The 57671-nt window shown below is 63.2% G+C and carries 45 protein-coding genes and 2 pseudogenes; 28 read left to right on the top strand and 19 right to left on the bottom strand.

Annotated features, from left to right (window positions below; all coding sequences use genetic code 11):
- The first annotated feature begins 64 nt into the window (after nt 1-64).
- From nrdR to HMPREF9153_RS09325, 8 genes are all read left to right on the top strand, one after another.
- Nucleotides 65-571, top strand: coding sequence for a transcriptional regulator NrdR (gene nrdR, locus HMPREF9153_RS09360; protein ID WP_015582816.1), 507 nt, complete (start codon nt 65-67; stop codon nt 569-571).
- Nucleotides 572-652: 81 nt separating this feature from the next.
- Nucleotides 653-3502 (top strand): vitamin B12-dependent ribonucleotide reductase, encoded by a 2850-nt coding sequence (locus HMPREF9153_RS09355; protein ID WP_015582815.1) that lies wholly within the window; start codon nt 653-655, stop codon nt 3500-3502.
- 195 nt (nt 3503-3697) lie between these two features.
- Complete coding sequence (locus HMPREF9153_RS09350; RefSeq protein ID WP_004811552.1) at nt 3698-4624, top strand: T3SS (YopN, CesT) and YbjN peptide-binding chaperone 1; 927 nt, start codon at nt 3698-3700, stop codon at nt 4622-4624.
- Nucleotides 4625-4713: 89 nt separating this feature from the next.
- Nucleotides 4714-5568 (top strand): universal stress protein, encoded by an 855-nt coding sequence (locus HMPREF9153_RS09345; protein WP_004811549.1) that lies wholly within the window; start codon nt 4714-4716, stop codon nt 5566-5568.
- A gap of 37 nt (nt 5569-5605) precedes the next feature.
- The gene (locus HMPREF9153_RS09340) at nt 5606-5830 is read left to right on the top strand and encodes a hypothetical protein (protein ID WP_004811547.1); all 225 of its coding nucleotides are present in this window, start codon (nt 5606-5608) and stop codon (nt 5828-5830) included.
- 68 nt (nt 5831-5898) lie between these two features.
- Nucleotides 5899-9981: an ATP-dependent RNA helicase HrpA gene (hrpA, locus tag HMPREF9153_RS09335; RefSeq protein WP_004811545.1), complete on the top strand. Its 4083-nt coding sequence runs from the start codon at nt 5899-5901 to the stop codon at nt 9979-9981.
- A gap of 102 nt (nt 9982-10083) precedes the next feature.
- Nucleotides 10084-12258, top strand: a complete 2175-nt coding sequence (gnpA, locus tag HMPREF9153_RS09330; protein ID WP_004811543.1) for a 1,3-beta-galactosyl-N-acetylhexosamine phosphorylase — start codon at nt 10084-10086, stop codon at nt 12256-12258.
- A 54-nt stretch (nt 12259-12312) separates the two neighbouring features.
- Entirely contained in the window at nt 12313-13221 is a 909-nt protein-coding gene (locus HMPREF9153_RS09325; protein ID WP_036980148.1) for an acyl-CoA thioesterase, read from the top strand.
- A 365-nt stretch (nt 13222-13586) separates the two neighbouring features.
- Here the strand turns inward: HMPREF9153_RS09325 and HMPREF9153_RS12255 are convergent, their stop codons facing one another.
- The 4 genes and pseudogenes from HMPREF9153_RS12255 to HMPREF9153_RS09315 all read right to left on the bottom strand — a co-directional run bounded on the left by HMPREF9153_RS12255 (nt 13587) and on the right by HMPREF9153_RS09315 (nt 17060).
- Nucleotides 13587-13871 (bottom strand): hypothetical protein, encoded by a 285-nt coding sequence (locus tag HMPREF9153_RS12255; RefSeq protein WP_024049600.1) that lies wholly within the window; start codon nt 13869-13871, stop codon nt 13587-13589.
- Nucleotides 13872-13879: 8 nt separating this feature from the next.
- Nucleotides 13880-14470, bottom strand: a complete 591-nt coding sequence (locus HMPREF9153_RS12250; RefSeq protein ID WP_138237506.1) for a hypothetical protein — start codon at nt 14468-14470, stop codon at nt 13880-13882.
- Nucleotides 14471-14676: 206 nt separating this feature from the next.
- Nucleotides 14677-15613 (bottom strand): annotated as a pseudogene (locus tag HMPREF9153_RS11615) (transposase).
- Nucleotides 15614-16121: 508 nt separating this feature from the next.
- The gene (locus HMPREF9153_RS09315; protein WP_004811533.1) at nt 16122-17060 is read right to left on the bottom strand and encodes a sigma-70 family RNA polymerase sigma factor; all 939 of its coding nucleotides are present in this window, start codon (nt 17058-17060) and stop codon (nt 16122-16124) included.
- A gap of 329 nt (nt 17061-17389) precedes the next feature.
- On the opposite strand from HMPREF9153_RS09315, the gene HMPREF9153_RS09310 reads away from it, so the two are divergent.
- On the top strand, nt 17390-18943 hold the full coding sequence (locus HMPREF9153_RS09310; protein WP_036979777.1) for an RNA polymerase sigma factor: 1554 nt from the start codon (nt 17390-17392) through the stop codon (nt 18941-18943).
- 69 nt (nt 18944-19012) lie between these two features.
- On the opposite strand, the gene HMPREF9153_RS09305 is transcribed toward HMPREF9153_RS09310, so the two are convergent.
- Entirely contained in the window at nt 19013-21583 is a 2571-nt protein-coding gene (locus HMPREF9153_RS09305) for a glycoside hydrolase family 2 protein (RefSeq protein ID WP_004811527.1), read from the bottom strand.
- A 106-nt stretch (nt 21584-21689) separates the two neighbouring features.
- On the opposite strand from HMPREF9153_RS09305, the gene HMPREF9153_RS09300 reads away from it, so the two are divergent.
- On the top strand, nt 21690-22301 hold the full coding sequence (locus HMPREF9153_RS09300; protein WP_004811526.1) for a TetR/AcrR family transcriptional regulator: 612 nt from the start codon (nt 21690-21692) through the stop codon (nt 22299-22301).
- On the opposite strand, the gene HMPREF9153_RS09295 is transcribed toward HMPREF9153_RS09300, so the two are convergent.
- On the bottom strand, nt 22242-23423 hold the full coding sequence (locus HMPREF9153_RS09295) for an alpha/beta hydrolase (RefSeq protein WP_036980146.1): 1182 nt from the start codon (nt 23421-23423) through the stop codon (nt 22242-22244). The two genes, HMPREF9153_RS09300 and HMPREF9153_RS09295, sit on opposite strands and share 60 nt — an antisense overlap.
- A 192-nt stretch (nt 23424-23615) precedes the next feature.
- On the opposite strand from HMPREF9153_RS09295, the gene HMPREF9153_RS09290 reads away from it, so the two are divergent.
- On the top strand, nt 23616-24197 hold the full coding sequence (locus HMPREF9153_RS09290; protein ID WP_004811524.1) for a GNAT family N-acetyltransferase: 582 nt from the start codon (nt 23616-23618) through the stop codon (nt 24195-24197).
- Between the two features lie 3 nt (nt 24198-24200).
- Here the strand turns inward: HMPREF9153_RS09290 and dcuC are convergent, their stop codons facing one another.
- The 3 genes from dcuC to HMPREF9153_RS09275 form a co-directional block, all read right to left on the bottom strand.
- Nucleotides 24201-25616: a C4-dicarboxylate transporter DcuC gene (gene dcuC, locus HMPREF9153_RS09285; protein WP_004811521.1), complete on the bottom strand. Its 1416-nt coding sequence runs from the start codon at nt 25614-25616 to the stop codon at nt 24201-24203.
- 84 nt (nt 25617-25700) lie between these two features.
- On the bottom strand, nt 25701-26441 hold the full coding sequence (locus tag HMPREF9153_RS09280; RefSeq protein WP_004811516.1) for a Type 1 glutamine amidotransferase-like domain-containing protein: 741 nt from the start codon (nt 26439-26441) through the stop codon (nt 25701-25703).
- Nucleotides 26434-26640: a DUF7455 domain-containing protein gene (locus tag HMPREF9153_RS09275; RefSeq protein WP_004811514.1), complete on the bottom strand. Its 207-nt coding sequence runs from the start codon at nt 26638-26640 to the stop codon at nt 26434-26436. Before HMPREF9153_RS09275 ends, HMPREF9153_RS09280 begins: the two co-directional genes overlap by 8 nt.
- A gap of 154 nt (nt 26641-26794) precedes the next feature.
- Between HMPREF9153_RS09275 and HMPREF9153_RS09270 the strand changes: the two genes are divergently transcribed.
- From HMPREF9153_RS09270 to HMPREF9153_RS09260, 3 genes are all read left to right on the top strand, one after another.
- Entirely contained in the window at nt 26795-28954 is a 2160-nt protein-coding gene (locus HMPREF9153_RS09270; RefSeq protein ID WP_023032648.1) for a DNA gyrase/topoisomerase IV subunit B, read from the top strand.
- Nucleotides 28955-29265: 311 nt separating this feature from the next.
- The gene (locus HMPREF9153_RS09265; protein ID WP_004811510.1) at nt 29266-30585 is read left to right on the top strand and encodes an anaerobic C4-dicarboxylate transporter family protein; all 1320 of its coding nucleotides are present in this window, start codon (nt 29266-29268) and stop codon (nt 30583-30585) included.
- Nucleotides 30586-30638: 53 nt separating this feature from the next.
- A complete protein-coding gene (locus HMPREF9153_RS09260) occupies nt 30639-31970 on the top strand; it encodes an MFS transporter (RefSeq protein WP_004811509.1) in 1332 nt (443 codons plus the stop codon).
- A gap of 69 nt (nt 31971-32039) precedes the next feature.
- On the opposite strand, the gene HMPREF9153_RS09255 is transcribed toward HMPREF9153_RS09260, so the two are convergent.
- The 3 genes from HMPREF9153_RS09255 to HMPREF9153_RS09245 form a co-directional block, all read right to left on the bottom strand.
- Complete coding sequence (locus HMPREF9153_RS09255) at nt 32040-32522, bottom strand: carbonic anhydrase (RefSeq protein ID WP_004811507.1); 483 nt, start codon at nt 32520-32522, stop codon at nt 32040-32042.
- A 16-nt stretch (nt 32523-32538) separates the two neighbouring features.
- Nucleotides 32539-35190 (bottom strand): DNA gyrase/topoisomerase IV subunit A, encoded by a 2652-nt coding sequence (locus HMPREF9153_RS09250; RefSeq protein ID WP_004811505.1) that lies wholly within the window; start codon nt 35188-35190, stop codon nt 32539-32541.
- 65 nt (nt 35191-35255) lie between these two features.
- Entirely contained in the window at nt 35256-36353 is a 1098-nt protein-coding gene (locus tag HMPREF9153_RS09245) for an App1 family protein phosphatidate phosphatase (RefSeq protein ID WP_004811502.1), read from the bottom strand.
- Here HMPREF9153_RS09245 and HMPREF9153_RS09240 point away from each other — a divergent pair.
- Genes HMPREF9153_RS09240 through HMPREF9153_RS09230 form a run of 3 tightly spaced genes read left to right on the top strand, consistent with a single transcriptional unit; the run spans nt 36334 to nt 38764 of the window.
- Nucleotides 36334-36996, top strand: a complete 663-nt coding sequence (locus HMPREF9153_RS09240) for a DUF5998 family protein (protein WP_004811500.1) — start codon at nt 36334-36336, stop codon at nt 36994-36996. The genes HMPREF9153_RS09245 and HMPREF9153_RS09240 overlap by 20 nt on opposite strands.
- Nucleotides 36993-38120 carry an alkaline phosphatase family protein gene (locus HMPREF9153_RS09235; protein WP_004811498.1) on the top strand — a complete coding sequence of 376 codons (1128 nt, stop codon included), beginning with the start codon at nt 36993-36995 and terminating at the stop codon, nt 38118-38120. The genes HMPREF9153_RS09240 and HMPREF9153_RS09235 overlap by 4 nt, the downstream gene beginning before the upstream one ends.
- Nucleotides 38117-38764 (top strand): thymidine kinase, encoded by a 648-nt coding sequence (locus HMPREF9153_RS09230; protein ID WP_036901796.1) that lies wholly within the window; start codon nt 38117-38119, stop codon nt 38762-38764. The genes HMPREF9153_RS09235 and HMPREF9153_RS09230 overlap by 4 nt, the downstream gene beginning before the upstream one ends.
- A 75-nt stretch (nt 38765-38839) precedes the next feature.
- On the opposite strand, the gene sepH is transcribed toward HMPREF9153_RS09230, so the two are convergent.
- The gene (gene sepH / locus HMPREF9153_RS09225) at nt 38840-39910 is read right to left on the bottom strand and encodes a septation protein SepH (protein WP_004811494.1); all 1071 of its coding nucleotides are present in this window, start codon (nt 39908-39910) and stop codon (nt 38840-38842) included.
- 209 nt (nt 39911-40119) lie between these two features.
- Between sepH and HMPREF9153_RS09220 the strand changes: the two genes are divergently transcribed.
- The gene (locus tag HMPREF9153_RS09220; protein WP_002513666.1) at nt 40120-40416 is read left to right on the top strand and encodes a DUF4193 domain-containing protein; all 297 of its coding nucleotides are present in this window, start codon (nt 40120-40122) and stop codon (nt 40414-40416) included.
- Nucleotides 40417-40484: 68 nt separating this feature from the next.
- Here HMPREF9153_RS09220 and HMPREF9153_RS09215 read toward each other — a convergent pair whose 3' ends face one another.
- Nucleotides 40485-40784, bottom strand: coding sequence for a DUF4235 domain-containing protein (locus tag HMPREF9153_RS09215; protein WP_015582794.1), 300 nt, complete (start codon nt 40782-40784; stop codon nt 40485-40487).
- Between the two features lie 38 nt (nt 40785-40822).
- Between HMPREF9153_RS09215 and HMPREF9153_RS09210 the strand changes: the two genes are divergently transcribed.
- Genes HMPREF9153_RS09210 through HMPREF9153_RS09195 form a run of 4 tightly spaced genes read left to right on the top strand, consistent with a single transcriptional unit; the run spans nt 40823 to nt 43007 of the window.
- Nucleotides 40823-41383 carry a DUF3093 domain-containing protein gene (locus HMPREF9153_RS09210; RefSeq protein ID WP_004811489.1) on the top strand — a complete coding sequence of 187 codons (561 nt, stop codon included), beginning with the start codon at nt 40823-40825 and terminating at the stop codon, nt 41381-41383.
- Nucleotides 41376-41834 carry a dUTP diphosphatase gene (gene dut, locus HMPREF9153_RS09205; RefSeq protein WP_023032655.1) on the top strand — a complete coding sequence of 153 codons (459 nt, stop codon included), beginning with the start codon at nt 41376-41378 and terminating at the stop codon, nt 41832-41834. Before HMPREF9153_RS09210 ends, dut begins: the two co-directional genes overlap by 8 nt.
- 43 nt (nt 41835-41877) lie before the next feature.
- Complete coding sequence (locus HMPREF9153_RS09200; RefSeq protein ID WP_004811487.1) at nt 41878-42612, top strand: DUF3710 domain-containing protein; 735 nt, start codon at nt 41878-41880, stop codon at nt 42610-42612.
- 2 nt (nt 42613-42614) lie between these two features.
- Nucleotides 42615-43007: an OB-fold nucleic acid binding domain-containing protein gene (locus tag HMPREF9153_RS09195; protein ID WP_004811485.1), complete on the top strand. Its 393-nt coding sequence runs from the start codon at nt 42615-42617 to the stop codon at nt 43005-43007.
- A gap of 610 nt (nt 43008-43617) precedes the next feature.
- On the opposite strand, the gene HMPREF9153_RS09190 is transcribed toward HMPREF9153_RS09195, so the two are convergent.
- Together HMPREF9153_RS09190 and HMPREF9153_RS09185 are read right to left on the bottom strand one after the other, a co-directional pair.
- Complete coding sequence (locus tag HMPREF9153_RS09190; protein WP_004811483.1) at nt 43618-44277, bottom strand: potassium channel family protein; 660 nt, start codon at nt 44275-44277, stop codon at nt 43618-43620.
- 42 nt (nt 44278-44319) lie between these two features.
- Nucleotides 44320-45015, bottom strand: coding sequence for a potassium channel family protein (locus tag HMPREF9153_RS09185; RefSeq protein WP_004811481.1), 696 nt, complete (start codon nt 45013-45015; stop codon nt 44320-44322).
- Nucleotides 45016-45149: 134 nt separating this feature from the next.
- Between HMPREF9153_RS09185 and HMPREF9153_RS09180 the strand changes: the two genes are divergently transcribed.
- The 6 genes and pseudogenes from HMPREF9153_RS09180 (at nt 45150) to dxs (ending at nt 55241) form a co-directional block, all read left to right on the top strand.
- The gene (locus HMPREF9153_RS09180; protein WP_004811479.1) at nt 45150-47174 is read left to right on the top strand and encodes an APC family permease; all 2025 of its coding nucleotides are present in this window, start codon (nt 45150-45152) and stop codon (nt 47172-47174) included.
- A gap of 183 nt (nt 47175-47357) precedes the next feature.
- Nucleotides 47358-48539 (top strand): class I SAM-dependent RNA methyltransferase, encoded by a 1182-nt coding sequence (locus tag HMPREF9153_RS09175; RefSeq protein ID WP_004811477.1) that lies wholly within the window; start codon nt 47358-47360, stop codon nt 48537-48539.
- Nucleotides 48502-48792 carry a DUF6767 domain-containing protein gene (locus tag HMPREF9153_RS09170; protein ID WP_306425491.1) on the top strand — a complete coding sequence of 97 codons (291 nt, stop codon included), beginning with the start codon at nt 48502-48504 and terminating at the stop codon, nt 48790-48792. The genes HMPREF9153_RS09175 and HMPREF9153_RS09170 overlap by 38 nt, the downstream gene beginning before the upstream one ends.
- Before the next feature lie 372 nt (nt 48793-49164).
- The gene (gene acnA, locus HMPREF9153_RS09165) at nt 49165-51834 is read left to right on the top strand and encodes an aconitate hydratase AcnA (RefSeq protein ID WP_004811474.1); all 2670 of its coding nucleotides are present in this window, start codon (nt 49165-49167) and stop codon (nt 51832-51834) included.
- A gap of 3 nt (nt 51835-51837) precedes the next feature.
- A pseudogene (locus HMPREF9153_RS12960) lies at nt 51838-53167 on the top strand (alpha/beta hydrolase).
- 205 nt (nt 53168-53372) lie between these two features.
- Nucleotides 53373-55241 carry a 1-deoxy-D-xylulose-5-phosphate synthase gene (dxs, locus tag HMPREF9153_RS09155; RefSeq protein WP_080564898.1) on the top strand — a complete coding sequence of 623 codons (1869 nt, stop codon included), beginning with the start codon at nt 53373-53375 and terminating at the stop codon, nt 55239-55241.
- 36 nt (nt 55242-55277) lie between these two features.
- Here the strand turns inward: dxs and HMPREF9153_RS09150 are convergent, their stop codons facing one another.
- From HMPREF9153_RS09150 to msrB, 3 genes are all read right to left on the bottom strand, one after another.
- Nucleotides 55278-56516 (bottom strand): ribonuclease D, encoded by a 1239-nt coding sequence (locus HMPREF9153_RS09150; protein ID WP_004811467.1) that lies wholly within the window; start codon nt 56514-56516, stop codon nt 55278-55280.
- On the bottom strand, nt 56513-57082 hold the full coding sequence (locus HMPREF9153_RS09145) for a DUF3000 domain-containing protein (RefSeq protein ID WP_004811465.1): 570 nt from the start codon (nt 57080-57082) through the stop codon (nt 56513-56515). The genes HMPREF9153_RS09150 and HMPREF9153_RS09145 overlap by 4 nt, the downstream gene beginning before the upstream one ends.
- Nucleotides 57083-57204: 122 nt before the next feature.
- Nucleotides 57205-57651, bottom strand: coding sequence for a peptide-methionine (R)-S-oxide reductase MsrB (msrB, locus tag HMPREF9153_RS09140; protein WP_004811463.1), 447 nt, complete (start codon nt 57649-57651; stop codon nt 57205-57207).
- Between the last annotated feature and the right edge of the window lie 20 nt (nt 57652-57671).

The raw sequence follows: 57671 nt of genomic DNA, 5'->3' as shown, positions 1-57671 counted from the left end.
AGTCTTCTGGATCGACGGCGTATCTGCCGTTCGGAACCCAGCAAGGTCGGGGAAGGAGGCGACGATGCGCTGTCCGTTCTGTCAGCATGACGACTCACGAGTCCTGGACTCCCGAGTCTGCGAGGACGGCACTGCGATCCGTCGGAGACGGCAGTGTCCCGTGTGTGAACGACGGTTCACCACCATCGAGCGCATGCAGATGACGGTTCACAAACGCAACGGCATCGAAGAACCCTTCTCCCGAGACAAGGTGATCCGTGGTGTGCGCAATGCATGCAAAGGACGCCCGGTCACGGATGCCGACCTGGCCTTGTTGGGTCAACGCGTCGAGGACGGCCTTCGAGCCCGAGGAGTCGCGGAGATTCCGAGCGACGAGATTGGGTTGGCAATCCTGGGCCCACTTCGTGAGCTGGATCCCATCGCCTATCTGCGGTTCGCAAGTGTGTATCTCAATTACGACACCATCGAGGACTTCGCCACCGAGATCGATCGGTTGCGCGATGAGTCTCCCGAGAAAGTGCGGTCCCCGGGCCGCAAGCGGCCTTCGAAGCAGGACGAGCCGCTGTTCTGACGAGCCGTGGCCAAGTGCGCCTCAGCTCACGACAAGTACCGACACCAAACCACCCGTATCACCGAATATCTAGAGGGAGCCATGACCGAGACCAAGTCCGCACCACGCAGGACGAGCCGCTCCAAGGGGCTGCACGTCGAGCGCACCTTCAGCACCGAGGGTATCCATCCCTACGACGAGGTGACGTGGGAGCGTCGCGACGTCGTGCAGACGAACTGGCGCACCGGTGACGTGGTCTTCGAACAGCGCGGAGTCGAGTTCCCCGACTTCTGGAGCGTCAACGCCTCGACGATCGTCACGAACAAGTACTTCCGTGGCGCCCTGGGCACTCCTGCCCGTGAGGACAGTCTCAAGACTCTCATCGACCGTGTCGTCAAGACCTACGTGACGTCCGGACGTGAAAACGGCTACTTCGCCTCTGAGGAGGACGCCAAGGTCTTCGGTGAGGAGCTGACCTGGCTGCTGGTCCATCAGTACTTCAGCTTCAACTCCCCGGTGTGGTTCAACGTCGGTACGACGAGCCCTCAGCAGGTCAGTGCCTGCTTCATCCTCTCGGTGGACGACTCCATGGAGTCGATCCTCAACTGGTACCGGGAAGAGGGATTCATCTTCAAGGGTGGCTCTGGTGCCGGTCTCAACATTTCCCGTATCCGTTCTTCCAAGGAGCTGCTGAGCTCCGGCGGTACTGCTTCCGGCCCGGTGTCCTTCATGCGCGGCGCCGACGCGTCTGCCGGAACCATCAAGTCCGGTGGCGCCACCCGTCGCGCTGCCAAGATGGTCGTCCTTGACATCGATCACCCGGACGTCGAGGAATTCATCGAGACCAAGGCTCGCGAGGAGGACAAGATCCGCGCCCTGCGCGATGCCGGCTTCGACATGGACCTGGGTGGCCGCGACATCACCAGTGTCCAATACCAGAACGCCAACAACTCGGTGCGCGTCTCGGATGCCTTCATGACGGCGGTCGAGCAGGGCAAGTCCTTCGGGCTGACTTCCCGCACCGAGCCGGGCAAGGTGCTCGACACCGTCGATGCCAAGGAGCTCTTCGGCAAGATCGCCCAGGCTGCCTGGGAGTGCGCTGACCCCGGTCTGCAGTACGACGACACCATCAATGCTTGGCACACCAACCCGAACACCGGTCGGATCAATGCCTCCAACCCGTGCTCGGAATACATGAGCCTGGACAACTCCTCGTGCAACCTGGCCAGCCTCAACCTGCTGAAGTTCCTCGACGAGAATGATCACTTCGACGTCGAGAAGTTCACCAAGGCCGTCGAGCTGGTCATCACCGCGATGGACATCTCCATCTGCTTCGCCGACTTCCCGACCGAGGCCATCGGGGAGACCACCCGCAACTTCCGTCAGCTCGGAATTGGGTACGCCAACCTGGGTGCCCTTCTCATGGCCCTGGGCCTGGGATATGACTCTGATGGTGGACGTGCTCTGGCTGCTGCCATCACCTCCGTCATGACCGGTGTCTCCTACCGACGCTCCGCCGAGTTGGCGGCCATCGTCGGTCCTTATGCTGGCTACGCCGAGAATGCCGAGCCGCACCAGGCCGTCATGGCCAAGCATCGCGACGCCAACCGCCAGGTTCATCCGCTGCACGACAATGACACCACCGTCCTCGCTGCTGCCAAGGCCGAGTGGGACAAGGTCGTCAAGCTGGGCCGTACCAATGGCTTCCGCAACGCCCAGGCCTCGGTGCTGGCCCCGACCGGCACCATCGGCTTCATGATGGACTGCGACACCACGGGCATCGAGCCGGACTTCTCGCTGGTGAAGTTCAAGAAGATGGTCGGTGGTGGCTCGATGCAGATCGTCAACCAGACGGTGCCGCGTGCCCTCAAGAACCTCGGCTACACCCCTGAGCAGTCCGAGAAGATCGTGGCCTACATCGCCGACAACGGTTCGGTCGTCGGAGCTCCCGGCCTGGACGAGGCCCACTACGAGGTCTTCGACTGCGCCATGGGCACCCGCTTCATCGCGCCGATGGGCCACGTGCGGATGATGGCTGCCGTCCAACCCTTCCTGTCTGGTGCCATCTCCAAGACCGTCAACCTGCCGGAGTCCTCCACCGTCGAGGACATCGCCAACGTCTACATGGAGGGCTGGAAGCTCGGCCTCAAGGCCCTGGCCGTCTACCGCGACAACTGCAAGGTTGGCCAGCCTCTTTCCGAGGTCAAGAAGGAGGAGGAGAAGGCCGAGCCGGAGGTTCGCATCGAGTACCGGCCGCGTCGTCAGCGTCTGCCGAAGTCGCGCATGGGCCGCACGACGAGCTTCCAGGTCGCTGGAGCTGGCGGTTACCTCACGACTGGTGCCTACGATTCCGGCCGCTTGGGCGAGATCTTTCTCAAGCTCGGCAAGCAGGGTTCGACCTTGGCCGGCGTCATGGACGCCTTCTCCATCGCGGTGTCCATCGGTCTGCAGTACGGCGTGCCGTTGGAGTCCTTCGTCCAGAAGTTCTCCAACCTCAAGTTCGAGCCTGCTGGTATGACTGACGACCCGGACATCCGGATCGCCTCGTCGATCATCGACTACGTGTTCCGTCGTCTGGCCTTGGACTACCTGGACTTCGACGAGCGCGCCGAGCTGGGTATCTACACCGCCGCTGAGCGTGCCCGATACGTCGAAACCGGCTCCTACGCGTCAGACGAGGAGGAGGGCGGGCTCATCGACTCCGAGACCCTCAAGGACACCCCGGCCGACCGCGTCCGGGTGCACGAGGACGGTGCCAACCAGCCCGGGCTCTTCGCTGCTCAGGAGGCTGTTGAGCGAGTCGCTGGTGCCCACACCAGTGCCGAGCTGCTCGAGGAGCAGATGGGCCGTGAGGTCGATGCCCCGCTGTGCATGACCTGCGGAACGAAGATGCGTCCGTCAGGATCCTGCTATGTCTGCGAAGGCTGTGGATCCACCAGCGGTTGCAGCTGATGACGTCATGATCTGATCAGGTGGCCGGGGTACAGCAGAGGTTGTGCCCCGGCCCTTGGCGTGTGCGCGTCATCGCACCCGTCGGCTTCCGGATGCCGAGGCCCATGCGTGTGTCCAACCATGCACGTTCACCAGATGGCACCGGAAGACGAGCACAGGCTGCACATCTGCCTCCGGACCTACTAGGTTGGAGGCATGGACGAGCCACCAGACTTCGCGTTCGACCTGGATCGCAGTACGGCACAGGCCTGGGACCAGTTCACCGAGCGTCTGGCCGAGGTCGTCTCCGTCATTGACGACGATGGTGAGTTGACGATCTCGACCATGTCAGCGCGCAATGACCCCACGCCCTTCATCCGGTTCGTGCAGGATGACCCCGATCACAGTAATGACACCGCGATGATTCTGGCCGAGGCGTCGAGCAACAGCTGTCTACCGGACAGCTCTCAGCTCACCCCCGGCCAGCTCGACGGACTGAGCTCCCTGGGATGGCAGAACCCCGGAACCTGCACCTCTCACAAGACTGACAACTACTGGGTCTACCGAAGCCAGGATGACAGTGAACAGCTTGCTGAGCTGGCGGTGACGACCCTGCGCGACATCTTCGGTGTCCCCCACCCGGTCTTCCTGGCCCCCGACCAGCTCGCGGAGATTCTGCAGCCCGAACCTCCGCTGTCTCCCACCGAGGCGGCCAGCGTCCCCGCCATCATGCCGGTCGACAAGGATCACCTCGACCGCCTCGTGGCCGACGAGCTGTCCCAGATCTTCGGACACCCCGCCATTCGCGACAGCGAGGGAGATTTCGCCATCCGGGTGGGCACCTGCATGGTGTTCGTGCGAACCACTCCTGACGCCTCTGAACTACTGCTCTTCGCAGCTCTCGTCCATAACATTGAGGGACGGTCTCGAGCCGTCGAGGTGCTCAACGACCTCAACGTCCAGTCCCGCTACGGACGCTTCGCCCTGCATCAGGACCGGGTCTTCGTCACGATGTCAGTGATGGCTCGTCCGTTCGTTGCGGCGCACTTGCACCAGGCAGTCTCCATCATGTCCAGGCTAGCTGACGGGTTGGACAACGAACTGGCTCGCAAGCTGCACGGCAGAACCACTTTTGAAGAATGATCCGGACCCGATCCCTTTGTCACAAGGCAAGTGGTGGGACAATGTGACAAGGGGTTGACGCCCCTGACGTCTCACTGAGGAGGACCACCATGACCGACGATCGAACCTCGTCAAGGACTCGCCGTACCACCGTCATCGTTGGAGTCGACGGCTCGGAGGACGGCCTGCGCGCCGCCCGGTACGCCGCAGGATCCGCGATCAGGAGAGACGCCGATCTCATCGTCCTTCACGCTGTTGACGATGCTGCTGTCGCCGGTGCCTGGGGTGTTGTCTATGACCCGACCGCTCTGCAGGACGCCGGCCAGGTCGTCGTCGATGACGCCATCAACGTCGCCAAGGGGCGCGGCATGGATCCCGATCGCATCTCGGGTGAGGTGGTTCTGGGTAACCCAGCGGCCATCCTTGCCGACCGCAGCGCAGACGCCCAGCTCGTCGTTGTCGGTCGTCGCGCCAGCTCCGGACTGGAGCGGATGTTCGTCGGATCGACCTCTGTGGCGGTGGCTGGCATGTCCGCCGCACCTGTTGTCGTCATCTCCCGTGCGTCGAACCCGGACCCGACCGGTGGCAAGAAGTGTGTGGCCGTCGCCGTCGGCCCCCAGAGCGCAGGAACTGCCGCCCTCGGATTCGGATTCGCCGAGGCGGACCACCGTGGCTGCAAGCTACTGGCCGTGACCGTTCCCGGGCAGGATTCCCAGAAGGTCCACGCCGAAGCACTCAAGCGACTCAACGAGGTCGTCAAGCCCGTCGCCGACGAGCATCCCGACGTCGAGGTTGAGACTCGAGTGCTCTCCGGTGAGCCAGTGGACGCCCTGGTCGACTTGTCCGGCGATATCGACCTCCTCGTCATCGGCATGAAGAAGCACCCGATCCTGGGATGGACCGCTGGCGGAGTCAGCCGTGGCATCATGGCCCACGCCCAGTCTCCGTTGGCCATTTGCCACTGACCTGTCGGCTCGAAGGACTACCAGTGGTTGTCCCGCCGTGTGGTTGGTCCTCGAGGCAGTCTTGGACGAGGACGACTGGTCGATCTCCCAGCGCGCAGCCTTTCACGCTCTGCGGCTTCGCAAGGAGGCGCAGTCTCCACTGGTTGCCGGCACTGTCTTCGGGCCCCATTGTGGCATTATTTGCGGCTGGCTATGCGTGGGGATCGACCAGATCACCGAGGCACTCGACCGGATCCAGCGGATGGAGATCTTCACGGCTTGACCGACGAGACGGTGGTTAGCACGAGCCCGTCGCTGAGTGTCAGACCTCTCACATAAACTAAATTGGCCATGCCTGATTCACGACTGGAAGGTGAGCTGCCCGGTGGGGGAGTCGTCGCCTTCGACACCGAGCTTCCCATCGCGGCGCATGCCGACGAGATCGCAGACCTCATCCAGGACCATCAAGTCGTGGTGGTCGCTGGTGAGACAGGTTCGGGAAAGACCACCCAGCTTCCCAAGATCTGCCTGGCACTGGGGCGTCGACGCATCGCTCACACCCAGCCTCGCCGGATTGCCGCGCGCAGCGTCGCCGAACGCGTCGCGGAGGAGATGGGGGTCGATCTGGGGGAACAGGTTGGCTATCAGGTGCGATTCACTCGTCGCGCCACCTCTGACACTGCGCTGACGGTCATGACCGACGGTGTGCTGCTGGCCGAGATCTCCCATGATCGTGACCTGCGCGCTCACGACACCATCATCATCGACGAGGCTCACGAGCGTAGCCTCAATATCGACTTCCTGCTGGGCTACCTCAAGCAGCTACTGCCACGGCGTCGCGACCTCAAGGTCATCATCACCTCGGCCACCATCGACACCGCGAGGTTCGCGGCCCACTTCGACGACGCTCCCGTCATCGAGGTCTCCGGACGGACCTATCCCGTCGAGGTGCGGTACCGGCCCCTGGACCCCTCGGAACAGGTCCGCGCCGATGACGAGGATGAGGACGAGGAGCTCTCGGAGCGCCCCCCGACTCCTGCCCCGGTCGATACGAAGGACGAGGTCATCGACCAGGTCACCGGTATCTGCAAAGCTGTCGAGGAACTCACCCGGGAAGGAGAGGGCGACATCCTCGTCTTCCTGGCGGGCGAGCAGGAGATCCGGGAGACCACCGAAGCCCTCGCCGACCTCAGACTGGTCAACACCGAGATTCTGCCGCTGTTCGCTCGGCTGTCGGCCGCCGAACAGCATCGGGTCTTCACCCCGCACAGCGGCCGGCGCATCGTGCTGGCCACAAACGTCGCCGAGACCTCCCTGACGGTGCCGGGCATCCGTTACGTCATCGATCCTGGAACCGCTCGTATCTCGCGGTACTCGGTGCGTACCAAGGTGCAACGTCTTCCCATCGAGCCGGTCTCCCAGGCCAGCGCGAATCAGCGGGCCGGACGATGCGGTCGCGTCGCTCCCGGTATCTGCATCCGTCTCTACTCAGAGGCCGACTTCGCGTCACGTCCCGAGTTCACCGAGCCCGAGATCCTGCGCACCAACCTGGCCGCCGTCATCCTCCAGATGGCCCAGGCTCGACTCGGTGCCATCACTGACTTCCCCTTCGTCGAGCCGCCCGATCGCTCCCGGATCAATGACGGAATCCGCCTGCTCGACGAGCTGGGAGCCCTTAAACCTGGCCACCGGGACGCTCCCAGACTGACCAAGATTGGCCATCAGCTTGCCCGCGTCCCGCTGGATCCGCGTCTGGGGCGCATGCTGCTTGAGGGGTCGAAACAGGGCAGTCTCGCTGAGGTCCTCGTCATCGTCGCGGCACTGTCCATCCGCGATGTCAGGGAGCGCCCTGCCGAGAAGCGGGAGGAGGCCGACAGCTTCCACCGACGCTTCGCCACCGAGGCGAACCTGCTGCAGACCCTCCGGGCCGTCGACGACGCCGACAACAACCGGGTGGGGGACTGGTCCCAGGTTCGTCAGCAGGTACACCGGCAGCCCGCCAACGCCCCGACACCGGGGACACCGGCCCGTCACACCCCTCACACCAATTCCCGTCCGGGCAAGCCTGCCTCTCAGCCCCAGCCTGGTGGGATCGACGAGGGCGGGGACATCATGGCCATCCACCGACTGTGGCGCTACCTGAGTCATCAGCGTCGGCAGATGGGATCCTCGGCGTTCCGTCGTATGTGCCGGGCTGAGTACATCAATTACCTGCGCGTGCGCGAATGGGGCGACCTGCACGGCCAACTGCGCCAGATCGCCAAGGAGCTGCACCTGGAGGTCAACCGCACGTCGGCTCCCACTGACCGTGTTCTCGTCGCATTGTTGTCCGGCCTGCTCTCCCACATCGGTCTGGCCCAGGTTCGGGAGTCCTCGAAGCGTCGCGGCCAACGTCCTGGACCCCAGGAGTACATCGGTGCTCGCGGCACCAAGTTCGCCATCAATCCCGGATCCCTGCTGGCGCGCAAGTCCCCGGAACTCGTTGTCGCCGTCGAACTGGTGGAGACCTCCCGGCTGTGGGCCCGGACGGTGGCCGCCGTCCAGCCGGAGTGGGTGGAGGAGGTCGCCGGACCGCTCATCAAGCGTTCCTGGGCCGCTCCGCACTGGGCAGCCTCGACGGCCTCCGTGGTCGCCACCGAGCGGGCGGTCCTCTTCGGGGTACCGCTGTGGGCAGATCATCGCGTCAACTACGGGCGCGTAGACCCGGTCGTCTCCCGACAGATCTTCATCCGTTCCGCCCTGGTGGAGCGGGACTGGCGATCCAATCACGGTTTCCTCAAACACAATGACCGGGTTCGGGACGAGGCAGTCGACCTCGAGGAACGTAGCCGTCAGCGCGGATTGGTCGCCGACGACGACGTCATCTTCGCCTTCTACGACCGTCGTGTTCCGGAAGGCGTCGTCTCGGGATCCCATTTCGACGCCTGGTGGAGACGAGTCCAGGATCGTCACCAACTCGACCTGTCCCTTGATGACCTCGTCGACTCCGACTCGGTCGACGCCGACGCCTTCCCCGACCATTGGAAGGTTGGCAATCTCGATCTTCCGGTGCGTTACGTCTTCGAACCTGGATCCGGCCATGACGGTGTCACCGTCACCATTCCGCTGGCCCTGCTCAATCAGGTTCCGACCGCTCCTTTCAGCTGGCAGGTTCCGGGTCTGCGCACCGAGTTGGCCACCGAGCTCATCCGGGCCCTCCCCAAACGGATCCGGACCCAACTCGTCCCCGCTCCCGACCGTGCCCGAGCTGCGCTGACCTGGCTCGAGGACAACGACGCTGACCGTCAAGCCCCTTTCACCGAAGAACTCGGGCGAGCATTGCGGGCTCTCACCGGGGTCATCGTGGAAGCCGATGGCTGGAACACCGCAGCCATCCCAGCGCACCTGCGGGTCGGGTTCGACATCGTTGACGCCGAGGGGCGCACCGTCGGCAAGGAGCCCGGGAAGAAGGGCAGGAACAAGCCGACCTTCTCCCAGCCCAAGCACGTCGCCAGGTCCGAGGACCTGGAATCCCTTCAGACCGATCTGGCCACCAAGGTCTCGCAATCCTTGACCAAGGCCGCCGGACGACCCCAGATCCATGGGGCGACGCAGTGGACCTTCGATCCGATCCCGGAACGGGTTGACCTGTCGCGCAAGGGGGCTGACGCCGTCGGCTACCCCTGTCTGGTTGATGAGGGAACTGCAGTCGGTAGCACCGTTCTCGACACTCCGCAGGCTCAACGCGCCAGCCACGCCGCAGGAGTCGTCAGGCTGCTCGTCCTCACCCTGCCCGATCCGACGAAGTGGGTCGTCTCGCACATGGACAATGGCACGAAGTTGGCGTTGGCGACCTCGCCATATCCCACCGTGCCGGCATTGTTAGCAGATGCGCGTCACAAGGCGGTTGCCTCGGTTGCTCATGAGAAGGCGGGGGATCTGTCGGGGATTCGGGCGAAGGAGGCCTTCGACGACCTTTCCCTGGCTGTCCGTCAGGACCAGGCCGATCGGATGGCCCGAGTGGTGCGCACCGCCGGGCGGATCCTCACCCGACTCGTCGACGCCCGTCAGGCCCTGGCAATGGTTTCGGATCCGGCAATTCGCGCCGACATCACCACTCAGATTGATGACCTCGTCTTCGAGAACTTCATCTCGGCCACCCCGGATCCCTGGTACGACGACATGCCGCGCTGGATCCAGGGGGTGAGCGTGCGCATCGAGTCCCTCATGACGAATCCGACGCGCGATCCCCGCCAGATGGCTGAGTTGGAGCCGCTTCTGGTCGAGTACGACGCCCTGTGCGAGGAACAGCCGGCTGGCAAGCTTCCCGCCGAGATCGAGGAGATCGGGTTCATGTTGGAGGAGCTTCGCGTCCAGTACTTTGCCCAGCGCCTCGGGACCAGGGTCACCGTCTCCCCGAAACGGATTCGCTCCGCCATGAACAAGGTGTCCTGAACACAGCCATGAACACGTTCACATGGAGTGAGCGAGAGGCCGGATCCATCGCCTCGCCGCCGGTAGGATCGTGGCCCGGCCGCACTCAAGGAGGAATGCCCCATGACCTCGTCTGATCCCCGCTTCTCGGGTCGAGTCACCCTGCCAGTTGAGGAGGGGATGGACGACGAGTTGGCTGCGATCATCGATCGTCTCGGTGCCGACGCGGTGCGTAACAGCGACGGCACCTGGTTGCCGAAGATTGTCTCCAACCTGGGGACGAAGGTCTACTCAACCCGTTTTTGTGCCCGTGGGGACGAAGCCTGGGCCCTGGACCATCTCGACGAGCACGTCAGCCTGTACCTGTGTTCCGACCGAGTCCCGGCCCTGGAGGACGGTCCACTGGAGATCCACATCATGCGTGGCTTCTTCGCCGAGCAGGTTCGCCCCGACACAGATGTCGACGTCAAGCGATGGTGGCAGGTACGGGACCGCACCACCGACGAGGTCATCGACGACTGGACTGTGAGTGGCGAGGGTGCTGACTGCGTCGTGGCGGTGCCCGCGACGGCCGGACACGTCTACACCGTCGCATTCCTGGCAGCCCAGCTGTGGGACACCACCCAGATGTACAACTACACGACGAATCACTGGGAGAACGATCCCACTCGCAGCAAGGAGCATCCCTTCGACGTCGTGCACCCTGCCACCTGGAATCACGTCCAGGAGTCCTTGTCCGAGTGGCTCGACGCCCACCCAGAGGTCGACGTTGTCCGTTTCACGACCTTCTTCTACCACTTCACCCTCTACTTCAATGAGCAGGCCAAGGAGAAGTTCGTCGACTGGTTCGGCTACTCCGCGAGCGTTTCGGTGCCTCTCATGGAAGCCTTCGAGGCCGAGACCGGCTGGCAGATCAACCCGGAGGACTTCATCGACGCCGGCTATCACAACTCCTCCTTCCGCCCGCCCTCTCAGTTCTTCCTGGCGTGGATCGACTTCGTCAACCGCTTCGTCACGGACCGGGTGCGACGACTTGTCGAGATCTGCCATGACAAGGGCCGCGAGGCGATGATGTTCCTCGGGGACAACTGGATTGGCACCGAGCCCTATGGTGAGCTCTTCGCCACCACCGGTCTGGACGCCGTGGTCGGCTCGGTGGGATCGTCCGCCACCTGCCGGATGATCTCCGACATTCCTGGTGTCCACTACACCGAGGGACGATTCCTGCCCTACTTCTTCCCCGACGTCTTCAATGACGAGGGGGATCCGGTGGGGGAGGCGAACACCTCCTGGGTGCAGGCCCGTCGCGCCATCGTCCGCAAGCCCCTGGACCGTATTGGCTACGGCGGATACCTCTCCCTGGCCAATCAGTACCCGGAGTTCATGGAACGGATCGAGCAGATTTGCCAGGAATTCCGTGACATCTGGGAGCGTAGCGGGGGGAAGACCGCGCGTACCGCGCCGTTCCGGATCGGCATCCTTAACTGTTGGGGAGCCCGTCGTACCTGGATGTCCCACATGGTCGCCCATGCCCTGTACTACAAGCAGGCGGCACCGTACCTGGGCGTCGTGGAAGCGCTGGCGGGCCTGCCCTTCGACATCGACTGGCTCGATTTCGACGACATTCGTGACGGCGTTCCCGAGGGAATCGGGGTACTCATCAACACCGGTTCTGCCGGGACAGCCTTCTCGGGGGCCCAGGAGTGGACCGACGTCACGGTGCAGGCAGCAGTGCGCACCTTCGTGGCTCGTGGTGGCGGGTTCATCGGGGTGGGCGATCCCACCTACTGGCCTGGCGACGGAGCGTGTTTTCGGCTTTCTGACGTCCTCGGCGTCGATCGTGAGATTGGCTGGAGCCTGTCGACCGATCGCTACCCGAATGTCGTCGACTCTCATTTCATCACTGACGGTCTGGCCCTGGAGGTCGGACCAGTCGCTCCCGAGATCGTCCCGGTCTGTGACGACACCGAGGTGCTGGAGCTCGATGACGGCTCGATACATGCTGCCGTCCACACCCTCGGCAAGGGGCGGGCGGTCTATCTCGCCGGTCTGCCGTACACCGTGGACAACTCGCGACTACTACACCGGGCGATCTGGTGGGCCGCTGGTCGCGACGACGAGTTCGCAGACCAGTTCATCGCGGATGATCCTCGCGTCGAGACGGCCTGCTACGACGAGGCTGGCCTGCTGCTGGTGACCAACCTCAGTTTCGACGAGGTGACGACGACCATCAGTGGTCTGGACGACGAGGTGACTCTTGCCCCGGCCGGGTCTGCCTGGATCAACATCTCCGCTTGACGACGAGAACCCGAATTCGCTGTGCCGGACCAGTCGATCTGGCACAGTGGTTGGGTGCCATCGACGACTGCTGAACTGCTTGACCTGCTCGATCTCGAGGACTTGGACCTCGACCTGTTTCGAGGCAAACAACCTCGTACGACCTGGCAGCGAACATTTGGTGGTCAGGTGCTCGCCCAGGCTCTGGTGGCCGGTGCTCGCACGGTCCCCGAGCGTACTGCCCACTCCATGCATGCCCTCTTCCTCCATGCCGGTCGCACTGACCTACCGATGATTTTCGACGTCGAGCGGATTCGTGACGGACGGACATTCAGTACTCGTCGGGTCAATGCTCGTCAGCACGGCCGGACGATCTTCACCGCGGAGCTGTCTTTCAAGAACCGTGAGAACGGGCCGGAGCACTCCGATCCGATGCCGGACTACCTGCCTGGTCCGGAGAAGTGTCCGACCTTGGCCCAGGCTTTGGAGCAGATGTTCGGACGGTCGATGCCGACCGTCAAGGAATGGGACGCCCTCGACGTCCGGTTAGCCGGCGACGGGTCCAATCTCGTCGACCCCAATCACGTCACTCATCTGAGCTTGTGGGTTCGCACCACGGCGAGCCTTCCTGACGACCGGGTGGTGCAGCGAGCCATCCTCGCCTACATCTCCGACATCAGCTTGATGGCCGGTGCCGTCATGCCACATCTGGGGTCGATCCCACCGGGCATGATCGTCAATCCGGCCTCCTTGGACCACGCGATGTGGTTCCACCGGACTGCCAGGGCAGACGAGTGGATGCTCTACGACCAGGTTTCCCCAAGCGCCTCGGGTCTACTCGGATTCTCCATGGGCCGGTTGATGCAGGACGGACAGCTCATCGCGTCGTGTTGCCAGGAGGGAGTCATGAAGCTGGTGGACGTCAACGACGTGGATGCCTCGGTGACCTTCCCCGTTGGGCCCCGACCAACGGCCACGTCATGACGACAACGATGGCCCCGGATTTCTCCGAGGCCATCGTCGTCGTTGGTGATGTCGTTGTAGGGACCAGGCAGCCATGGTGGCCAGGTTGCGCTGACGCATGGTGGCCAGGGCGGCACTGTTCGCTATCGACATTGATGAGCAGTCATGACATGAGTACGTACGGTGAGCAGAGGAAGGCGTGGGCCCGGGAATGGGCTCGCTTGCGTCGCGAGTACCTTGACGGCGAGGCCCCGGCCCGCCAGAACTCTCACCCCCGACCCGGGGTCACCTATACCGTCCAACACGAAACTCGCCACGATAGCCGGACGAAATCACATGCGGACCCACATCAGTGACGACGAGCGTGCCGCCTTGGTTCGAACTGACTAAGAATCTTTGTCTTTCCACTTATCTTGCTTTTTCTTGGCTACAATGATAAGAATCGCCATAATGGCGGTGAATACCAAAAATTGAGGAGCCCAATTGAAGCCAACCTTAGTCATTCCTTCAGTGAGTCGCCGAGAAAATCCCCCGGATGCTGAACTAAATCCGGATACGAAAACCCCAGCTACTGTTGCCAACCCATAGAGAATCCACCATGTATAAAGCCAGTCAGGATCGACTATCTTCTCTAATGGCTTCCGCTTGTCTTTAAATATATTGTACGACATGCCCCCCCTTAGCACGCATTATTAAACGGGATATGATCCTCTCCGCCACTGGCGGCCAACCCGCAGGCCATGCCGGCGACAGGGTTCATACCGCCAACACCTCCGCATAAAAGGCCGGCGCCAACGCGGTAGCTCCACTTTGCCACCTCGCTTGAGGCGCAGCGCTGGCTAATGGCGGAAGCTGTGGTCTGTGGATCATATACCGTCGCGATGCCTGTATCGCTTGAATACTTGAAAGCACCCGATCTGCTGCCATCTTCTCCTTGGATCAGAGGAGATGTCATTGAGAAAAGAAAAGCTCCATTTTTGCTATAAATAGAAAGAGTTCTCCCGTTGTCAAGAAGTTTTACAGTGTCGCCTTTCTGGAGGCTTAATTTAAGTTGAGCAACACCGATATGGGAAGAGTCCATGAATGTTACAACTCTCTTGAAGCCGTCTTGGCCTAGAAAAACTCGAGACTTCTGAGGGGTTTCAGATTGGCTTATGTGCGAATTAACTGATTGCTTAATTGGATTGGGGGAAGCAGATGCGTAGACAGAAGATGAAAACGTTAAAGTAACGGACGCAAGGGCTATGGTTGCAGAAATCGCGCGCTTCATGGGTAATAACATCTCCAATGCATTTCGATTGAATGTGGCTCCAAGGTACGCCCCAGGAGGGTCACCTCGGTGTCCATGCTGGGGCCGGAGCTGCCGGGAATGGCAACTTGCTCGGTTCAAAGAGCCCATCTGGAGGTTGTCCCGTCTCGGACGTATCTGACTTGTCCTGCCTGGCCAGTCCCAAGCCCAGCGAGTTTAAGGGCTCTTCACAATCGAGGGTGTAGCTGGGGTCTGATGCCTCCGGCTTCCAGGAGGGATCGGGTGGTGTAGTGGGTCAGGTTGCGGAACCCGAGGGCGGTGCCTCCCAGGTGTTCGAGGCGGCCGTTGATGGCTTCGGTGGGGCCGTTGCTGGTGGCGGGCCGGTCGAAGAACGCGAGGATGTCGTCGCGGCGTGTGGTCAGGGTCTGGCCGAGTCGTACGACCTCGACCAGGCTGGCGGGAACGCTCGATCCGATCGACGCGATCAGCCGGGTCATGATCTTTGTGCCTTCGGTTCGACTGCTGGCGCGGTAGGCGGTGATCATGGGCTGGTAGACGTCCCAGGTGGCCTCGACCTCGACATGCCGATCATCACTGAACAGTTCATCCAAGCGGCGTTGTTGTCTATCGGTCAGCAGATCAGCGCTGGTGTGCAGGATTCGTCGGTTCTGGTAGAGCCGATGATGTTTACGCCCGCAGGTGCCGTGCAGCCAGCCAGGTTGTAAACGTGTGTTTCGAGCGTCCTTCGACCATCGCCGGTAACCGACTCGCACCGGTGCCGGTACTGACTGGAGTCAGGTCGATGACCACCAGTGCTTCCAACGCCCACCGCAACGCCCCTCGTGACAAGCAGGAGTGCGGCGAAGCGGCGCGGGTGAGGTCGTGGCTCCACACATGACCACAACCGGTGCACTGGTAGCGGGGAAGCCGGACTGTCAGGGTGGTGGTACGCCAGCAGAACGGCACATGCGCCAGTTCCCGAGTGATGGTGTCGCGCACCCGGCCGTGGCCGCTGCAGCGATGGCACCACTCATCCGGTGCCGTCGGGCAACACAACAAGACGGCCCGCTCAGGGGTGAGGTGCTGGCCTGTCAGGACCAGTCCGAGGTCGTCCAAGCAGCAGAACGTGGCCAGACCAGAGGTGGTGACGGTAGCGTTGTTCATGTCGAGGCCTTGGGCGATGGCTGTGTGCGAACTTCCATCATTCCAAGGACCTCGACCCGCATCAGGACCCAGGGGTCAGCTACCGATCCACACCCCCTCATCCGCATCTGTGAAGAGCCAGTTTGAGCAGCAAGGTGGACGTCGAGAGCGTCGCATCGTCACACCACGCAGCGTGACGCTCAGACAGCCAAAACAACCGTCGTGACATGAGCAGACGACAGTTACGCCAGGCTGCGATAAACAATCATCCAAAAAGACATCAAGAATGGTGACACTGGATCGCGTGAGAAGGTCGATCATATCGAATTCGATTTGCGATCAGTCTCATAACAAGTGGGCTTGCCCATGGAATGCTTGGTTTGCATCGGCCTTCCGAAGGCCCTCAGCCAGATCCTTTGAGTCTTGCTATTTCTTTCTGGAGTCTTCGCGTTTTCATCTTAGACGAGCCGACCGACGGCCCCCTGCGTATGGGGGGCCGTCGTCTATGTGATCGTGGTGTCGCTCGGGATCAAGCAGCCATGGTGGCCAGGTTGCGCTGACGCATGGTGGCCAGGGCGGCACGCTCGATCTGACGGACGCGCTCAGCGGTGATTCCCCACACCTTGCCGATGTCAGCGAGCTTGGCCTGGCGGCCGTCAACAAGTCCGTAGCGACGACGGACGACGTCGGCGGAACGCTCGTCAAGATCGTCGAGCAGACCCTCGAGACGACCGCGGTCCTCGGCGTCCAGGACGATGTCGTCGGGGCCGGGGGAGGTCTCACGGGCAATGAGGTCACCCAGGCTGGTGTCTCCGTCGTCCTCGACCGGGGCGTCGAGGGAGACGTGGTCGCGTCCGAAGCGGATGAGCTCGATGACGCGCTCCTCGGTGATCTCCAGCTCATCAGCGATCTCAGCGGTCTCGGGCTCGCGGCCCAGCTGGCGCTCGAGGTTGCGGCGAGCGGCTGAGACTTGGTTTACCTGTTCGGCGACGTGCACCGGGAGGCGGACGATGCGGCCCTGTTGAGCAATGCCACGGCTGATGGCCTGACGAACCCACCAGGTGGCGTAGGTCGAGAACTTGAAGCCCTTGGCGTAGTCGAACTTCTCGACGGCGCGAATGAGGCCGGTATTGCCTTCCTGCACGAGGTCAAGAAGCGGCATCTGGGAGCGGCCGTACTTTCGGGCCACCGACACGACCAGGCGCAGGTTGGCGCGCACGAAGTGGGCCATTGCCTCGTCACCGTCAGCCGCGATGAGATGGAGCTCCTCTTTAGTGGCATCCGACTTGGTCTCGGCCTGACCCTCGAGAACGGCGCGTGCAAACACACCCGCTTCGATCCGGCGGGCCAACGCAACCTCCTCTGCGGCATTGAGCAGTGGGGTGCGGGCGATTCCGTCCAGGTAGAGGCCGACCGCGTCCTTTCCATCAATGCCATCGGTGGTACGAACCCGGGACTTGGTGTCCATGTGCTTCGCCTTTCTCCGTCTGACTGGCTGACACCTATATCAACGCCCGAAGGGATCGAATGTCATCCCTCATCAGCGGAAGAGTGCCTGCAGTCGTGGGCGAAGGCGGAGGATCAGACTGTGGTCTTACACAGTTGCGCAGTGCAGCCATTCCATGGCAGGAGGGTGAGAGGGGGACCCAGTTTGTGTCATCGGTCACGGGGTGCCACAATTGGCACAAGGTCTTGACGCCTGCCGGGCGTCGTATGCCCTTGGGTCCGTAAGGCGTGTGTTCGCCGGTTCTCCCGGACCCATTTTGAAGGGGACAGCACTGAAGGACTGGTCAGTCCTTGGAGAGGATACCCGTGTCGACCACCACGTCCAGCACTGCAAACACCGCTGCAGACGAGGAGGCGAAGACAGCCACCGCGAGGAAGAGCACACGTTCCACCTCTGCCAAGACCGGTACTACCGGCCGAGCCAAGAAGACCACGACGAAGACGAGCTCTTCGTCGACCACGAAGTCGTCGGCCAGGAAGTCTGCCGACGAGGCCAAGGCTCCCGCAGTCAAGAAGGCTGCTGGTGTCAAGACTGGTGCGAAGTCCACCAAGACGACCGCAGGGGGGACGACGAAGACCTCCGGTTCGAAGACTTCCAGAACCAAGTCGACGACGAAGCCGTCCGGAACCAAGTCCACTGGTACTAGGAAGTCCACGGCCAAGAAGTCGACCACCAGGGCGAAGGCCAAGAAGGAAACCACCATCGCCGAGGCTGCTTCCGGAGCGGTTGACGTGACGGTGGAGCGCGACGGCGACGACGTCGTGCTGATCGTTGGCGGCAAGAAGCGTTCCCTCGACGACGTCGACGACCGGGACTACAACCCGGACGAGGCCGCCAAGGACGAGCAGCAGATCAACAAGGAGACCGAGGGGTTCTCCCTGTCCGACAATGATGACGCCGACGAACCCGAGCAGACCGTCATGGTCGCGGGTGCCACCGCCGACCCCGTCAAGGATTACCTCAAGCAGATCGGCAAAGTGGCCCTGCTGAATGCTGTCGAGGAGGTTGACCTCGCCAAGCGCATCGAGGCTGGCCTGTTCGCCGGTGAGCAGCTGGCCGCCCCGGACGCCAAGATCCCAGAGAAGGATCGCGAGGACTACGAGTGGATCGCCGAGGACGGCAAGGCCGCCAAGAACCACCTGCTGGAGGCCAACCTCCGTCTGGTGGTGTCCCTGGCCAAGCGCTACACCGGCCGCGGCATGCTCTTCCTCGACCTCATCCAGGAAGGGAACCTCGGCCTCATCCGTGCCGTCGAGAAGTTCGATTACACCAAGGGTTACAAGTTCTCGACCTACGCGACGTGGTGGATCAAGCAGGCCATCACCCGAGCCATGGCTGACCAGGCCCGCACCATCCGTATTCCGGTGCACATGGTCGAGGTCATCAACAAGCTGGCCCGAGTGCAGCGTCAGATGCTCCAGGACTTGGGACGCGAACCCACCCCGGAGGAGCTGGCCAAGGAACTTGACATGACCGCTGAGAAGGTCGTCGAGGTGCAGAAGTACGGCCGTGAGCCGATTTCCCTGCACACCCCACTGGGCGAGGACGGCGACTCTGAGTTCGGCGATCTCATCGAGGATTCCGAGGCCATCGTGCCGGCCGACGCCGTCAACTTCACCCTCCTGCAGGAGCAGCTCCACGACGTCCTCGACACCCTGTCCGAGCGCGAGGCCGGCGTCGTCTCGATGCGATTCGGCCTGACCGACGGCCAGCCGAAGACCCTCGACGAGATCGGCAAGGTGTACGGCGTCACCCGTGAGCGCATTCGCCAGATCGAGTCCAAGACGATGTCGAAACTGCGCCACCCGAGCCGCTCCCAGGTGCTGCGCGATTACCTCGACTGAGGAATCATCACGACGCATGAAGGGGCGCCCGATCGGGCGCCCCTTCATCATGTCTGAGTGATCAAGACATCACCGTTTGACATCGTCAAGGAAGTGGCGGACGGTGATCTCGTCAGGATTGAACCCGCCGGGTAGCCCTTCGAGGTTCATGACAACAGTCTTCCCCGGTCGCACGTCGAGGGCCGAGACGTCAGCTCTGACGCCGGGCCACGGCGTCAGAACGCGGACGAAATAGGCGAACTTCGAGGCCCTCACCCGGACCTTTGCCGTCGTGGTTCCCGTCGGCGTCACCTCGACATCGAGTTCGGGGTCGGGCAGGACGAGGTCGGCTATGTGTGTCAGGAAGAGCCGGTTGCTCGGCAGCATTGCCCCTTCAACCCACACGTAATGGCCGCCGTTTACCGGCACCTGGGCACGCGGTACCGACCACACCTTCTCTGACGTGGATGCCGGCACGGAGACCTTGACCTCGTGCGTCTGCTCAACAGTGCCGTTAAATCCCTCGATGCTGACGGTCACCGTGTCGGTGACGCGAGTTGGCTGGACGTTGCTGACCCACAATTCCAGGGCTTCGTCAGTCAGTCGCAGGATGGGTAGGGCCGGAGCGAAGGCTCGAGCCGCGGCGTAATAGCCCGGTTTGGCCCCGAGATCATGATCGAGAAGAGACCACGTCATCCCTGGCCAGGGTTCATTGAGCTGCCAGACCAAGGTGCCGGCGCAGTGCGGCCAACGACGTCGATAGTGCTCGATGCCGTACTTGAGCCCTTCAGCCTGTACCACCTGGGTGGAGGTGACGTAGGACTGGAGCGAGGTGGGTCTCCCGACCTCGTACTCGAGGAGGGCCATCCCCTTGGCCTTCGGAGTGTCCTTGTTGCGCGCGATGAGCACCGGATCGTCGAGCTTCAGATGGTCCCTGCCGAGCCACCTCGCGAGGGTGGGCAGATCGGCGCTGGCGTGGATGCCGAACTCGCTGATGAAACGCCCAGTGTCATGGCGATAGCGGTGGAAGTGCATGGCCTCGGCCGGGCTGGCATAGTCCTCGTGGGTTCCGGCTCCGACGTCGGCTCCGTGCCAGACCTCCCAGGCATGACGATCGCCGACACCGGTGCCATTGACACGCGGGTCTGTGTCGGCGTCGGTGGCAGGGCTGTTGGCCCAGTAATCCACGGTGGGACAGTTGCGACGAACGGCCGCGGGCAAGATCTCGTCAAAGATTTCCGATCCCCACTGGCCAGGGTTCAGGTTGTTCCAGACAGCCTGGTGCATGGCCTGCACCTCGTTGCCGCCGGCCCACAGCGCAAGGCTCGGGTGACTGGCCAGACGACGGGTCTGGTAATCGGCCTCGGTACGCACCTCAGACATGAATTCCTGGTCGTCACCGGGGTAGTCGATGCAGGCGAACATGAAGTCGTGCCAGACGAGGATGCCGTTCTCGTCGCAGGCGTCCATGAAGGTATCGGAGGCGTAGATCCCGCCACCCCAGACGCGCACCATCGTCATTCCGCCGTTGCGGCAGGCGCGTACGAGATCGCGATCCTGTTCCGGGGTCACCGAGCCCACCAACATCGACTGCGGAACGAGGTTGGCGCCCCGGGCGAAGACCGGCACGCCGTTGAGGATGAAGCGGAAGTGACGAGCGGGCCCGTCGTACTCGGGATCCTCGGGATCGGGGGAATGGTCGACCTCGATCGTCCGGATGCCGGCCGTCCCGGACTCCGTGGCGATGGTGTTGGCGTCCTTGTCATGGGCGTTGACCTCGAGACGATACAACGACGGCTCGCCGAGATCGTGGGTCCACCACAGCTGCGGATGCTCGATGTGCAGCTCGACCGTGGCCACCCCGTCGCGGATGCGGGCATGGCCACCGGTGTGCTCTCCGGTGGGCGAGGTCAGGGAGACGTCGACGTCGAGAGGCCGAGGGCCGTCATGGTGGGTGACGGCCACGATGACGTTGACCGAGGCGGAGTCCCCGGAGATGGAGACGGTCTCGACGCGATGAGTGAGCTCGACAGGAGCGCGTCGGGACAGTTCTACCGTCCCCGTCAGTCCGATGGAGGGAACGCGCGGGGCGAAATCCCACCCCCACGAGAACATTCCCTTGCGACATCGAGTCGCAGCCAGATCGAGGGTGAGGATCCCGGCGCCGGGCTCGGTGTCGAGCTCCTGTGGAGCCGTCGCATTGAGGAAGTCGCTCACGGCATTGACCATGGCCCGTGTGGCAGGCGGCTCGGTGAGACCGTCCAATGGGGGAGCGAAACGAATGAGGACCTCGGCCTGGTCCCCGTCAATGGGTGGAAGGATGGTCGAGAAGGGACGGTACTGGCTCGCATGACGTCCGACATGCTCTCCGTCGACCCAGATGTCCGCGACCGTGTCGACTCCTGTCAAGGACAGGACGAGGGGATCCTCCCCACTCGGCACAGCTAGGGTCCCGCGATACCACCAGGCGCAGTCCTCGACCCAGCGACAGTCCTTCTCGTGGTTCCTCAGGTAGGGGTGATCAATCACCCCGGCCGAAATGAGGCTTTCGTGGACTCCACCCGGTACCACCGCGTCGATCCACTCGCAATCCTCGGCAGCCAACTCGACTGGATCGACGACACGCGGGTTGCTTGAGGTGAGCTGGAAGAGGGCACTCATGAGAACTCCTTTGTCGGCCCGGAGCACATCTAAAACCTAGCATGGCTCAGTATTCATTGGTAGGCCAGGGGAAGGCAGTCCGCGTTTTCCCTCTATCGTTGGGCCCATGGCAGTGACGACGAAAACTTCGGCTCGACGTGGACCATACGCCAAGGGGGTTGCTCGCAGAGCCGAGATCCTTGACGTCGCGCTGCGGCTCTACGGCGCAAGTTCCGGTGAACGACCCACCCTGGCTGCCATTGCCGCTGAGGTCGGTCTCACCGAGGCTGGCGTGTTGCATTATTTCGGGACGATGGACGAGCTCTTCGTCGCCATCCTGGAGGCTCGTGACGCTCACGCCGTCGACGGCGGCGCGCTCACCGACCCCGATCATGTCTGGGCATACATGGCTGGGACAACCCGCACCCCGGGGCTGACGAAACTCTTCGTCGACATGAGTGTGGCGGCCGCCGACCCCAATCATCCTGCACATGCTTTCATGGAAAGGCACCGCCAACGAGTCCACGAGGTTGTCAGGATGGCACTGAGGATCGATGACGAGCAGGCCGTGCGGCTGGCGGTGGCGGCGGCCGAGGGCTTGCAGATGAGGTGGATCCAGAACAAGGACACCGACATCGCCGGGGATCTCGAGGCCTTGGCCCGGGTGCTCACCGGCGGATCACTGGTGCTCACTGAGGAAGGTCTGCCCGAGACTGGTGACGGCCTGGAATCCCAATGAGTTTCGCGCCTGGGCGTCGAAGGCATGGTTGAGCATTGGCAATTGCACGTGCGTGATGTCCGCCCCGGCCTGGCGAGCGCGAGCAACGAAGTCTCGCACACTCGATGGCGGAACGAAGGTGTCGTGATTACCCTGGATCACCATCGTCGGAGGAGCCTTGGCTGTGATCCAGGTGGAACTGTTTACGGCGCGGTAGCGATCAGGGAATTGTTGTGGGGTGCCACCGGTGTACTTCGTCGCGGCATTTCCCGCTCCCAGGGTGGTGACTGACTGGACGGCTGCGACATCCACCGTCGGATACAGGGCGAGAACTGATTTCGGGGCTCGCACCGGTCCGCAGGAACTCGTCAGCTTCCCACTCGCGGCGCCGTAGGCCAGGTTGATGGCCATCCCACCGCCAGCGGAATCTCCCATGATCGACACTCGGGACGGGTCGCCACCGAGCTCCTTGGCGTGAGACAGGCTCCAGGCCCAGGCACACGCCACCTGCTTCGGTGCGATGTCCCAGGTGGGGTGACCTTTGGATGCCAGGGTGTACGAGGGACGGATGACCAACCAGCCATGGTCGGAAAACCACCTCAGGGTGGCAGGCATGGTGGCATTGGTGTTCCATCCTCCGCCGTGAATGTCGACCAGAACCGGGGCATCGTGGTTTCGCGGACGATAGATCTGGGCCGTCTCGTCGGGTCCAGATCCATACCGGACCGTCTCGTCAGGATGATCTGCCATCGATGACACCGCAGCGGCTGAGAAGACGTTGATCCATCCACCGGCCCGATCGGTCACCCACGTCGTCGACGCTGTGACGGATGTCGGAATGATGAGGGCCATCACCGAGATGACGACCGCCGTCATTCGTAGGCCACCTCGTCCCAGAAGGGCGAGGATGAGGGCAATGGCGGCAATGACCAATGCCGGTACGGCCAACGAACCCGCCAGAACGGAGGAGACGAGGGTCAGGGCATGGTGGGACGGCAGGATCGCAGCCACTGACCACGCCAGCACCGGAACGGCCAGTACCAGACCCACGAGACCAGAAGCGGTGCGTAGCCAGGAATGACGAGAGCCTTTCGTGTCTGCCACGCGTCCACCGTACTCAAGGGCTGTGGTCGGTGGGATCATGGTGCAGGAGGGATCGGTGACTATTCGGATCAGACAGACGGACGCCGGCGACGGGCAGGCCATTGCGGCGTGCGTGAGGACATGTTGGGAGGAGTCCTTCCTCAACTGTTTGCCATGGTGTCTGGACTGGTTCGACAATTCGACCGTTGCGAACCGGGCCTCTGTGAGGCCCCGGACCGGTAGGATCAGGTCATGGATACGTCAGTCAATGTTGACATGCCGTCAAGACCGGCGCACGACCCGGCCACCGCTCCCGGTCGTTTCGTCGTCAGGGACGCTCATCGCGAGGACCTTCCTGAGGCTGCGGCTGTTCAGGCAGTGTGCTTCCGGGAAATCGGTCAGGGGGTGATCCCCAACGACATCCTCACCGAGGTCACTGGCCCCGGCATCGTCCACACCACCATCGAGCAGTGGAAGCAGTTCATGGACGACGGTGCGGTTTTCAAGATCCTCGTCGATCGCCTCGACATGATGACCGTCGGAGTGGCAATGGCACGCATCTCCACCAGCCCGGATGCTCCCACGCCGTGGGAGGTTGCGACCCTCCACGTCCTTCCCGAAGCTCGTAACTGCGGGGCCTCGGACGATCTCCTCAACGCCTGCATCGGACACCGCTCGGCTTATGTGTGGGTCTTTGCTGACAACGCCCGCGCGATCAAGTTCTATGAGCGCCACGGGTTCCACGTCGACGACACTGATGGTGCCGTCGACGACTCCCTCGGCGGGGTGGAACTCCAGCGGCTCATTCGCGAGGATGCGATCGAAGCCAAATGACGATCACACCTGGATGAACAGCATCGCCAGGATGGCGTTGCATATCGTGGCGATGGTCATGGGCACTGCGGTGCGCTTCACGAGCTCCGCCGGGCTCACCTTGATCGCGCCTGCCACGATGAGGACGGCAGCACACACCGGTGAGGCCTGACGCATGAGGTTCGAGGTGCCCCAGATCGCCGTCAGGGTGCGCACCGGGAGAACCCCGCTGCTGGCGGGCAGGTGACCGACGACCTCTGCGAAGGAGAAGTACGGGGCGGTACCGGAACCGGTGAGCACCGACAGCAACGCGGTGGCGGCGACGAAGCTCAATGACACCACGGCGGCGGCCCCGTGGGAGGACCGTGCAGCGTCGGTCAGGGCGGTGATGATGCCCAGCTGCTGGATGCCTTCCACCAGGACGCTGGCCGCGATGACGAGGGCGACGACGCCGCCAGCAGCGTCACCCATGCCGGTGAAGAAGCTCTTGAAGCCGTCGAAGACGCTGGTGACGGAGCGGGTGCGGATCATTTCGCAGATGAGTGCGAACAGGGAGCAGACGACGGTTGTCGGGACGATGCCGAACTCGAAACCAATGGCCCCGGACTGGTTGAGGATTGCCGTCACGATGATGACGAGCAGGGGAAGGATCGGCAGCAGGGCATAGGCGGCGGGCACCGTCGAGGCACGTTCCATGGCCTCAGCAGTGGCGCGATCAGCCTGATCGTCAGCAGTCACGTGGGGATCATGACCGCGACCGGCCCTGACGTCACGGCGATCCATGTACCACTGCCACCACATGTGGACGAGGCTTGTGAGGATGAGGGTCGGGACGGTGGCCTTGGCGACGTGGCCAAAGACGAAGGACGACGGCGTCATGTCGGTGAGTTTGGCACCCTGGATGATTCCTGCCTCCAGCGGAGTCGGCATGATCGTCGAGGATGTCACGATGACCGCTCCCACCGTCAGGGGGCTCAGACCAGCCGCGATGAGTGCGGGTAGGAGGGTGGCAATGAGCAGCAGGGACAGGCCAGCGGCTGAAGGTACCACCAGGGACAGGACGGAGCCGAGCACGAAGGTGATGGGAACCAGCCAGTAGGAGCCGTGGAACCTCTTGAGGGGCGCCGACAGCATGACGACGGAGCGAGCGTCTGCACCGATGTGACGCATGTACGCCACGAAACCGAAGAGCACCATGATGGACAGACCGATACCGGAGAACCGTCCGGCGATGATGTGTTCGATGATGAGCAGCTCGTCGTAGAGCGCGGTGCCCGAGCTCTTGATCTCGACTGTGCTGGCACTGACCTTGCCCATGAGCCCGGCGATGAGCAGCAAGATGGTGCCGACGACGAAGATGGCAGAGGCCGCATGAGCCTTGGCGATGATGAGCCATGCCACGGTGATGATTGCGACGATGGCAATGATGATCCCGGCCACAGAACGCCTCCTTGATGTGTGGGGGGTGTGGCCAAAGGGTATCGGTATTCACAGGATTCACAGGAATGAATCCTGACAAGGGGATCAGTCAGGGAGACGACGCGGTGTGATGGGCTCCTCATGGAAGGCTTCCGGACCTTCCTTGCCGGGGACCTGTTCAGTGACCCAGCCATACACGTCGGGACGGTCGCAGACGAACTCGCTGACCTCGGTACCTCGATAGACGATCCCAACACCGTTCTCGCTCGAGTAGGCCTTCGGGAAGAGGCCTTCTCCGACCATTCGGCACAGCAACTCGCGGCGCTGTGGGTTGACTCCGTAGTGGACGCCATTGCCCCAGGGCAGGAATCCCAACCCGTTGATACAGGGTCGAAGATCCGGCCCGAAGGAGTCGGTGGCTCCGCCAGCGTGCCAGCACATTGACCCGGCACTGACTCCACCCAGGACCTTGCCTGACAACCAGAGGCGGCGGAAGATCTCGTCAAGTCCATGGGCTCGCCAGACTGCCAGCAGGTTGACGACTGACCCGCCGTCAACCCAGATGAGGTCCTGATCGAAGAGATACCCCTCGACGTCATCGACGTTGGGCATCATGAAAAGGGTGAGCGGGTTGAGTCGCCAACCGCGCAGGCGGGCAGCCTCCTGACGCTGTGCCAGCCGGGCCTCCTGGTCGCCGCAGGCTGTTGCCAAGTACCCAATCTTGGGTGTGCCGGTGGCACCGGACAGTTCGACGGCGTGGGCAGCCAGCGGGCCGAACTCGACGTTGCAGCGTCGTCCTGGGTGGTAGACCCCGGACACGCCAATGATCGTGGGTTCCTCAGGCATGGGAGAAAAGTTTCGTGGTGTCGTCCTGGATGTGCAGGGCCACCTGCTTCAGCTTGTCCTCGTGAGCCCTGGCGTGGTGGGCACAGAAGAGGAGCTCGCCACCATTGCGCAGCGTGATGCGCACATAGGCCTGTGCGCCGCAACGATCACAACGGTCCGCAGTGGTGAGGGCGTGATGCTCGATCATCGTGGTGCTCATGACAACCTCCTCCGGTTCAAGTGTTCGGTCACCGTATGAACAACGTACGTCATCGTGGGAATGTTCCCAGGAGTATCGCGGAATGAACGCCGCTGGGGACGAACATTCTTGTCGAAACCCTGTCCGAGCGTGCCGATAGGCTGTCTGCGTGACCATGGACAAGACCTCGACTCCATCATCCGTCGTCGCTGACGCCTCAGCCAGTGCCGGAAACACAGTGCGCACGGCGTCGACGAGCCGTGAGTACGGCGCGAAGAACCTCTTGGTGCTTGAAGGTCTTGAAGCCGTCCGAAAGCGTCCCGCCATGTACATCGGGTCGACCGACACCCGCGGCCTCATGCACTGTCTGTGGGAGATCTTCGACAACGGTGTCGACGAGGCGCTGGCCGGGTTCGGGCGTCGTATCACCGTCACCCTGGAGAAGGGTGGGTCGATCCTCGTCACCGACGAGGGACGTGGTATTCCGGTCGACGTCGAGCCGAGGACCGGGCTGAGCGGCGTCGAGGTGGTCTACACCAAGCTCCATGCCGGCGGAAAGTTCGGTGGCGGGGCCTACAACGTCTCAGGCGGTCTGCACGGCGTGGGCGCATCGGTCGTCAATGCCGTCTCCTCCCGTCTGGACGTCGAGGTGGACCGCAAGTCCACGGTGTGGGGGATGAGCTTCCGACGCGGTGTCCCTGGTTCCTTCGACGGGGAAGGCCCCGATGCCCCCTTCACCCCCGAGTCCGGGGTGCGCAAGATCGGCAAGGCCAAGCGCGGAGCCACCGGTACCCGGGTGCGCTACTGGCCGGACCGGCAGATCTTCCTGCCTGATGCCAAGCTGTCGTGGTCCAAGCTTGCTGATCGTGCTCGTCAAACGGCCTTCCTCGTTCCGGGGCTGGAGATCGTCATCACCGACGAGCGTGGGATCCAGACTGATCCGGAGACCGGCGACGTCCTCGAGACCGTCTCCGAGACGATGCGCTTCGACGGCGGTATCTCCGAGTTCGCCGAGTACCTCGCCAATGATCAGCCGGTCAATGACGTCATGAGGTTGCAGGGTGGAGCCTCCTTCACCGAGACCGTTCCGATGCTCGACGAGAACGGTGGCATGACGCCGACCGACGTCGACCGCGACCTCGAGGTGGACATCGCCCTGCGCTGGGGCACCGGGTACGACACCACGGTGCGTTCCTTCGTCAACATCATCGCCACTCCCAAGGGAGGCACCCACGTCCAGGGGTTCGAGCAGGGCCTGCTGCGAGCCTTCAACGCGGGCTTGGAGGGGACGCGGATCCTCAAGTCGTCCGAGGAGATCGTCAAGGACGATGTCCTGGAGGGCCTGACGGCCGTGGTGACGGTGAGTCTCGCCGAACCTCAGTTCGAGGGCCAGACCAAGGAGGTGCTGGGCACCCCGCCGGTGCGTCGTCTGGTGGCTCGCATCGTCGAGGAGAGGATGGCGGCCTTCCTGACCTCGGCCAAGGCTGCCGATAAGCCGGTGGCACGCACCCTCATGGAGAAGGTCGTCAATGCCTCCCGGACGCGTGTCGCGGCCCGCGCTCACAAGGAGAACCAGCGCCGCAAGAATGCCCTGGAGTCCTCGCACCTTCCTCCCAAGCTCAAGGACTGCCGCTCCTCGGATCCCGATGTGACCGAGCTGTTCATCGTCGAGGGTGACTCCGCCCTGGGAACGGCCAATGTGGCCCGCAACTCCGAGCACCAGGCCCTGCTGCCGATCCGAGGCAAGATCCTCAACGTCCAGAAGGCCGACCTCGGCGCCATGCTCAAGAATCTCGAGTGCGCGTCGATCCTCCAGGTTGTCGGGGCCGGGTCGGGAAAGACGTTCTACCTCGACCAGGCTCGCTACGGCAAGGTCATCTTCATGGCTGACGCCGACTCCGACGGCGCCCACATCCGCTGCTTGCTGGCAACCCTCTTCTTCCGCTACATGCGCCCGATGGTGGAAGCGGGCCGGGTGTTCTCGGCCGTGCCTCCGCTGCATCGCTTCGAGCTCATCAATCCCAAGCGCGGGATGGACAAATACCTCTACACCTACACTGACGCCGAGTACCAGCGCACCGCCGCCCAGTTGACCAAGAAGGGGGTGCGGTTCAAGGAACCGCAGCGGTACAAGGGTCTGGGTGAGATGGACGCCTCCCAGCTCAAGGAGACGACGATGGACCCGCGACATCGCACCTTGCGTCGCATCACCGTCGACGACGCCGCCGAGGCCGAGAGCACCTTCGAGATCCTCATGGGCAACGACGTGGCCCCGCGCAAGCAGTTCATCGTCGAGGGGGCCTACCGTCTCGACGCCGAACAGATCGACGCCTGAGAGGGCTTGCTCACGGCTCGTTAATGCTGCCTCGCGGTGACGCTGTGAGGTGCACTCGGTGTGCTGCCTAGGTGACTGGCCTTAAGCGATGCGACGGCATGCACAGTTGTTCCCACGACAATTCGTGTATGAGAAGTTACGGTAGATCGTAGTAGTGAAAAAATGTATTCGCTATCGTCGCTGAGGTGCCAGGGCAAGAATGTCGCGGCCCTGGGCGGATAGGAGCAGGCCATGCTGGATCACATACGACAGCCCGGTGGCGGATACAACGCCAAGATTGATGGAGAATCCGCTGTGGGGAGGCTGCAGCAATGATCTGGTTCCACCTTGCTGTGGCCATCATCTTCATCATCATCGGCTCGCGCCTCGGTGGAGTTGGTGTTGGGCTCGCGGGAGGCGCGGGATGTATTGTCCTCGCGGCCACTGGTCTCCACACGAAAGTGGCTGAGGACATTCCCTGGACGGTCATCGGAATCATCATGACCGTCATCTGCGCCATCGCAGCCCTCCAACTTGCAGGTGGCATGGACTACTTGGTGCACCTGACTGAGGTCATGCTGCGCAAGCACCCGAACCACATCAATTATCTTGCGCCGTTATCAACGTTCCTCCTCTCCTTGCTGTGTGGCACTGGACATACCGCGTATTCTGTGTTGCCAGTCATCGTCGAAGTGGCGAAGGAGCACAAGATCAGACCGTCGAGACCGTTGTCCATAGCCGTTGTTGCGTCCCAGGTTGCGGTTGCATCCTCACCGATTTCGGCAGCGACATTGGCGTTGGTCGGAGTTCTGGAGCCGCTGGGGGTGGGATATCTCAAGATTCTTGCGGTGACGATTCCTACCACCTTTATCGGGTGCGCTGTTGGTGCGGTTGTGGCATCGCACCAGGGCAAGGATCTCGAGGATGACCCGGTCTACCAGGAACGCGAGGCCAAGGGCTTGGTGAGCCACAATGCGGCTGTCGGCGACACCGCCTGGAAGCCAAAGCGGTCGGCCGTACCCAGCCTTGTCGCCTTCCTGATCGCCCTTGTCGTGGTGGTCGGTTACGCCACCATTTCGTCAGAGGAAGTCGGTGTGCTGTCCAAGCCTCCCATGACGTCGTCGGCGGCGATCATGCTCATCATGTTGACGACAGCGATGATCATCTGCATGATCTCGCATGAGGACGTCAAACAGCTCACTACCCAAGCGACATTTCGGGCCGGAATGTCAGCAGCGATCTGCATTCTGGGGCTGGCATGGCTTGGCAACATGTTTGTCAATAACTACATGGACGTCCTGACCCATGCTGGCGCCTCGATCCTGCACTCCGCCCCGTGGTTCCTGTCGGTGATCCTGTATCTGGCTGCGCCACTGATGTTCTCTCACGCTGCGACCACCGTTGCCTTCATGCCGGTGGTGGCCAAGATTGGTGTGTCGCCCGCGGTGATGCTGGCTTGTTACCCGGCAGTGGCCAATTACTATCTGCTGCCGAACTACCCTACGACGGTTGCCGCTATGGAGATGGACGACACCGGCTCGACGCGAGTTGGACGCATCGTCTTCAATCATCCCTTCGTCATTCCGGGTACCGTCTCGATCGTCGTGACGATCCTGTTGGGAGCTTTTGGGGTTCCCGTCGTGCTGGGTTGATGCTGCGATGAGCAGTGACCACAAGTGGCTGGGCACCGCTAAACTTCACAACCATGAGCCACGTCGACGTGCCGGCGGACCAACGCAAACGCGTCTTCGCCTGGGCCATGTGGGATCCGGGCACTCAGCCTTTCGCATCAGTCATCACCACCTTCGTCTTTGCCGTTTACCTTGTCGGTGACGCCTTCGGGCCGAAGGACACCACTGTCACGGCCCTGTCATGGACGATGAGTCTGGCCGGTCTGGCGATCGCCTTGCTGGCGCCGATCGTCGGCCAGTGGGCAGGTAGACGAGGACGCCAGGTGACTGCCCTGAAATGGCTCACCTGGACCCTGGCCGTGATGTCCGGGCTGCTGTTCTTCGTCAAGCCCCATCCGTCCTATCTTGTCCTGGGGCTGGTGTTGTTGGGAGTCGGCACGGTCATCTCCGACGTCGGCAGCTCGCTGTACAACGGCATGCTCGACGACGTCGCGGAGCCCGGCAAGATCGGTCGCATCTCCGGTCTGGGATGGGGCATGGGTTACCTGGGCGGCATCATCGCGCTGCTCGTCATCTACATCGCCTGGATCAAGCCGAAGGTCGGCTGGTTCGGGGTCACGAGCCACGAAGGTATGAACATCCGTGTGGCGATGCTGTTCTGCGCCATCTGGATCCTGGCGCTGACCCTGCCCACCTTCCTCATCCTGCGTGACAACCCACGCCCGGTGGACCAGTCCGAGCCCCAGTTACGAGGATTCCGCGCGCTGGGACATGCCTACGCCGAACTGTGGCGCAGCGTGGTGAGAATCTGGCACATCAGCCGCAACACCATCATCTTCCTCATTGCCTCGGCGCTGTTCCGTGACGGCCTCAACGGCGTCTTCCAGTTCGGTGGCCCGTTGGCCCGTCAGACCTTTGGATTCAGTGCTGCCGATGTCCTCATCTTCGGCATCGTGGCCAATCTGGTTGCCGGTATCTCGACCATCCTGCTGGGACGCCTGGACGACCGAATCGGCCCCAAACACCTCATCATCGTCTCTTTGGTCGTGCTGTCTGCCTGCGGCATCGGTGTCTTCATCGGCCACAACGGTTCGGCCATGGTGTTCTGGGTGCTCGGCCTCATCATGTGCGGCTTCGTCGGCCCGGCCCAGTCGGCCTCGCGAAGTCTCCTCGCCCGGATCTGTCCGCCGGGATGCCAAGGCGAGGTCTTCGGCCTCTACGCCACGACGGGTAAGGCGGTGTCCTTCCTGGCGCCAGCCCTCTTCGGTCTCTTCATCACGATGGGACACGCCGTCACAGATGGCGACAACAACCAGTACTGGGGAATCATCGGTATCGTCCTGGTGCTCGTGGTCGGTCTGGTGGCGATGATCCCGGTCAGCACCGCCGAGACCCAGAACAAGTGATTGGTTCAGGCATCCCGGCTCACCTGAACCAGGACACCTGGACAGGCAACTGTTCGCGGACGAGTGGGATCAGCAGACCCGCTCGACCTGTCCGGTCGTGACGTCATAGACCATGCCGCACACGTCGGCGGCTACCAGTGGGTCCCGGCGTAGGGTCGCGACATCGTGACGCAGGCCAGCCATCTGATCGGGGGTTGACCCGATACGCATGCCGGACAGGTCAGTGCCGTCGGTCTGTCGCACCTTCTCAATGACCGAGGTGTCGTCCCCGCTGGCCATCGCGCACTTGGTGTGGGCCAGCATAACGATTCGATCAATCCCGAGGACGTGAGAGCCCACGATGAGCCCGATGTGAGCATCGGGGGTCAACCGGCCACCAGGAGTACGCAGCACCTTCGCGTCCCCGACCTTGAGATCAAAGATCGCCGGAGGATCCAGCCTGGAATCCATGCAACAGACGATCCCGACCCCTCGAGCTGCCTGCCCCGGCATGTCTGCCAGGTCGAAGGACTCGGCATAGCGGGCATTGCCATCCATCAGGTCGTCGAACATGGTCGCAGCCTCCTGATCAGCTGAAGAGGTCCGGTTCTGATTTGTCGTCGTGCTCAGTCCTGGTACGGCGACGACGGCGGTGCGGCTTGGACTCCTCCGAGTCCTTCGCGAGGGTCGACTCCGGGGCGGGGATGAGAGCTCCGCCCGCGTCGGGAGTCGCCCCGCTCCTGACATCGGTGGGTTGGAGATCGTCGTCCGAGGTGTCCGGATCGAGCCGTTCGGCGGGATTGGCCACGTCGTCACCGCCATGATTACGGGTGCCGACGGCCAGGATGGGCTGGCGTCCCTGATCCCCGGAGCCGTCACGACGCAGGCTCGGCTCCGGCAGCTCGACAGGAACACCGGATGCCGCACATGCCACGGCAGGGTCAGGGCCGATCCAGGCGAGCACTAGGGCCGTCTCACCCTTGAGGAAGCGCTGACACCTCATGCCGCCGGTCGCACGGCCCTTGGGCGGAAACTGGTCGAAGGGGGTCACCTTGACCGAACCGGGCTCCTTGCCGGCGGCAGCGGGGGAGGAGGCCGCAATCGTCACGACCGACGAACCATGGCTGGGAGCCGCGCCGAAGAAGACGACTGGGTCCTTGGCCTTGATACCGGTCACACCACCACCGGAACGTCCTTGCGGGCGCACCGCCGTGGCAGGGAAGTGAAGCAGGGAGGCTCCCTCGGTGACGAAGCACAGCTCGAGGTTCTCGTCGTCCAGCTCGACGGCTCCGACGACCTCATCGCCGTCCTTGAGGCTGATGATCTCCCAGAAATCCTTGCCGAGCAGTTCCGGATTGACGCGTTTGACGATGCCGTTTCGAGTTCCCAGGGCCAGGGAGGGGCCTTCCCCGGACAAACTCGTCACCGCCAGGGCCTTCTCGTCCTTCTCCAGCCCCACGAGGTCCGCCAGTGGGGTGCCACCGGCCACCGACGGTGCGGTGGCAGTCATGGGCAGACTGGCCAGCTCGATGGCATGTGCCCTGATGAGACGACCCGTACTGGTGATGATGCCGAAATCACCACGGGCCGTGGTGCGGGCACGGGAGATGATGACGTCGTGGCTGGCTCTGTCCCCGCCACTGGGCAGGTCATCCTCGGTGTCGATACGGGCCAGCAGACCAGTGGCCGACAGCAGCACCCAGCAGGGATCGTCGGGGACCTCCAGCGGGGCGGAGGCTGCAGCGACGGCGGGAGCCGCTCCCAGCAGCACGGTGCGACGAGGCGTGCCGTACTTGGTGGACACCTCGGCCAGGTCCTCCGAGACGACTCGACGCAGTTCGGATTCGTCATTGACGATGAGAACAAGCCCCTCGATGCGCTCGCGCAGCTCGTCACGCTCGGACTCCAACTCGATCGTGGAGAACTTGGTGAGTCGACGAAGCTGCATGTCGAGGATGTAGTTGGCCTGCACCTCGTCGAGGTTGAAGGCCTCCATGAGTCGGGTGCGGGCCGTTGCCGCGTCCTCGGAGGACCGGATGATGGCAATGACGTCGTCGATGTCGACGATGGCCAGCAACAGTCCCTCGACGAGGTGCAGCCGGTCCTTGGCCTTGTTGAGCTGGAAGTTGGTGCGCCGCAGCGTGACCTCGAGGCGATGGTCGAGGTAGACCTGCAACATCTCCTTCAGACCGAGGGTTCTCGGCTGTCCCTCGACCAGGCTGACGGCGTTGATCGCGAAGGAGTCCTCGAGCTTGGTGAGCTTGTACAACCGCTCCAGCAGGGCCTCCGGGTTGATGCCGTTCTTGACCTCGATCACCAGACGGGTGCCGTTGGCCAGGTCGGTGAGGTCCTTGACGTCGGAGATGCCGGTGATCTTCTTGGACTGCACCAAGGTCTTGATCTGGTCGATGATGCGCTCCGGGCCGACCATGTACGGCAGCTCGGTGACGACGATGCCGCGGCGTCGCGGGGAGACCTTCTCGATGCGGGCGGTGGCGCGGATCTTGAAGGAGCCCTTGCCGGTCCGGTAGGCGTCAGCGATGCCGTCAAGGCCGACGATCCGCCCGCCGGTGGGCAGATCCGGTCCCGGCACGAAGCGCATGATCTCCTCGAGATCGGTGTCCGGGTGATTGAGCATGTGACGCAGGGCGGCGACGACCTCGACGAGGTTGTGTGGCGGAATGTTGGTGGCCATACCCACCGCGATGCCCGACGCCCCGTTGACGAGCAGGTTCGGGAAGGCGGCCGGCAGAACCGACGGCTCGGTCTCCTTGCCGTCGTAGTTGGGCTCGAAGTCGACGGTGTCCTCGTCGAACCCGTCAATCATGGCCAGGGCTGGGGGAGCCATCCGGCACTCGGTGTAACGCATGGCGGCCGGGCCGGCATCCAGGGATCCGAAGTTGCCGTGCCCGTCGACCAGAGGGAGGCGCATGGCCCAGGGCTGGGCGGTGCGGACGAGGGCGTCGTAGATGGCGGCGTCGCCGTGTGGGTGGAGCTGACCCATGACCTGACCGACGACACGGGCCGATTTCACATGGGCGCGATCAGGGCGGACCCCCATGTCACTCATGGTGAAGAGGATGCGACGCTGAACAGGTTTGAGGCCGTCACGGGCGTCGGGCAGGGCACGAGAGTAGATGACGGAGTAGGCGTACTCGAGGAAGCTGTTCTCCATCTCGCGGGAGACATCGACGTCGATGATGTTCTCGGTGAAGTCGTCATCCACCGTCTTCTTGGCCATCGTGATACCTCCTTAGCAGCACACGCTAACGACCTATATTGGTCGATCGGCGCGAAATCCGCATGTCAGGGCCGTCCTGGTGAGTCCTCATGGTTGAGCGCCTTGTCCAGGAGTGGGGCCAACTGGTCGCCGTCAGGGGCGCGTACCAGAGGGGCTGATTCGGGGGTCCACTGCACACGGTGGCGATCCTCCAGCACCGTCGTCGTGCCGTGGGCCAGCACCTGCTGGGTCGTCGAGAGCTCCCGAATGGCGATCGCGCGGGTGTGGCCGGGTTGCAGCTCGTCGAACTCGGAGTAGATCCGGATGTCGTGCTGCCCGTCATCGCCGACCAGGACCCACTCGATGTCAGGGAAATCGCGGGCCAATTCGCGCAGGGCCGTCCGCTTGTGGTCGACGCCGGAGCGGAACCAACCGGTGTTCGTCGGCCCCCAGTCAGTCAGCAGCAATGGTCCTTGCGGATAGCCGTGACGGGCCAGGAACCTCACCAGGAAGGGATAGGTGTTCCAGGCGCCGGTGGACACGTAGACCACGGGTGCGTCGGGATGGCGTTCCAACAGCTTCTGGTACATGCGGGCTATACCGGGAATGGATTTGCGGGCCTGCTCGGTGAGCACGAAGGAGTTCCAGGCGGCGATGAGAGATCGCGGCAGGGAGGTTGCGATGACGGTGTCGTCGATGTCGGACACGATGCCGAAGCGGGTGTTGCGTGAGACGACGAGGACCTTCGCCTTCGTCGTGTCCCCGGAGGTCGAGAGGGTGACCTCGTGCCATCCCGGTTGCAGCCCATTGTTCTTGACGCGCACGTCCACGTATCCGCCACGGTCTGCCCGGACGGTGATCTTCTCCCCGTTGACGTCGACGACGACCTCGGTACCCGGCGCCGGAAGACCGAGGAAGTTGTGCCATCCTCGCTGGGACAGCAGGTCGATGGACAACATGTTGCGCCGGGTGAGCGGAGAACGGTCAGGATGACGCTCCTCTTCCGGAGTGGCACCAGGGGGACTGGTGAGGACGACTCGGCCCAGCACGCGCACATGGGTGGCCGATCCGTAACTGCGATATCCGATCACGCGCTGCACCCAACCGCGTCGGCGCAGCGTGGTGTTGAGGCGCCTGTGAAGGGCATCCTCGACTCGGGCTCCGATGAACGGCCGGTTCGACATGTCTTGGAGATTACTGGATCGGGCTTCGTCGTGGGACGATGGGCCGGTGAGCCAGTCTGTCGATCAAGCCCGAACTCCTCTTCCGGCTGCCCTAGCTGCCGAGATCCAGTCCTGTGGGTTCTTCCCTGAACTGGTCAGCGACGTCGCCGAAACCTCCTTGGCAGGAGAGGAGATCCTCGACCATCTGCTTCACCTCGAGGCAGTATTCGACAATGACGAGGTTCACCGGCACCTCACCGTCATTCTGCGCACTGCGACGCGAATGCTCATCGGTCACACCGACGAGCGGACTGAGGGAGGACAGCTCCAGGCCGTGACCTCGAGTGAGTCGATCCCGCTGTCGGAGGTGAGCTCGGTGGTGCTGACGCGCGTCGTCCAGCATCCCGACAAATTTGGCAAGGACCCCTCAGCAGCGACCGTGGAGACCTGGCTGCAGATGACGTGGGGCGCGGTGTCGCGCATCGAGCTCGAGCCTGCCACTTGCGGTGACCCGATGTGTACCGCCGATCATGGCTACACCGGCACCTTCAGCGGGGATGACATCGTCATTCGGATGAGTCCTGCTGCTGACGGCCCCGACCAGGTCGAGCGGATGATGGGGTTTGCCACTCGAATGCAGGTCGCCACTGGAGCAGCACGATGAGTTCATTGCTTGGCCCTGACCTCATGGCGCCGGGTCCGCAAACCCTTTCCGACCTGGTGCCCGCCATGGGAAGGGTGTTGACGGGTCAGAGGTCGGCTGGGCTCGGCCTGCCCGAGGCGAGGCGTTACGTCTTCCTACTCGTCGACGGGATGGGGCGGGAGAACCTCGAGCAGTCCCGTCACTTGGCTCCCGCCCTGTCGGACATGCAGGTGTGCCATGACCTGACCTGCCAGGTTCCGTCAACGACGGCCACCTCGTTGAGCTGTATCGGTACAGGTGCCGTTCCCGGACGCCACGGCGTCGCCGGGTACACCTTCCGTGCTCCCTCCGGACAGGCCATGAACGCGTTGAGCTGGGCCAACGGAGACGACCCCGAGGTGGTCCAGCCCCACCCGACGGCCTTCGAAGACCTGGTGGCAGCGGGAGTGACGGTCAGCAGCGTCGGCCCGGCACGGTTCGAGAGGTCTGGGCTGACGCGAGCGAGCTTGCGGGGTCCGAGATTCGTTGCCGTTCGCAACGAGGACGACGTCGACGAGCGGGTCCGCAAGACCCTCGCCGCGTCTCAGGGCGGGGAGGCCTCTCTGACCTACGTCTACGAGCGTTCCCTGGACCATGTCGGCCACGGTGAGGGATGGCAGTCCGCTGCGTGGAGATCGCGTTTGATGTGGGTTGACGATCTCGTCGGGGCTCTCCTCGACGAGCTGGATCCCGGCACTGCGCTGGTGGTTACGGCAGATCACGGCATGATCGATGTGCCGCAGGACCACCGCGTCATGGTGGAGGACGAGGGAGGACTGCTCGCAGACGTCGATCTGCTGGCAGGGGAGCCGAGATTCCGCCACATCTACACCCGACGTCCCGACGAGGTCGCACAGCGTTGGCGACGGGTGCTCGGAGATCGTGCCCAGGTCGTGGTGGGTGATGACGCCGTCGACGCGGAACTCTTCGGGCCTGTCGATGAATCCACTCGATCCCGGTTCGGTGATGTGCTGGCGATCACCCGCGACGACTGGGCGATCATGAGCCGTGCCACCCCCAAGGAACTCTCCCTGGTCGGCATGCATGGTTCCCTGACCCCGCAAGAGATGAGGATTCCGTTGCTGGCGCAGGTCTGCGAGGGCTGAGGATGGCTGAGCTCGTCTTCCACACCGGGCCGATGGACTCCGGAAAGTCCACACTCGCGTTGCAGATGGACCACGCTCAGTCGGCCCATGACCGTCAGGGTGTCAGGTATGCCATGCACGATCGGTCCGGCGGTGCCCGCATCACCTCCCGAATCGGTCTGAGCGTCGAGGCCGTCGAGGTGACGGACTCCCTGGACCTCTACCAAGACGTCGTAGCGCGGTTGAGTCGCGGTGGGCGCATCGACTACCTCATCTGTGACGAGGCCCAGTTCTACCGTCCCGAACAGATTGATCAGCTCGCGCGGGTCGTCGACGACCTCGGGGTTGACGTCTACTGTTTCGGCATCCTCGCCGATTTCCGGACCGCGCTCTTCCCCGGATCCAAACGGCTCGTCGAGCTCGCCGACCGTGTCGTCCAGCCTCCCGTCTCGCCACTGTGTTGGTGCGGACGTCCTGCGACCCACAACGCCCGTATCGTCGGCGGCGTCATGGCGCGTGAGGGGGATCAGGTGGGCGTCGGCGACATCGGCGGCGGATCCGAGATCCACTACGAGGTGTTGTGTCGTCGTCATCACCGTCAGGGAATTACCGGAGAAATGTCCAAGGCGACCCTTTCGGAGCAAACCCTGCCCTTCGACGGCTGAGAGCCCCGAATGCCACGAGCCCGGCTGGACGGCGGGGCTCGTGTGGTTGTGAACGTCTCCGGCGGTCGTGACCTCTCACGCGTGGGGGGTGGGTCCTCCGAACATGATTTCGTCCCACGACGGGATCGACGCCCTCTTGGACTTGCGAGGCTTGCGCTTCTTGCGCGGCTGCTCGCCACCCTCGACGAGGGCATCCTGTCGGGGCTCGTCCTTGTCGGCAGGCTGGCTGTCCTTGGTGGACTTTGACCTGCGAGACGTCGCCCTGGTCGTCGGCTTCCTGGCAGGAGCGTCCGTCCCGGGCTCAGGCCTTTTCGGATCAGGAGCGGTGGGGGGCTCTTCGGTTGTGTCCGAGGGAGCGTTCTCGTCCTGGAAGTCGTCGGTCTGGGACTCCTGCGTTGCGGCCTGTGATGCTTCCGACGTCTGGACTCTGGGGGCGGAATCGGCGTCGACCACCGGCGTCTCCAAGCCCTCATAAATGTTGACCGAGTCCTCCTGGAAGCCTGCCAGCATCTCGTAGAGCATGTCCATGTCGGCCGGGGATGAGGGGACGAAGTCATAGACCCCGTCGTGCTTGGTCATCCCGGCGACGGCATTGGGGTCGGCCGGCTGCTGCGGATGATTGCTCACTGCGCGAACGATGGCCAACTCGTCGTTGAGATCCAGCGTCGGCTCCTGATCGGGATCGGGAGCACCATCTGGCAACGGCTCAGCGGGAGCAGGGGACCGGCCGTTGACGAGCCAACGTGCACCGGCGTCCTCAGGGGAGGTGTGGCGTCCCTTGAGATCGAAGCGGAACATCGCTGCGCTCGGAGCTCCATCCTCGGTCTCGGGCCAGGTGGCCTCGAGGGCCCAGGTGCGATCCTCGTGGCGCCACGACCGCCAGGAGATCTTCTCATCGGGGATTGAATTGGCCTTGGCGACGCGGGAAATGACGGTCCCCAGGGTGCGGTGGGACCCGGCCGCGCCGGCGCGGCGAACCGGGCACGTCATGGCAACCTCGATGATGTGGTCCAACTCGGCGAGGACCGGTACGGCGAAGGGCTCCACCTGGTCGACGCCGACGCCCGCCTCTGCGGCCACCTCCTCGACAGTGGCCCCGGAACGGATCCGCGACTGAATCTCGCGGGGGCTCAGAGCGCTGTCCATCGTCCACCTTCCCTCCCGATCCCTTGTGGTCGGGGTTTGGCTGTGTGAGTCACCAACTTACTGCCTCCGGGCGTGATGGTACCGCCCGGATGCCCCGGCGCGCTGTCTGTCGACTTGACAGGTGTGATACACAAGGGTGCGAATGTTGTGCGGTCGCAGCTCGCAACGAGCGAGTTGGCGACGTCTCGAGTCCTTACTGGAAGGTGACCATGGCTACCGATTACGACGCTCCCCGCAAGACTGATGAGGAGGTCAGTGAGGACTCCATCGAGGAGCTCAAGAACCAGCGCAACGACAAGAACTCCGGAAAGGTCGACGAGGACGAGGTCGAGGCTGCTGAGGCTTTTGAGCTTCCCGGCGCTGACCTGTCCCATGAGGAGCTGACCGTTCGGGTGTTGCCTCGCCAGTCCGGCGAGTTCACCTGCGCGTCTTGCTTCCTCGTGAAGGGACGCTCCCAGCTGGCTGAGGAGCGTGACGGCCAGTTCTACTGCGTCGATTGCGTCTGATCCTCTCCCGACGTGAACGGACCCCCGCCACGTGGCGGGGGTCCGTTGTCGTTTGTGGGGTAGGGGGCTCAGTCGTCGTTCTTGTCCTTGAAGTCCTTGCCGGTGATGGGGTTGACCGAGCTGAACTTCATCCAGCGCTTGTTGACGAAGCGGTGCATCAGCAGCTGGGATCCGGCGATCCCGATGCCGCTGGCCAGCGCCCATGAGAGTGCTTTCGTGGTCGAGACCTCGGGGTCATCAGGCTGGGGAGTCTCGTCGTCGCCGGTGACGTACTTCCACACGCCTTCGACGACCTTCTGGCTAACGATGGTGGTGACGGCGCCGAGGGCACCGGCGTAGACCTTCCACAGGATCTTTTCTGGGATCATGACGTCATCATATTGCGTCATGGCCCGTCGACTAGGCTGTGACGGTGAATTCCCCCCATCCTGCTGGATCAGTCGTCTACTCCGAGAGACTCTGCGCTCCGCCTGCATGGTGGCTTATCGGAGCTGCCGTCGCGATCTCACTCATCGTGGCGATCGGTGCCTGGACGAGCCCGACCACGGGGATCATCGTCGCCGTCATCATCGTCGTGCTCGTCGTTGCTGCCTTCGTCGAGGCCGGACGGGTACGCATCGTCGTCACTGAGGACGGATTCGGTGCAGGACGGTCCTGGATCGAGTGGAGATGGGTCGATCGGGTTCGGGGCGTGGACGCAGGGACGATGGCATCCGTGATGCACTCCAGCCATCAGGTCGGATCGTTCCTCGTGACACGGCCCTGGATAAAGTCTGGGCTCGTGTTGAGGCTCGCTGATCCTGCAGACCCGCATCAGGCGTGGATCGTCAGTACTCGTCACCCCGACAAGTTGGCGGCGATCGTGTCCGAGTACGTGGTGGCGCCGGATTCTGCCGCTGTGTCCTCCCCGCCTGTTTCCAAGGATCCTTCTAGTGACTCTCGTGATGAGGAGGACAGCCGTGACTGACGTCATTGTCCCGACCGTGGCAGATTCGGAAGCCATGCCCCGCTATGCGATGCCCGGTGACGCCGGGGCCGATCTCACCTGCCGCCATGACGTGGACCTGGGGCCGGGGGAGCGGGCGATGGTCGAGACCGGTGTGCGTATCGCCCTGCCGGAGGGTTACGTCGGGCTGGTCAACCCGCGGTCAGGCCTGGCCGCGCGGCGCGGACTGTCGATTGTCAACGCTCCCGGGACCATCGACTCCGGGTACCGAGGACAGATCAAGGTGCTGCTCATCAACACTGATCCCAGGGAGTCCGTGCACCTTGATGCCGGGTCGCGAATAGCCCAGCTCGTCATCGTCCCGGTGGTGCAGGCAGTCTTCCAGCCGGTCGACGACCTGGACGAGACCGAACGCGGCCAAGGCGGATACGGGTCGACCGGCGTTTCTGGTGTGCGTCCCGCTGATGGTTAGACTGCATTTGTTGACACCACAGTGTCGGTCGAGGAAGGACACAATGTTCGGTCGCAAGAAGCGCAACGACGACGTCGAGACGGATGAGGACATCGACGAGGAGCTCGAAACCACCGAGGAGGCTCCCGACGACCCCGAGGTCGAGGAGACCACTGACGAGGACGAGCCCGGCGAGGAGAAGGACGCCTCCACCTACCGGATCAACCTCGACCGCGAGGATGGCCCCTTCGACATCGACGAGGTCGACCTCGACGCCGACGATGTCGAGCGCATCGACTTCGGTTCCCTCATCGTCACCCCGTTCGAGAACATGCAGATGCAGATCCAGTTGGACCAGGCCTCTGGTGCCGTGCAGAGCCTGCTCGTCGTTCAGGGGAACTCCGCCATCGAGGTGGCCCTCTTCGCTGCTCCTGCCTCGACCGTCATGATTGACGAGGTCCATGAGGAGATGGTCCGCGGCACCGCTGCTCAGGGTGGCGAGGCCAATGTCGGCCCAGGGCCGATGGGTGCCGAGCTTCGTCGTATCGTCCCGATGAAGGGACCGGACGGTGAGGATGGGTACCACGTGTCCCGCACCTGGTTGGCCCAGGGGCCGCGCTGGCTGCTGCGCGGTGTGCTGATGGGCGAGTCGGCTCTCGGCGAGAAGCTCGACGCCACCGGCCAGCTACTGCTGGAGTTCTTCTGCAACCTCGTGGTGCGTCGCGACGACAGTCCGCGTGTCCCCGGCGACGTCATCCCGCTGAAGGTTCCTGAGGGTCTGCACCCGGAGGAGTCCTGATCATGGCCGAAGGCACCGATGCTCGCGCTCCCCGCGAGTCGATGCTTCGGCGGGTCCTGCACCGGGTCACGGCGTCCAACGAGGATCTTGTCGATGACGACTTGCAGCGCTCCAGCATTAATGCCGGGGTCTCGACCATTGCCGAGGCCAGGATGCGTTCCCGTGCGTCCCTCCAGGGGAGGATCGAGGTGCTGACCCTCAACCCTCGCGGAACGAATCGCTGGCTCGAGGCCGAGCTGCGCGACGGTACTGGTGCCGTGACGTTGATATGGATGGGTCGGCGGCGCATCCCGGGTCTACGCGCTGGACGAAGGATCAGCGTCGAGGGGATGATCACCGAGGCGGATGGGCGCCGAGTGATCTACAACCCCAGGTACACCGTTCTTCCCGACTGAGTGGCAGTCCTCGACTAGGTGACAGCTTCAGCGAAGGATCTTGGGGTCTCCGGGCCTTCGCCGGGCCCCGGAATTCGTCTTCAGGCCGGGTGGCCCCAGCTCCCTTCGCTGACGCTTCTTCACCGCTCGGTGCCTGTTTCCCTGGCATGGCTGCCCGATTCCTGATCTCGTGTCTCCGTTTTTCATCTTCCTTCCGACCCGTGTTGGCCTCCCGCTCACCTCACGCGTTCACTCCGTCTTGGTGTGGTGATGCGGGTCCTGATGGCTCCTGTTGTCGTGTGGGTTGGCAGCAGGGGCCGTCGTAACCGTTATTGCCACTACTTGGGCAAGGTGAGGTGCGGGGCGCGTGGGGTATTGCTGCTCTCCAGGCCAGCCACAGATTGTCGAGGCGTTCAACCCTGGTGGGGATCTGGGTGACAACCGGCCCTGATGCAACCACAGCTGACAGCAGCCTTATCCAGAACCGGGATTACCACGACGGAGGGGAACCGGGCACGAGGGGGAAGGAGAGAACACGAAGAGGAGCGCGGGACAACAGGGTGGGTGCTGCCTCACAGTTGCGGGATGCCCCACAAGAAGTCTCGGGGCGGTGAGAATCCGAATCAGCTGATCAGTGAGGTGCCAGCAGATCGACCAGATCGGGCTCGTAGTTCGGCGAGACCATGAAGAGCAGCTCATCGCCGGCCTCCAGGGCGGTCTCACGTTCCGGCGCACGCCCCTGACCATCACGGATGATGGCGACGAGAACTGCATCTCCGGGCATCGAGATGTCGCGGATGCGGTCACCCACACGCGGCGAGTTGTCAGGCAGGGTGAGCTCGACAAGGTTCGCGCGGCCCTTCTGGAAGGTGAACAGGCGGACTAACTCTCCGACGGTCACGGCCTCCTCCACCAGTGCCGCCATGAGCCGCGGGGTTGACACAGCAACATCGACTCCCCACACCTGGTCGAACATCCACTCGTTGCCGGGATGGTTGACACGGGCGACGGTCCGCGGCACGCCGAATTCGGTCTTGGCGAGCAGCGAATGGACCAGATTGACCTTGTCGTCACCGGTGGCCGAGATGGCGATGTCACAGTTGTCGATGCGGGCCTCTTCGAGGGCCGCCAACTCGCAGGCGTCCGCGCACAGCCACTCGGCTTCCGGCACGGTGTCCGGCTTCATGGCCTTGGGATTCTTGTCGATGAGCAGGATCTGATGCCCATGAGCCGTGAGCTCACGGGCAATGGATCGACCGACGTTACCGGCTCCAACGATGACGATTCGCACGATTCTCCTTGCCTCGGGTGATCAGAGCGTTGTGTCTGGCACTCAGCGCTTGACCGGCGGCTTGGCCAGCAGGCCCTCGATCTCGGTGATGCGCTCGACCTCGACGGCTGCGTAGACGACGTCTCCGTCCTGCAGCAGGGTGGCGTCGTCAGGAACCATGCCCTGACCGAACCGCAATAGGAAGGGCAGCGGGGTGTGGATGCGGTCCTGGATGGTGGAGATCTTCATCCCGACCCAGTCAGTGTGGGTGTTGACGCGGATGAGACGGACCTGACCGGACGGATCACGCCAGGCCGGCTCAGAACCCTCCGGCATGAGGCTTCGCAGCACCTGGTCGGCAGCCCAGCGCACGGTCGCGACCGTCGGGATCCCGAGCCGCTCGTACACCTCAGCACGTCCCTGGTCGTAAATGCGCGCCACGACGTTGTCGATTCCGAACTCTTCGCGGACCACGCGGGCGGCCAAGACGTTGGAGTTGTCGCCACTGGAGACGGCAGCGAATCCGTCAGCCTCGCGGACGCCGGCCTTTTCCAGCACAGAGCGGTCGAATCCGACCCCCTTGACCGTCCGCCCCTTGAAGTCGGGCCCAAGTCGGCGGAAGGCGTTGTCGTCAATGTCGATGACCGACACGTCGTGGCCACGCTTCTCCAACAGGATGGCCAAGCTCGAACCGACTCGGCCACATCCCATGATGACGATGTGCACGTGACCCCTCTCCTGGGTGGCGGTGGCACCCATCCGTGTCGTGGTTGTCGAGGCCATTCTGCCGCGTCCCGGTCTGCCTGTCTCGTCCGAGGGCGGTTGCTGACCTCACGATCATGAGGGTACCGGCAATGTGCCGATGATGTTCTACGCAAGTAGAGTGGCCCGTCGTGAAGGTTTTCCAAGCCGTCAAGAGGGTGCTCATCGGGCGCAAACTCGAGAGCAGTGCTCTGGGCGAGACCCTCCTGCCGAAGCGGATCGCACTGCCGGTGTTCGCCTCCGACGCCCTCTCGAGCGTGGCGTACGCCCCTGACGAGATCCTCATCACCCTGTCGCTGGCAGGCGCTGCCGGATTCGCATTCTCGTGGAAGATCGGCATTGCCGTTGCCCTCGTCATGCTCATCGTCGTGATGAGCTACCGCCAGACGGTGCATGCGTACCCGTCCGGCGGTGGTGACTACGAGGTCGCGACAGCCAATCTCAGCCCGCAGTTCGGGCTCGTCGTGGCCTCCGCCCTGCTCGTCGACTACGTCCTGACGGTGGCTGTGTCGGTGTCGTCGGGCATTCAGAACGCCGAGGCGATGATCCCCGGCCTTGCCGGGCACGAAGGCGTCGCGGCTGCTGTCGTCATCGCGATTCTGACAGCCATGAACCTGCGTGGTGTCAGGGAGTCCGGAACCTTCTTCGCCGTGCCCACGTACGCCTTCATGATCTCAGTGATCTGCATGGTGATTTGGGGTTTGACAAGGGTTTTCGTCCTTGGAGACAGTCTGCGCGCTCCCACCGCCGATTACACGGCCGTCGGAGCGCCGAAGTACACCGGTCTCGTCGGTATCGCCTTCGTCATCCTCATGGCGCGTACCTTCTCCTCAGGCTGTGCCGCGCTGACCGGCGTCGAGGCCATCTCCAACGGTGTCCCATCCTTCCGCGAGCCGAAGTCGAAGAACGCCGCCACGACCTTGGCAATGCTCGGTGGAATCGCCGTCTCCATGCTCATGGGCATCCTCGTCCTGGCCAATGTCACGGGCGTCAAGATGTTCGACCCGACGGGGGAGTCCCGCCTCGTCGACACTCACGGAAATGTCGTCAAGGACCAAGTGACGGTCGTCGGCCAGCTCGCCCGAACCGTCTTCTACGACTCCTTCAAACCGGGCTTCTACATCATGATCGTCTGCACGATGATCATCCTGTTCTTGGCTGCCAACACTGCCTTCAACGGCTTCCCGGTGTTGGGTTCGATCCTCGCCCGTGACGGCTTCCTACCCCGTCGTCTGCACACCCGTGGCGATCGTCTGGCCTACTCCAACGGCATCCTGACGCTGGCCACCGGCGCCATCATCCTCGTGCTGGTCTTCAACGCCTCGGTGACTGCGCTGATCCAGTTGTACGTGGTCGGCGTCTTCATCTCCTTCACGGTGAGCCAGACCGGAATGATGCGCCACTGGACGCGGCTGCTGCGCACCGACGCCTCAGCCTCGGTCAAGGAGCGCCGCAGGTGGAAGCACTCGCGCGTCATCAACGGCATTGGCCTGGTGGGCACGGGCATCGTCTTGGTCATCATCCTGGCGTCGAAGTTCATTCATGGGGCCTACCTCGCGCTCATCGCGATGGCAGTTGTCTATGGCCTCATGACGGGGATCAAGAAGCACTACGACGCGGTGGCCGAGGAGCTGGAGCTCAACAGTCCGTCCGATCGCGCCCTGCCGTCGCGTGTGCACGCGGTCATCATGATCGCGGACCTCAACAAGCCGACGATGAGGGCCATTCAGTTCGCGAAGGCCACCGTGCCGACCTTCCTGGAGGCCGTCATCGTCGACGTCGACCCCGACGTCACGGACCGCTTGCTGGAGCGGTGGGACGAGGAGGACATCGACATCCCCCTCAAGGTGATTGCCTCCCCGTACCGCGAGATCACCAACCCGTTCATCGACCATATTCGTCGTATCCGCAGCGAGAACCCGCGAGACATGGTCGAGGTGTTCATTCCTGAGTACGTCGTCGGTCACTGGTGGGAGCATCTCCTGCACAACCAGACGGCTCTCGTGGTGCGGGCGCGCCTGCACTTCATGCCCGGAGTTCTCATCTCCTCGGTGCCGTACCAGTTGTGCAGCTCGGCGATTCTGGAGAAGCGCTGGAAGCGCAACGATCCGCGATCGTGGCGGGATCCCAGCGCGACGATCACGCCGCGGCACTGACATCGGGATGCTTTCCTTGTGACGGCTTCGTGGTGATCATCACCACGAAGCCGTCACGGGTAGTGCCACAACGTCAGCTTCTCGCGAACGTGGCCTCGTCCACCCCTGATATTGCGGGGTTCGAGGCCTATCAAGGCCTCAGCCGCACGGAAGTGACACCACTGGGGGCCTAGACTTGGCCTGATGCAGGAGTCTGTTGATGCGTCCCCGGCCGAGGAATTCGACCTCGTCATGGGCAAGGTCGCCCACGGTGGTTACTGCGTGGGGCATCTGGACGGCAGGGTCGTCTTCGTCCGCGGCTCATTGCCAGGGGAGAAGGTTCGGGTCCGATTGACCGACACCTCCAAGGCCTCGCACTGGTTCGGGCAGGCCGTCAAGGTCATTTCGCCTGATCCGCACCGCGTCGTCCCGCCGTGCCCCGTCGCGGGGATGTGTGGTGGCTGCGACTTCCAGCATGTCGACGTCGAGTTCCAGCGCGAGCTCAAGCGACGGGTCGTTGCCGAACAGCTCAGTCGCATCGCCGGCATCAAGTGGACTGGATCCGTGGAGACTGTCGACGGTTCCTCCGACGGTCTGGGCTGGCGGACCCGTATGCAATATTGCAGCCTCGATGGACGGCCGGCTCTGCGACGCCACCGCAGTCATGATGTGGTGAAAGTGCCTGAAGGTGGTTGCCCCATCGCGCATCCCGCTGGGCGTCCGGCTGCCGAGTCAGCGTGCCGCGCGGCCGACCAGGCGATTGTCATGGTGACTAGCTGCCTCACACAGGACCCGGAGGTGAGTGTCATCGCGGATGGGCAGCTCATCGCCGGCGGCGAGACGATGACGGCTCAGGTGGGTCAGCGGCGTTGGAAGGTTGGCGCCGGCGGCTTCTGGCAGGTCCACCCCGGGGCAGCTGAGGCGTTGGCCGACGCCGTGGTGGGTGGCCTGGATCCTCATCAGGGTGACGAGGCCCTGGATCTGTACTGCGGTGTTGGACTCTTCGCAGGTCTGCTCGCCGATCATGGCGTTCGCGTTCGTGGCATTGAGGTGTCGCGTCAGGCGGTGGCATTGGCACGACGAAATGTCCCCGGTGGGCGTTTCACTGCCGGGCGGGTGGAACGGGTCCTGCCGCGCATGAAGGCCAAGTCGAATCTCGTCGTGCTGGATCCCCCGCGCAAGGGGGCGGGCAAGGCTGTCGTCCAGGCCGTGACGCGAACGTCACCGCGAGCGATCGCACATGTCGCATGTGATCCGGCTGCGTTGGCCCGCGATCTGCACCTGTTCGACGTCGGCGGATATGTGCCGCGTTCGATCCGTGCGTTCGACGTCTTCCCGATGACTCATCATGTCGAGGCCGTGGCGATCCTGGAGCCGAAGATCTGAGATGGCAGGTCCAGTTCCGATGTGTCCGCTGCGTCCGGGGGATCCTTGTAGTCTGTGCCAGCTTTACGTCACCGGCCCTCAGGACTGCGGGCTGGTATACCTCGTCATGGGTGATGACGCCCTGCGCAGCGAGCTCGCGAAGTCCAGGAAGGTGGCGCGTGAAAAGGAGAAGCAGAGCGCCCCGCCGCATGCGGTCGAAGTGACAGATGACGACGAGTTGGGGCCCGATCCCCGATCTGAGGGACTTGACTGATCCATACGATCTTGACTGATCCATACGATGAATCCTGTCCGGAACCACGATGTGCTGCAGGCTGGGGTGGTGACGCCGTGTTGCGGTGCTGACAGGGGCGTCTCCATGGCCACCACGACTGTATCCCGCCGCACCGTCCCAAAAAGGGTGCAGCGCGGGGCTCTGGTGCCATGAGCAAGTCGGATGGAGGCGTTCACCTTGAGTATGCCGGCGGGGCCTGATGATCCGGTGGGTTCATTCTACTTCTTAGTCAAGCCTAACTTGGGGGCCGTTTCACAACAAGATATCTTGACATCAAGATATCTTGTTCCGCCACGGTGGTGGAGCTCGACGCGAGATGATGAGATCCGCATCGACTAGTCAGGAGTCCACATGAGTGTCAACAGCTTCGACGCGAGACGAACCCTCGACGTCGACGGCCAGTCCTACGAGATCTACGACGTCACCAAGGTCGACGGTTCCGACAGCCTGCCGTACAGCCTCAAGGTCCTGCTCGAGAACCTGCTGCGCACCGAGGATGGTGCCAACATCACCGCCGAGCAGATCACCGACCTGGGACATTGGGACGCCGACGCCCAGCCGTCCAAGGAGATCCAGTTCACCCCGGCCCGCGTCATCATGCAGGACTTCACCGGCGTGCCCTGCATCGTCGACCTGGCTACCATGCGTGAGGCAGTCACCGATCTTGGTGGTGACCCCAGCAAGGTCAACCCGCTGTCACCCGCCGAGATGGTCATCGACCACTCCGTCATCGTCGAGCGCTTCGGCACCCCGGAGGCCTTCGAGCAGAACAAGGACATCGAGTACCAGCGCAACCGTGAGCGCTACCAGTTCCTGCGTTGGGGCCAGACCGCGTTCGAGAACTTCCGTGTCGTCCCGCCGGGCACCGGCATCGTCCACCAGGTCAACATCGAGCACCTCGCCCGCGTGACCTTCGTCCATGACGAGGACGGCAAGAAGGTCGCCTACCCGGACACCTGCGTCGGCACCGACTCCCACACCACCATGGTCAACGGTCTTGGCGTCGTCGGCTGGGGTGTGGGTGGCATCGAGGCCGAGGCCGCCATGCTCGGTCAGCCGGTTTCCATGCTGGTTCCGCGTGTCGTGGGCTTCAAGCTCTCCGGTGAGCTGCCTGACGGCGTCACCGCCACCGACCTCGTCCTGACGATCACCCAGATGCTTCGTGAGCACAAGGTCGTCGGCAAGTTCGTCGAGTTCTACGGCCCCGGCGTCGCCGCCGTGCCGCTTGCCAACCGCGCCACCCTGGGCAACATGAGCCCTGAGTACGGCTCGACCATCGCCGTCTTCCCGATCGACGACGTCACCCTGGACTACCTGCGCCTCACCGGTCGTGACGAGTCCCAGGTCAAACTCGTCGAGGCCTATGCCAATGCCCAGGGCATGTGGCACGACCCGGATCGCGAGCCCCGCTACTCCGAGTACATGGAGCTCGACCTCTCGACGGTCAAGCCGTCCATCGCCGGCCCGAAGCGTCCGCAGGACCGTATCCTCGTCTCCGAGGCGAAGGAGACCTTCGAGAAGACCGTTCCCGACTACACCACCAACCCGGGTGCTGCCATTCCGGTCAGCCTGGCCGATGGACGCTCCTTCGAGCTGCGCAACGGTGCCGTGACGGTTGCCGCCATCACCTCCTGCACCAACACCTCGAACCCGAGCGTCATGATCGCTGCCGGGCTGGTGGCCAAGAAGGCCCACGAACTGGGTCTATCGCCGAAGCCGTGGGTCAAGACCTCGTTGGCCCCGGGCTCCCAGGTTGTCACCGACTACTTTGAGCGAGCCGGACTCTCCGAGCACCTTGCTGCCATGGGATTCGACCTGGTCGGCTACGGCTGCACCACCTGTATCGGTAACACTGGTCCGCTCATCCCCGAGGTCTCGGCCGCCATCAACGAGAACGATCTGGCCGTCACGGCAGTCCTCTCCGGCAACCGTAACTTCGAGGGTCGCATCAGCCCCGACGTCAAGATGAACTACCTGGCCAGCCCACCGCTGGTGGTGATCTACTCGATCGCTGGCACCATGGACATCGATCTCAACAACGATGTGTTGGCCACCACCCCGGACGGCCGCGAGGTTCGTCTGGCCGATCTGTGGCCCTCCACCAAGGAGATCGAGGAGATCGTCGGATCGTCCATCTCCGCTGAGATGTACTCCGAGCGCTACGCCGACGTCTTCGACGGTGGCCCGCGTTGGAAGGAGCTGGAGACCCCCGAGGGTGAAACCTTCTCCTGGGATCCTGCCTCCACCTATGTCCGCAAGCTGCCGATCTTCGACGGTATGAAGGCTGAACCCGACCCGGTTGGTGACATCACCGATGCCCGCGTTCTGCTCAAGCTCGGCGACTCGGTCACCACCGATCACATCTCCCCGGCCGGAAATATCAAGACTGACTCCCCGGCGGGCCAGTGGCTTGCTGGCAACGGCGTCGAGCGTCGCGACTTCAACTCCTACGGATCCCGCCGTGGAAACCACGAGGTCATGATGCGTGGCACCTTCGCCAACATCCGCCTGCGCAACCAGCTGGCCCCGGGAACCGAGGGCGGCTTCACCCGCGACTTCACCAAGGTCGACGGCCCCGTCACCACGGTCTACGACGCCTCGGTGAGCTACCGCGAACAGGGCATCCCGCTGGTTGTCCTGGGTGGCAAGGAGTACGGTTCCGGATCTTCCCGTGACTGGGCCGCCAAGGGTACCCAGCTGCTGGGGGTCAAGGCCGTCATCACCGAGAGCTATGAGCGTATCCACCGCTCCAACCTCATCGGCATGGGCGTCCTGCCGCTGCAGTTCCCGGAGGGCGAGTCGGCTGATTCCCTCGGCCTGACCGGCGAGGAGACCTTCGAGATCACTGGCGTCGACAAGATCAACGAGATGATCCCGGAAACGGTCCACGTCAAGGCCGTCAACGGTGAGAAGGACGTTGAGTTCGACGCCGTCGTCCGCATCGACACCCCAGGAGAGCGCTCCTACTACCTCAACGGAGGCATCCTTCAATACGTGTTGAGGAACATGGCTCGTAACTGACACATGCGTTCAACCGGGGGCGGAAACCACGTGGTTCCCGCCCCCGGTCATCGTCTCCTGAGAAATCGCACCAGGGCAGGGGCGACGACGAAATGGTGGGTGCCCTCGAGACGCCCTGAAATCCGTGTGACAACCCTCACATCCCGTGACCCTCTGGTCACTACAGTGACGACAAACAGCGCTGAGAATCGCCGACGAGGGGAAACACCGATGGGACGACTCACCCGAATCGTGGTGACCGCACTGGCCGGCGGAGCCTTGACACTGACGCCCGTGGCAGCCCACGCCGCACCGGCCACCTCCGATGCCCCGACCAGTGACGTCGCGGCAGCCGTTCCGGAAATCCTCGGACAGGTCCATGACGCGCAGATCCATGACACCAGGGGCATCACCGTCACCTCCGTGACGAAGGTCTCGGGCCTGCAGCGCACTTGGCAGATCAATTACTCGACCCCGTCGATCGATCCCGCACAGACCTTTGATGGTCAGATGGCCATCCGCGTCACCCTGCCAGCTGGGTACGCCTCCCATCCCGACAAGCATTACCCGGTCCTCTACCTGCTTCCCGGCGGTGGAAGCGGTCGGGTCCGTGACTGGACCGACGAGTCGGGCAAGCAGGGCAGGGCAGAACAGATCACCGCCGATGCCGACCTCATCACGGTGACATTGGAGGGTGGCAAGGTCAGCTGGTACTCCGACTGGGCGGAACCAGTCTCGCGGTGACGCCGACTGGTTGCATCACCATCTCGACGAGGTAATTCCCTTTGTCGACGCCACCTTCCGCACCGTGGCGTCAGGCAAGCATCGCGCCATTGCCGGCCTCTCCATGGGCGGTTACGGGGCTTACCACTACGCGATGGAGCATCCGGGGATGTTCTCCTCGGTCTCGGCCTACTCCGGTGCTGTCGACATCGAGAGCACCTCGGTGCGGGCCACCGTGGCCGAACAGCTCGTCACGAGTGGATATCAGCCTGACTCGGTCTGGGGCCCGATGGTGCGAACCAACAAGACACTCGTCGAGGCGAACCCGTCCAGTAGGGAGGGACCCGACAACCTCGCCAGCATTCAGCGTGACGGCACCCGTCTGGCTTTGTATGCGGGCACTGGGTTGGGTACCGGCAATCCAGCTGCCATGGCCATCGAAACCGCTGTTGGAGCCAATACGACGGCTCTGCACGTGCGGCTCGCTGCTCGCCAGGTTCCCCATACCTACATCCGTTACACGACCCGCACTTACGGCGGTTTCAAGTGTGATGGCGGCCACGACTGGGGTTGCTGGAACGCTGATTTGAGTCAGGACCTGCCTCTCATCCTCAAGGCCGTGCGTGCCTGACTCCCCATGATCTGCCGGGCCCATCCTTTTTCTTCCGGGGCGGTGGTGAAGGATTGGCCCGGTGCCGTCTCGTGCCGAACATTCGTGCATCCTGGCCCTCCCGGGGCTTACCAGTTGTGAAGAAGGTAGCCAGATTGTGAGCGTGAGGCGAAACGGAACGCAAAGTGGGCCCGGCACCCTGGTGGCAGGTCCTAAGATGGCACGCATGGCTCTTCTCGACGACATCGGCTGCCCCGACGACGTGAGGAAACTCACCACCCAGCAGACCGAAGACCTCGCCGAAGAGATTCGTACCTTTCTCATCGACAATGTTTCGCGTACTGGCGGCCATTTGGGGCCGAACCTCGGCGTCGTCGAACTGACGATCGCACTCCACCGGGTCTTCGACTCACCTCATGACCCCATCATCTTTGACACCGGTCACCAGAGCTATGTCCACAAGATCCTGACCGGACGTGCTGCTGGCTTCGACAAGCTGCGTCAGCGCGGCGGATTGTCCGGATACCCGAGCCGGTCCGAGTCGGCTCATGACTGGGTGGAGAACTCGCACGCCTCCACCTCCTTGTCCTGGGCCGAGGGCATTGCCGAGGGATTCCTCTCGCGTGGCGAGGACCGCACGGTCGTCGCCGTCATCGGCGATGGTGCACTCACCGGTGGTATGGCCTGGGAAGCCCTGGACTCGATCGCGGATCAGCAGGATCTGCGTCTGGTCATCGTCGTCAATGACAACGGACGCTCCTACACCCCGACGGTGGGAGGTCTGGCCAACCAGCTCGCCATCATTCGCACCGATCCTCACTATGAGGAAGCCCTTGATCGTATGAAGCGGCATGTCACCGAGAAGCCGCTGGGCAAACAGGTCTTCGGTCTCATGCACGCGGCGAAGGCCGGCGTCAAGGACGCCCTCATCGGCAACGGGATCTTCTCGGACCTGGGAATCAAGTACCTCGGTCCGGTTGACGGCCATGACGTCTCATCCGTCGAGCGCGCCCTCGAACTGGCCAAGCGTTACGAGCATCCCGTCATCGTCCACGTCATGACGACGAAGGGCAAGGGATTCGCTGCCGCTGAGGCCAACGAGGAGGACCACTTCCACGCCGTCGGTCAGATCGACCCCAAGACGGGAGAATCCCTCAAGGCTGCCGGTGGCGCCTCGTGGACCCATGCCTTTGCCGGTGCCATGGTCGAGCTGGGGGAGAGACGTCCCGACGTCGTCGGCGTGACTGCTGCCATGCTCCACCCAGTCGGACTGGCCCCGTTTGCCGCCCGTCACCCGGAGCGGGTTCTCGACGTCGGAATTGCCGAGCAGCATGCGGTCACCGCGGCGGCTGGTATGGCTGCTGCCGGTCTTCACCCGGTCGTCGCCTTGTACTCGACCTTCCTCAACCGGGCCTTCGACCAGCTCCTCATGGATGCTGGTCTGCACCATGCCGGCGTGACGATCGTGCTGGATCGGGCTGGAATCACCGGCACCGACGGCGCCTCCCACAACGGCATGTGGGACATGGTGATCTGCGGGATCGTGCCCGGCCTCATGCTCTCGGCACCTCGTGACCGTCAGCATCTGATCTCGGTACTTGACGAGGCCGTCGACACTGATGACCGACCCACCGTCATCCGGTACTCGAAGGCTCCCATGCCTGACGACATCCCAGTGGTGTCCTCCCATGATGGCCTGGACGTCCTGCGCGAAGGATCGGAGGACGGCATCCTCGTCGTTGCCCATGGTCAGTTGTGCACTGATGCCTTGAAGGCAGCAGACAGTCTCGACGTCCCGGTGCGAGTGGTCAGCCCCCGCTGGTCCCTCCCGGTCTGCGAGGGTCTTCTCGAGGAGGCCTCAAGGGCTCATGCCATCATCAGTGTGGAGGACGGGTTGGTCGTCTCCGGACTCGGATCCCATCTGGCTGACGCCTTGTCAGAAAGAGGTGTCTGGCGTCCGATCCGCAACCTCGGCATCCCGCAGCGCTACCTCGACCATGACTCGCGGTCGGCCATCATGGCTGAGCTGGGCCTGAATGCCGAGGGGATCGCTGAAGCGGTCGCTCAGCTGGCCTCCCAGCTCGACACCCAGTGAGCTGACTCCTCTCAACCAGAGAGCCTGAGGTCGCGATCACAGCTCAGCCATGACCTCGCTGAGCAGACTCGCGAGGATCCCTCGCTGCCACGGACGGGCGCCCAAATCTGCGAAGAACGCATCGACCCCCGCGATGGAGAGGTCGTGCGGTGGCTGCCATGCGAATTGCCGCAACCATGCCGGGGTACAGAGGTTTTCCGGTGGGACGTCATGGTCAGCGGCCACCTCATTGACGGCCGGTCTGACGGCCGCCCAGCGGGCAGCCTCCTCAGGATGGTGACGCTCCCAGGAGCGGGGGTGGGGGATCGCTGAGGAATACTCGCGGAATGGCGGGTACTTCTTCGGCGGGACGCCACGAGCGTGGTCGATGGCGTCGACCCAGGTCTGATGATATTTCTTGGCCTGGCCGCGATGGAATCCCTTGATGGACAAGATTTTCTCGACATCGACGTTGACGGTGCGGTCGCAGTGTTTTGCGGCTGCGACGAGGGCGTCGTCACGCAACAGCCTGCCCGGAGCAATGTCGAGGTCGTGGGCGAGGTTCTCGCGGGCCAGCCACAGGTCATGTGCCAGCTGCAGCCCAGCTCGGCTGTGAACGTTACCGATGTGGCTGATCCGGCGCCAACGGGACGCGTCGACACCCGGTTCCTCACTGGGTAGTTCAGCGGCCATCATGACGAGGTGGGCGAACTCCTGACGAGCCCATTCGTCCTTTCCAGCCTCCTGGAGGTCGGCTATGACCTTTTCTCGCACGTCGTTGAGGAGCTCGACATCCAGAGCGGCGTAGACGAGCCAGTCATGGGGGAGGGGACGTCGAGACCAGTCCGAGGCGGAATGTTCCTTGAGAAGGGTCACCCCGCAGTAGTGCTCGACCATCGATCCCAGGCCGACGCGAGGAAGGCCGAGAAGGCGTCCAGCCAACTCGGTGTCGAACAGGTCGTCAGGACGAAGACCGTCCATCGCCAGGCATGGCATGTCCTGGGTGGCGGCATGGAGGATCCACTGTGTCCCGGTGAGGGCATCGGCAAGAGGCTTCAAACCGTTCGTCTCGCCGAGGGAGACGGGATCGACGAGGTGAGTGCCAGACCCCTCACGGCGCAACTGGATGAGGTAGGCGCGCGGGTTGTAACGGAAACCATGGGCCCGCTCGGTGTCGATCGCGACGGGACCGTGGCCGTTCTGAAGCGCCTGGCACGTGTGGCGAAGAGCCTCGGGAGAAGCGACGACTGGCGGCACTCCTTCCCGAGGCTCTGCAAGGACGGGGAAATCGCTCACGCGAGTTTGGCCCGTCGTGGTGAGATCGCGGTGATCTCGTCAGGAATCGGGGAGACCCCACACGAGAGCAGGCAGAGGTCGCTCCACGATTCCGCGTGTGAATCGACGTCTTCGGCAGTCGAGAAGGTCGGCGTCCATGAAGCGCGCACCTCGATGTGATTCGACTCGGGGTCGGCAGCGAGCTGCCCGAATGGCCGACTGACGACTGAGGTGACGGTGCCGGCCTCGGCGTGACGGAGCGCGTGATGGGTGTCGAGGGAATCGGTCAGCCAGGACCATGCGACGTTGCCGACCAGGGGGTCAGAAGCCATCGACGGATCGACCTCGGCACGGATCATGGCAACGAATCGGCTCGTTCCCCGCCAGGCCTCGGATCCCGAGGGGTTGTGGAGCAGGATGAGACGTCCGCTTCCGAGCTCGTCACCCTTGATGATGACGGATCCTTCGATCGCCACCGAGAACGGCGAGATGCGGGTAGGAGCGGGTATCTCGCGAACCTCGAGCTTGCTTGACCACGAATACTTGAGGATTCGGGAACGCAACTCCTCGAAATCCACCGGATACATCTGCCGAATCACCTTTTCAGGCTATGGGGATTGTCACCCCTGGTGCTCTCCGACGCGCCGCGCACCGCGGATAGATGCGGTCCTCATGGTTCAGGTTGAGGGTTTTCACCGTGAGGAGGTCGTCACTTGTCAGTTTCTGCAGGATCGAGATCGAGGCAGATCGAATTGATGCAGTACCTCAGGTCGGTCGGGGTGTCGAAGCCTTCACCGGCGAAAACGTGTCCGAGGTGGGAGTCGCATCGGGCACATCTGACCTCCGTCCGTGGGCGCCCCGGAAGGGACTCATCAGTGAGGTAACGAACTCGGTCCTCGGCCAGCGGCGCGTAAAAGGAAGGCCAACCGCAGCTGGACTGGAATTTATGGGTGGAGCGAAACAGCTCAGCCCCGCAGGCGCGACAGCGATAGACGCCCTCGGTAGTGGCGTCGGTGTATTCCCCCACGAAGGGAGCCTCGGTGCCCGCCTCCCGCAGCACGTGGTATTCCTCGTCGCTAAGACGCTGACGCCACTGATCGGGGGTCAGCACGAGACCCGGTTGCAGGTCTGGTGGGGTGGTGTTCTCGTTGGTCATGATCTCCTCCAGCCCGGTGC

Origin of the sequence: Cutibacterium avidum ATCC 25577 (assembly GCF_000227295.1) — a bacterium.
Taxonomy (GTDB): Bacteria; Actinomycetota; Actinomycetes; order Propionibacteriales; family Propionibacteriaceae; genus Cutibacterium; species Cutibacterium avidum.
This window is presented reverse-complemented; position numbering and strand designations above follow the sequence as displayed.

What these genes read in the sequence shown, in the direction of transcription:
- nrdR (WP_015582816.1), top strand. Translation starts at nt 65, where the DNA reads ATGCGCTGTCCGTTCTGTCAGCATGACGACTCACGAGTCCTGGACTCC.
- HMPREF9153_RS09355 (WP_015582815.1), top strand. Translation starts at nt 653, where the DNA reads ATGACCGAGACCAAGTCCGCACCACGCAGGACGAGCCGCTCCAAGGGG.
- HMPREF9153_RS09350 (WP_004811552.1), top strand. Translation starts at nt 3,698, where the DNA reads ATGGACGAGCCACCAGACTTCGCGTTCGACCTGGATCGCAGTACGGCA.
- HMPREF9153_RS09345 (WP_004811549.1), top strand. Translation starts at nt 4,714, where the DNA reads ATGACCGACGATCGAACCTCGTCAAGGACTCGCCGTACCACCGTCATC.
- hrpA (WP_004811545.1), top strand. Translation starts at nt 5,899, where the DNA reads ATGCCTGATTCACGACTGGAAGGTGAGCTGCCCGGTGGGGGAGTCGTC.
- gnpA (WP_004811543.1), top strand. Translation starts at nt 10,084, where the DNA reads ATGACCTCGTCTGATCCCCGCTTCTCGGGTCGAGTCACCCTGCCAGTT.
- HMPREF9153_RS12255 (WP_024049600.1), bottom strand. Translation starts at nt 13,871, where the DNA reads ATGTCGTACAATATATTTAAAGACAAGCGGAAGCCATTAGAGAAGATA.
- HMPREF9153_RS12250 (WP_138237506.1), bottom strand. Translation starts at nt 14,470, where the DNA reads ATGAAGCGCGCGATTTCTGCAACCATAGCCCTTGCGTCCGTTACTTTA.
- HMPREF9153_RS09315 (WP_004811533.1), bottom strand. Translation starts at nt 17,060, where the DNA reads ATGGACACCAAGTCCCGGGTTCGTACCACCGATGGCATTGATGGAAAG.
- HMPREF9153_RS09305 (WP_004811527.1), bottom strand. Translation starts at nt 21,583, where the DNA reads ATGAGTGCCCTCTTCCAGCTCACCTCAAGCAACCCGCGTGTCGTCGAT.
- HMPREF9153_RS09300 (WP_004811526.1), top strand. Translation starts at nt 21,690, where the DNA reads ATGGCAGTGACGACGAAAACTTCGGCTCGACGTGGACCATACGCCAAG.
- HMPREF9153_RS09295 (WP_036980146.1), bottom strand. Translation starts at nt 23,423, where the DNA reads ATGATCCCACCGACCACAGCCCTTGAGTACGGTGGACGCGTGGCAGAC.
- HMPREF9153_RS09290 (WP_004811524.1), top strand. Translation starts at nt 23,616, where the DNA reads ATGGATACGTCAGTCAATGTTGACATGCCGTCAAGACCGGCGCACGAC.
- HMPREF9153_RS09280 (WP_004811516.1), bottom strand. Translation starts at nt 26,441, where the DNA reads ATGCCTGAGGAACCCACGATCATTGGCGTGTCCGGGGTCTACCACCCA.
- HMPREF9153_RS09275 (WP_004811514.1), bottom strand. Translation starts at nt 26,640, where the DNA reads ATGAGCACCACGATGATCGAGCATCACGCCCTCACCACTGCGGACCGT.
- HMPREF9153_RS09270 (WP_023032648.1), top strand. Translation starts at nt 26,795, where the DNA reads ATGGACAAGACCTCGACTCCATCATCCGTCGTCGCTGACGCCTCAGCC.
- HMPREF9153_RS09265 (WP_004811510.1), top strand. Translation starts at nt 29,266, where the DNA reads ATGATCTGGTTCCACCTTGCTGTGGCCATCATCTTCATCATCATCGGC.
- HMPREF9153_RS09260 (WP_004811509.1), top strand. Translation starts at nt 30,639, where the DNA reads ATGAGCCACGTCGACGTGCCGGCGGACCAACGCAAACGCGTCTTCGCC.
- HMPREF9153_RS09255 (WP_004811507.1), bottom strand. Translation starts at nt 32,522, where the DNA reads ATGTTCGACGACCTGATGGATGGCAATGCCCGCTATGCCGAGTCCTTC.
- HMPREF9153_RS09250 (WP_004811505.1), bottom strand. Translation starts at nt 35,190, where the DNA reads ATGGCCAAGAAGACGGTGGATGACGACTTCACCGAGAACATCATCGAC.
- HMPREF9153_RS09240 (WP_004811500.1), top strand. Translation starts at nt 36,334, where the DNA reads ATGAACGGCCGGTTCGACATGTCTTGGAGATTACTGGATCGGGCTTCG.
- HMPREF9153_RS09245 (WP_004811502.1), bottom strand. Translation starts at nt 36,353, where the DNA reads ATGTCGAACCGGCCGTTCATCGGAGCCCGAGTCGAGGATGCCCTTCAC.
- HMPREF9153_RS09235 (WP_004811498.1), top strand. Translation starts at nt 36,993, where the DNA reads ATGAGTTCATTGCTTGGCCCTGACCTCATGGCGCCGGGTCCGCAAACC.
- sepH (WP_004811494.1), bottom strand. Translation starts at nt 39,910, where the DNA reads ATGGACAGCGCTCTGAGCCCCCGCGAGATTCAGTCGCGGATCCGTTCC.
- HMPREF9153_RS09220 (WP_002513666.1), top strand. Translation starts at nt 40,120, where the DNA reads ATGGCTACCGATTACGACGCTCCCCGCAAGACTGATGAGGAGGTCAGT.
- HMPREF9153_RS09215 (WP_015582794.1), bottom strand. Translation starts at nt 40,784, where the DNA reads ATGATCCCAGAAAAGATCCTGTGGAAGGTCTACGCCGGTGCCCTCGGC.
- HMPREF9153_RS09200 (WP_004811487.1), top strand. Translation starts at nt 41,878, where the DNA reads ATGTTCGGTCGCAAGAAGCGCAACGACGACGTCGAGACGGATGAGGAC.
- HMPREF9153_RS09195 (WP_004811485.1), top strand. Translation starts at nt 42,615, where the DNA reads ATGGCCGAAGGCACCGATGCTCGCGCTCCCCGCGAGTCGATGCTTCGG.
- HMPREF9153_RS09185 (WP_004811481.1), bottom strand. Translation starts at nt 45,015, where the DNA reads ATGGGTGCCACCGCCACCCAGGAGAGGGGTCACGTGCACATCGTCATC.
- HMPREF9153_RS09175 (WP_004811477.1), top strand. Translation starts at nt 47,358, where the DNA reads ATGCAGGAGTCTGTTGATGCGTCCCCGGCCGAGGAATTCGACCTCGTC.
- HMPREF9153_RS09170 (WP_306425491.1), top strand. Translation starts at nt 48,502, where the DNA reads ATGTCGAGGCCGTGGCGATCCTGGAGCCGAAGATCTGAGATGGCAGGT.
- acnA (WP_004811474.1), top strand. Translation starts at nt 49,165, where the DNA reads ATGAGTGTCAACAGCTTCGACGCGAGACGAACCCTCGACGTCGACGGC.
- dxs (WP_080564898.1), top strand. Translation starts at nt 53,373, where the DNA reads ATGGCTCTTCTCGACGACATCGGCTGCCCCGACGACGTGAGGAAACTC.
- HMPREF9153_RS09145 (WP_004811465.1), bottom strand. Translation starts at nt 57,082, where the DNA reads ATGTATCCGGTGGATTTCGAGGAGTTGCGTTCCCGAATCCTCAAGTAT.
- msrB (WP_004811463.1), bottom strand. Translation starts at nt 57,651, where the DNA reads ATGACCAACGAGAACACCACCCCACCAGACCTGCAACCGGGTCTCGTG.